General features: G+C 72.7%; 47 protein-coding genes. 27 read left to right on the top strand and 20 right to left on the bottom strand.

Annotated features, from left to right (window positions below):
- Window positions 1-82 precede the first annotated feature (82 nt).
- Complete coding sequence (ctaD, locus tag AB0J46_RS32175; RefSeq protein WP_364337938.1) at window positions 83-1,780, bottom strand: cytochrome c oxidase subunit I; 1,698 nt, start codon at window positions 1,778-1,780, stop codon at window positions 83-85.
- A 183-nt stretch (window positions 1,781-1,963) separates the two neighbouring features.
- Between ctaD and AB0J46_RS32170 the strand changes: the two genes are divergently transcribed.
- The gene (locus AB0J46_RS32170) at window positions 1,964-3,169 is read left to right on the top strand and encodes an aminotransferase class I/II-fold pyridoxal phosphate-dependent enzyme (RefSeq protein ID WP_364337937.1); all 1,206 of its coding nucleotides are present in this window, start codon (window positions 1,964-1,966) and stop codon (window positions 3,167-3,169) included.
- Here AB0J46_RS32170 and AB0J46_RS32165 read toward each other — a convergent pair.
- The gene (locus AB0J46_RS32165) at window positions 3,166-3,738 is read right to left on the bottom strand and encodes a hypothetical protein (protein WP_364337936.1); all 573 of its coding nucleotides are present in this window, start codon (window positions 3,736-3,738) and stop codon (window positions 3,166-3,168) included. The genes AB0J46_RS32170 and AB0J46_RS32165 overlap by 4 nt on opposite strands.
- 52 nt (window positions 3,739-3,790) lie before the next feature.
- Here AB0J46_RS32165 and AB0J46_RS32160 point away from each other — a divergent pair, with 52 nt between their 5' ends.
- The 7 genes from AB0J46_RS32160 (at window position 3,791) to AB0J46_RS32130 (ending at window position 14,333) form a co-directional block, all read left to right on the top strand.
- Window positions 3,791-5,152: an FAD-linked oxidase C-terminal domain-containing protein gene (locus AB0J46_RS32160; RefSeq protein WP_364337935.1), complete on the top strand. Its 1,362-nt coding sequence runs from the start codon at window positions 3,791-3,793 to the stop codon at window positions 5,150-5,152.
- A gap of 161 nt (window positions 5,153-5,313) precedes the next feature.
- Window positions 5,314-7,701, top strand: coding sequence for a serine/threonine-protein kinase (locus AB0J46_RS32155; RefSeq protein ID WP_364337934.1), 2,388 nt, complete (start codon window positions 5,314-5,316; stop codon window positions 7,699-7,701).
- A gap of 60 nt (window positions 7,702-7,761) precedes the next feature.
- Window positions 7,762-8,391: a TetR/AcrR family transcriptional regulator gene (locus AB0J46_RS32150; RefSeq protein ID WP_357964558.1), complete on the top strand. Its 630-nt coding sequence runs from the start codon at window positions 7,762-7,764 to the stop codon at window positions 8,389-8,391.
- A gap of 53 nt (window positions 8,392-8,444) precedes the next feature.
- Window positions 8,445-9,977: a carboxyl transferase domain-containing protein gene (locus AB0J46_RS32145; protein ID WP_364338119.1), complete on the top strand. Its 1,533-nt coding sequence runs from the start codon at window positions 8,445-8,447 to the stop codon at window positions 9,975-9,977.
- Window positions 9,974-11,863 (top strand): biotin carboxylase N-terminal domain-containing protein, encoded by a 1,890-nt coding sequence (locus AB0J46_RS32140; RefSeq protein WP_364337933.1) that lies wholly within the window; start codon window positions 9,974-9,976, stop codon window positions 11,861-11,863. The genes AB0J46_RS32145 and AB0J46_RS32140 overlap by 4 nt, the downstream gene beginning before the upstream one ends.
- Window positions 11,860-12,621 carry an enoyl-CoA hydratase-related protein gene (locus AB0J46_RS32135; RefSeq protein WP_364337932.1) on the top strand — a complete coding sequence of 254 codons (762 nt, stop codon included), beginning with the start codon at window positions 11,860-11,862 and terminating at the stop codon, window positions 12,619-12,621. The genes AB0J46_RS32140 and AB0J46_RS32135 overlap by 4 nt, the downstream gene beginning before the upstream one ends.
- Window positions 12,621-14,333 carry an acyclic terpene utilization AtuA family protein gene (locus AB0J46_RS32130; RefSeq protein ID WP_364338118.1) on the top strand — a complete coding sequence of 571 codons (1,713 nt, stop codon included), beginning with the start codon at window positions 12,621-12,623 and terminating at the stop codon, window positions 14,331-14,333. The genes AB0J46_RS32135 and AB0J46_RS32130 overlap by 1 nt, the downstream gene beginning before the upstream one ends.
- On the opposite strand, the gene AB0J46_RS32125 is transcribed toward AB0J46_RS32130, so the two are convergent.
- Complete coding sequence (locus tag AB0J46_RS32125) at window positions 14,259-15,164, bottom strand: ROK family protein (RefSeq protein ID WP_364337931.1); 906 nt, start codon at window positions 15,162-15,164, stop codon at window positions 14,259-14,261. The two genes, AB0J46_RS32130 and AB0J46_RS32125, sit on opposite strands and share 75 nt — an antisense overlap.
- Before the next feature lie 157 nt (window positions 15,165-15,321).
- Here AB0J46_RS32125 and AB0J46_RS32120 point away from each other — a divergent pair, with 157 nt between their 5' ends.
- The 4 genes from AB0J46_RS32120 to AB0J46_RS32105 all read left to right on the top strand — a co-directional run bounded on the left by AB0J46_RS32120 (window position 15,322) and on the right by AB0J46_RS32105 (window position 17,929).
- Window positions 15,322-16,335 (top strand): phosphotransferase family protein, encoded by a 1,014-nt coding sequence (locus tag AB0J46_RS32120; protein WP_364337930.1) that lies wholly within the window; start codon window positions 15,322-15,324, stop codon window positions 16,333-16,335.
- An 86-nt stretch (window positions 16,336-16,421) separates the two neighbouring features.
- Entirely contained in the window at window positions 16,422-16,682 is a 261-nt protein-coding gene (locus AB0J46_RS32115) for a hypothetical protein (RefSeq protein ID WP_364337929.1), read from the top strand.
- A 59-nt stretch (window positions 16,683-16,741) separates the two neighbouring features.
- Entirely contained in the window at window positions 16,742-17,593 is an 852-nt protein-coding gene (locus AB0J46_RS32110) for a helix-turn-helix transcriptional regulator (RefSeq protein ID WP_357964569.1), read from the top strand.
- Between the two features lie 69 nt (window positions 17,594-17,662).
- Entirely contained in the window at window positions 17,663-17,929 is a 267-nt protein-coding gene (locus tag AB0J46_RS32105) for a hypothetical protein (RefSeq protein ID WP_352320256.1), read from the top strand.
- A 12-nt stretch (window positions 17,930-17,941) separates the two neighbouring features.
- Here AB0J46_RS32105 and AB0J46_RS32100 read toward each other — a convergent pair whose 3' ends face one another.
- The 8 genes from AB0J46_RS32100 to AB0J46_RS32065 all read right to left on the bottom strand — a co-directional run bounded on the left by AB0J46_RS32100 (window position 17,942) and on the right by AB0J46_RS32065 (window position 26,809).
- The gene (locus AB0J46_RS32100; protein WP_352357019.1) at window positions 17,942-18,559 is read right to left on the bottom strand and encodes a TetR family transcriptional regulator C-terminal domain-containing protein; all 618 of its coding nucleotides are present in this window, start codon (window positions 18,557-18,559) and stop codon (window positions 17,942-17,944) included.
- A 54-nt stretch (window positions 18,560-18,613) separates the two neighbouring features.
- Window positions 18,614-20,512 (bottom strand): glycosyltransferase family 39 protein, encoded by a 1,899-nt coding sequence (locus tag AB0J46_RS32095; protein WP_364337928.1) that lies wholly within the window; start codon window positions 20,510-20,512, stop codon window positions 18,614-18,616.
- Window positions 20,509-21,684 (bottom strand): bifunctional glycosyltransferase family 2/GtrA family protein, encoded by a 1,176-nt coding sequence (locus AB0J46_RS32090; RefSeq protein ID WP_364337927.1) that lies wholly within the window; start codon window positions 21,682-21,684, stop codon window positions 20,509-20,511. Before AB0J46_RS32090 ends, AB0J46_RS32095 begins: the two co-directional genes overlap by 4 nt.
- A gap of 9 nt (window positions 21,685-21,693) precedes the next feature.
- Window positions 21,694-23,088 (bottom strand): HAMP domain-containing sensor histidine kinase, encoded by a 1,395-nt coding sequence (locus tag AB0J46_RS32085; protein ID WP_364337926.1) that lies wholly within the window; start codon window positions 23,086-23,088, stop codon window positions 21,694-21,696.
- Entirely contained in the window at window positions 23,085-23,783 is a 699-nt protein-coding gene (locus tag AB0J46_RS32080) for a response regulator transcription factor (protein WP_364337925.1), read from the bottom strand. The genes AB0J46_RS32085 and AB0J46_RS32080 overlap by 4 nt, the downstream gene beginning before the upstream one ends.
- A gap of 100 nt (window positions 23,784-23,883) precedes the next feature.
- On the bottom strand, window positions 23,884-25,389 hold the full coding sequence (locus AB0J46_RS32075; RefSeq protein WP_364337924.1) for an NAD(P)/FAD-dependent oxidoreductase: 1,506 nt from the start codon (window positions 25,387-25,389) through the stop codon (window positions 23,884-23,886).
- A gap of 112 nt (window positions 25,390-25,501) precedes the next feature.
- Window positions 25,502-25,804 (bottom strand): hypothetical protein, encoded by a 303-nt coding sequence (locus AB0J46_RS32070; protein ID WP_364337923.1) that lies wholly within the window; start codon window positions 25,802-25,804, stop codon window positions 25,502-25,504.
- A gap of 114 nt (window positions 25,805-25,918) precedes the next feature.
- Window positions 25,919-26,809 (bottom strand): LysR substrate-binding domain-containing protein, encoded by an 891-nt coding sequence (locus AB0J46_RS32065; protein WP_364337922.1) that lies wholly within the window; start codon window positions 26,807-26,809, stop codon window positions 25,919-25,921.
- A 70-nt stretch (window positions 26,810-26,879) separates the two neighbouring features.
- Between AB0J46_RS32065 and AB0J46_RS32060 the strand changes: the two genes are divergently transcribed.
- The 4 genes from AB0J46_RS32060 to AB0J46_RS32045 all read left to right on the top strand — a co-directional run bounded on the left by AB0J46_RS32060 (window position 26,880) and on the right by AB0J46_RS32045 (window position 32,148).
- On the top strand, window positions 26,880-27,989 hold the full coding sequence (locus AB0J46_RS32060) for a putative sulfate exporter family transporter (protein WP_364337921.1): 1,110 nt from the start codon (window positions 26,880-26,882) through the stop codon (window positions 27,987-27,989).
- Between the two features lie 121 nt (window positions 27,990-28,110).
- Window positions 28,111-29,037 (top strand): pseudouridine-5'-phosphate glycosidase, encoded by a 927-nt coding sequence (locus tag AB0J46_RS32055; protein ID WP_358285202.1) that lies wholly within the window; start codon window positions 28,111-28,113, stop codon window positions 29,035-29,037.
- On the top strand, window positions 29,034-29,963 hold the full coding sequence (locus tag AB0J46_RS32050) for a sugar kinase (RefSeq protein WP_364337920.1): 930 nt from the start codon (window positions 29,034-29,036) through the stop codon (window positions 29,961-29,963). Before AB0J46_RS32055 ends, AB0J46_RS32050 begins: the two co-directional genes overlap by 4 nt.
- Window positions 29,964-30,045: 82 nt before the next feature.
- Entirely contained in the window at window positions 30,046-32,148 is a 2,103-nt protein-coding gene (locus AB0J46_RS32045) for a hypothetical protein (RefSeq protein ID WP_364337919.1), read from the top strand.
- Between the two features lie 13 nt (window positions 32,149-32,161).
- Here AB0J46_RS32045 and AB0J46_RS32040 read toward each other — a convergent pair whose 3' ends face one another.
- The 6 genes from AB0J46_RS32040 to AB0J46_RS32015 all read right to left on the bottom strand — a co-directional run bounded on the left by AB0J46_RS32040 (window position 32,162) and on the right by AB0J46_RS32015 (window position 41,221).
- Entirely contained in the window at window positions 32,162-35,071 is a 2,910-nt protein-coding gene (locus AB0J46_RS32040; protein ID WP_364337918.1) for an AAA family ATPase, read from the bottom strand.
- A gap of 58 nt (window positions 35,072-35,129) precedes the next feature.
- Window positions 35,130-35,564 carry a GNAT family N-acetyltransferase gene (locus tag AB0J46_RS32035; protein WP_364337917.1) on the bottom strand — a complete coding sequence of 145 codons (435 nt, stop codon included), beginning with the start codon at window positions 35,562-35,564 and terminating at the stop codon, window positions 35,130-35,132.
- Window positions 35,565-35,656: 92 nt separating this feature from the next.
- A complete protein-coding gene (locus AB0J46_RS32030; protein ID WP_352357043.1) occupies window positions 35,657-36,793 on the bottom strand; it encodes an acyl-CoA dehydrogenase family protein in 1,137 nt (378 codons plus the stop codon).
- Window positions 36,794-36,795: 2 nt separating this feature from the next.
- Entirely contained in the window at window positions 36,796-37,701 is a 906-nt protein-coding gene (locus AB0J46_RS32025) for a hydroxymethylglutaryl-CoA lyase (RefSeq protein WP_364337916.1), read from the bottom strand.
- The gene (locus AB0J46_RS32020) at window positions 37,701-39,650 is read right to left on the bottom strand and encodes a biotin carboxylase N-terminal domain-containing protein (RefSeq protein WP_364337915.1); all 1,950 of its coding nucleotides are present in this window, start codon (window positions 39,648-39,650) and stop codon (window positions 37,701-37,703) included. The genes AB0J46_RS32025 and AB0J46_RS32020 overlap by 1 nt, the downstream gene beginning before the upstream one ends.
- A gap of 2 nt (window positions 39,651-39,652) precedes the next feature.
- Entirely contained in the window at window positions 39,653-41,221 is a 1,569-nt protein-coding gene (locus tag AB0J46_RS32015) for a carboxyl transferase domain-containing protein (protein ID WP_352357049.1), read from the bottom strand.
- Window positions 41,222-41,330: 109 nt separating this feature from the next.
- Between AB0J46_RS32015 and AB0J46_RS32010 the strand changes: the two genes are divergently transcribed.
- Together AB0J46_RS32010 and AB0J46_RS32005 are read left to right on the top strand one after the other, a co-directional pair.
- A complete protein-coding gene (locus AB0J46_RS32010; protein WP_364338117.1) occupies window positions 41,331-41,882 on the top strand; it encodes a TetR/AcrR family transcriptional regulator in 552 nt (183 codons plus the stop codon).
- Window positions 41,883-42,113: 231 nt separating this feature from the next.
- Entirely contained in the window at window positions 42,114-44,249 is a 2,136-nt protein-coding gene (locus AB0J46_RS32005; protein ID WP_364337914.1) for a thiamine pyrophosphate-dependent enzyme, read from the top strand.
- Here the strand turns inward: AB0J46_RS32005 and AB0J46_RS32000 are convergent.
- Together AB0J46_RS32000 and AB0J46_RS31995 are read right to left on the bottom strand one after the other, a co-directional pair.
- Window positions 44,238-45,830 (bottom strand): protein kinase, encoded by a 1,593-nt coding sequence (locus AB0J46_RS32000; RefSeq protein ID WP_364337913.1) that lies wholly within the window; start codon window positions 45,828-45,830, stop codon window positions 44,238-44,240. The genes AB0J46_RS32005 and AB0J46_RS32000 overlap by 12 nt on opposite strands.
- A gap of 46 nt (window positions 45,831-45,876) precedes the next feature.
- Entirely contained in the window at window positions 45,877-46,581 is a 705-nt protein-coding gene (locus tag AB0J46_RS31995; protein WP_358285179.1) for a M50 family metallopeptidase, read from the bottom strand.
- A gap of 34 nt (window positions 46,582-46,615) precedes the next feature.
- On the opposite strand from AB0J46_RS31995, the gene AB0J46_RS31990 reads away from it, so the two are divergent.
- From AB0J46_RS31990 to AB0J46_RS31955, 8 genes are all read left to right on the top strand, one after another.
- Window positions 46,616-47,503 carry an amidohydrolase family protein gene (locus AB0J46_RS31990; RefSeq protein WP_364337912.1) on the top strand — a complete coding sequence of 296 codons (888 nt, stop codon included), beginning with the start codon at window positions 46,616-46,618 and terminating at the stop codon, window positions 47,501-47,503.
- Window positions 47,504-47,507: 4 nt separating this feature from the next.
- Complete coding sequence (locus tag AB0J46_RS31985) at window positions 47,508-47,984, top strand: nuclear transport factor 2 family protein (RefSeq protein WP_352357058.1); 477 nt, start codon at window positions 47,508-47,510, stop codon at window positions 47,982-47,984.
- A 28-nt stretch (window positions 47,985-48,012) separates the two neighbouring features.
- Window positions 48,013-49,131, top strand: coding sequence for a magnesium and cobalt transport protein CorA (locus tag AB0J46_RS31980; protein WP_364337910.1), 1,119 nt, complete (start codon window positions 48,013-48,015; stop codon window positions 49,129-49,131).
- A 135-nt stretch (window positions 49,132-49,266) separates the two neighbouring features.
- Window positions 49,267-49,872 carry a TetR/AcrR family transcriptional regulator gene (locus tag AB0J46_RS31975; protein ID WP_364337909.1) on the top strand — a complete coding sequence of 202 codons (606 nt, stop codon included), beginning with the start codon at window positions 49,267-49,269 and terminating at the stop codon, window positions 49,870-49,872.
- Between the two features lie 11 nt (window positions 49,873-49,883).
- Window positions 49,884-52,109, top strand: coding sequence for a glycoside hydrolase family 3 C-terminal domain-containing protein (locus AB0J46_RS31970; protein ID WP_364337908.1), 2,226 nt, complete (start codon window positions 49,884-49,886; stop codon window positions 52,107-52,109).
- A 558-nt stretch (window positions 52,110-52,667) separates the two neighbouring features.
- Entirely contained in the window at window positions 52,668-52,904 is a 237-nt protein-coding gene (locus AB0J46_RS31965; RefSeq protein ID WP_352320310.1) for a hypothetical protein, read from the top strand.
- Entirely contained in the window at window positions 52,901-54,967 is a 2,067-nt protein-coding gene (locus AB0J46_RS31960; protein WP_364337907.1) for a hypothetical protein, read from the top strand. Before AB0J46_RS31965 ends, AB0J46_RS31960 begins: the two co-directional genes overlap by 4 nt.
- The gene (locus AB0J46_RS31955; RefSeq protein WP_364337906.1) at window positions 54,964-55,503 is read left to right on the top strand and encodes a hypothetical protein; all 540 of its coding nucleotides are present in this window, start codon (window positions 54,964-54,966) and stop codon (window positions 55,501-55,503) included. The genes AB0J46_RS31960 and AB0J46_RS31955 overlap by 4 nt, the downstream gene beginning before the upstream one ends.
- A 39-nt stretch (window positions 55,504-55,542) precedes the next feature.
- On the opposite strand, the gene AB0J46_RS31950 is transcribed toward AB0J46_RS31955, so the two are convergent.
- Window positions 55,543-56,295, bottom strand: coding sequence for an IclR family transcriptional regulator (locus tag AB0J46_RS31950; protein ID WP_358285159.1), 753 nt, complete (start codon window positions 56,293-56,295; stop codon window positions 55,543-55,545).
- A gap of 431 nt (window positions 56,296-56,726) precedes the next feature.
- Here AB0J46_RS31950 and AB0J46_RS31945 point away from each other — a divergent pair, with 431 nt between their 5' ends.
- On the top strand, window positions 56,727-57,548 hold the full coding sequence (locus tag AB0J46_RS31945; protein WP_364337905.1) for a fumarylacetoacetate hydrolase family protein: 822 nt from the start codon (window positions 56,727-56,729) through the stop codon (window positions 57,546-57,548).
- The last annotated feature ends 123 nt before the right edge of the window (window positions 57,549-57,671 follow it).

The following is a 57,671-nucleotide window of genomic DNA, read 5'->3' as shown; positions in this document are numbered from 1 at the left end:
ATTTTGACCAACAGAATTGTCGCGGCGGCGTCGCCCGCAATCGCCTCGCATAAACGGAACGACGCGATCTTGAAACGCCGTACTAGTCGGTGGCGCGCACCGCGGGCGGCTGCTCTGGGCCGGGGTCCGGCTCCACGGCGGGCGTCGCGTCCTCGTGCGGGTAGTGCAGGTCGAACGCGGGCCGCTCGGAGCGGATCGGCGGCATGCCGGTGAAGTTGTGCCGCGGCGGCGGGCAGGAGGTCGCCCACTCCAGCGAGTTGCCGTAACCCCAGGGGTCGTCGAGCGTGACCCTGGGCGCGTGCCTGGCCGTCCGGTACACGTTGTAGAGGAACGGCAGCGTCGAGGCGCCGAGCAGGAACGCCCCGGCCGAGGAGATCTCGTTGAGCGCGGTGAAGCCGTCGGCCGCGCTGTAGTCGGCGTACCGGCGCGGCATGCCGAGCTGGCCGAGCCAGTGCTGGACGAGGAACGTGGTGTGGAAGCCGGCGAACAACGTCCAGAAGTGCACCTTGCCGAGCCGGTCGTCGAGCATCTTGCCGGTCATCTTCGGCCACCAGAAGTAGAAGCCGGCGAACATGGCGAACACCACCGTGCCGAAGACCACGTAGTGGAAGTGGGCGACGACGAAGTAGGTGTCGCTGATCTGGAAGTCCAGCGGCGGCGAGGCCAGGATGACGCCGGTCAGCCCGCCGAGCAGGAACGTGACCAGGAACCCCACCGCGAACAGCATCGGCGTCTCGAAGGACAGATGGCCGCGCCACATCGTGCCGATCCAGTTGAAGAACTTCACCCCCGTCGGCACCGCGATGAGGAACGTCATGAACGAGAAGAACGGCAGCAGCACCTGCCCGGTCGCGAACATGTGGTGCGCCCACACGGTCATCGACAGCCCGGCGATCGCGATGGTGGCCCCGACCAGGCTCAGGTAGCCGAAGATCGGCTTGCGGCTGAACACCGGGATCACCTCGGTGACGATCCCGAAGAACGGCAGCGCGATGATGTAGACCTCGGGATGGCCGAAGAACCAGAACAGGTGCTGCCACAGCAGCGGCCCGCCGTTCGCGCCGTCGAAGACGTGCGTGCCGAGCTTGCGGTCCGACTCCAGCACCAGCAGCGCGGCGGCCAGCACGGGGAAGGCCATCAGCACGAGCATGCTGGTCAGCAGCACGTTCCAGGTGAAGATCGGCAGGCGGAACATGGTCATGCCCGGGGCCCGCATGCCGATGATCGTGGAGATGAAGTTGACCGCGCCGAGGATCGTGCCGAGGCCGGACATCACCAGGCCCATGATCCACAGGTCGCCGCCCACCTGCGGCGAGTGGATGGCCGACGACAGCGGCGTGTAGGCGAACCAGCCGAAGTCGGCGGCCCCGCCCGGGGTGAGGAAGCCCGCCAGCACCATGAGCCCGCCGAACAGGAACAGCCAGTACGCCACCGCGTTCAGCCGGGGGAAGGCCACGTCGGGCGCGCCGATCTGCAGCGGCATGACCACGTTGGCGAACCCGGCGAACAGCGGCGTGGCGAACAGCAGCAGCATCACCGTGCCGTGGATGGTGAACAGCTGGTTGTACAGCTGCTGGCTGACCACCTGCATGCCGGGCCGCGCCAGCTCGGCCCTGATCAGCATGGCCATGACGCCCGCGACGAGGAAGAAGCCGAAGGAGGTGATCAGGTAGAGGTACCCGATGACCTTGTGGTCGGTCGTCGAGAGCCAGGAGGCGATGACGGTCCCGGTACGGCGGCGCCTGACCTGCTCGATCGAGGTGTCCCGAACAGTCGTCACGGCTGCTCCCTCCTTCGCGGAGTTGTGCCTGCCCGATGTCCTCCATTCCACTCCGGCGATCGCCGGACGGGAAGCGCTTCTTTAGAACGTCTTTGAACCGGTGTCCCACATGCCGGGCGATTACCGGACCCCTTGTGGATTTCTTCTATCCTTTGGACCGAACCGACTCGGAGGAGAGATCTCGTGACCGCACAGAGTGACTACGCCGCCCTCGTCCAGCGGGGGCTCTCGCTCGACCTCACCCGGGGCAAGCCGTCACCGCGCCAGCTCGATCTCTCCGACGGCATGCTCAAGCTGCCCACCTCCGTCAAGGCCGCCGACGGCACCGACGGCCGCAACTACGGCAACCTCCAGGGCCTGCCCGAGCTGCGCGAGATCTTCGCGCCACTGGTGCAGGTGCCCGCCGGGCAGCTCGTCGTGGGCGGCAACTCCAGCCTGACGCTGATGCACGACACGATCGTGCACGCGCTGCTGTCGAAGGTGCCGGGGGCCGAGCGCCGCTGGGTCGAGGAGCCGGAGATCACGTTCCTGTGCCCGGTGCCCGGCTACGACCGGCATTTCACCATCTGCGAGCGGCTCGGCATCAAGATGACGGCCGTCCCGATGAACGCCGACGGCCCCGACATGGACGTCGTGGAGCGCCTGGTCGCCGCGGACCCGGCGGTCAAGGGCATCTGGTGCGTGCCGAAGTACAGCAACCCGTCCGGCGTCACCTACAGCGACGAGACCGTGCGCAGGCTGGCCGCCATGCCGACGGCCGCCCCCGACTTCCGGATCATGTGGGACAACGCCTACGCCGTCCACCACCTCACCGACACGCCGGACGAGCTGGCCGACCTGCTCGCGCTGGCGGCCGAGCACGGCAACGCCGACCGCGTGTTCGTCTACGCCTCCACCTCGAAGGTGACGTACGCGGGCTCGGGCGTGTCGTTCTTCGGCTCCTCGCCGGCGAACGTGGAGTGGTTCCTCGCCAACACCGCCAAGCAGTCCATCGGCCCCGACAAGCTCAACCAGCTCCGGCACGTGGAGTTCCTGCGCGACGCCGCGGGCGTGGCCGCGCACATGCGGCGGCACGCCGAGCTGATCGGCCCGAAGTTCGAGCTGGTCGACAAGGTGCTGACCGAGCGCCTCGGCGACCTGGCCACCTGGACCAGCCCGCGCGGCGGCTACTTCATCAGCCTGGAGGTGCCGCACGCCGCCGAGGTCGTGGCCAGGGCCAAGGCCGCGGGCATCGCGCTCACCCCGGCCGGCGCCACCCACCCCTACGGCCAGGACCCGGCCGACCGCACGATCCGCATCGCCCCCACCTTCCCCGAGCTGGACGAGCTGGAGCAGGCCATCGACGGCCTGGCCGTCTGCGTCCGCCTGGTGGCGGAGGAGCGCGGCTAGATCGCCCGGCCCCTGAAGCCGAAGATGTACTCGCGCGTCTCGCCCGGATGGAACGAGACGCCGACCCCCGGCTCGAACGCGACGTTGTCGCGGGCGCAGTAGTACAGCCGTTCCCACACGGCCAGCGCCTTCTCCCGGGCCGGGGCCTCGGCGTGGTCGCGCCTGCGGGCGCCGCGCGCGCCGAGCACGAACAGCAGCCCGAGCCCCCAGAACAGCCCGGTGAGGCAGAACGGCGCGAGCAGCACCTCGCTCCACTGCGAGTCCTTGCCCATCGCGATCACCAGCGACACGACGAGGTGCACCAGGGCCGCCACGCCGAGCATGATCCACCCCTGGTTCCTGGCCCAGGGCGTGTAGTGGCGGCTGGGGAACGACATCCACACCGCGAGCTGCGTACGGCTCATGACGTGCTTCGACGCGCCCATCGACGGCGCGGTCGGCAGGTCGGCGACCTCGCGCTGGCCGGGCAGCCTGACCCTTCCGATCCGGTATGTCGTCCCCGCGGCGACCGCGCCCGGAACCGAGACGAGCTGGTCAGCCTGCGTACATACCGGGCACCTGACTTCCACCCAGGGCAGTCTGGCCTTAAGGAACGGTCCGCGCAAACCGTAGGGTGCAGGTGTGAGACCGATTGATGCCCTGGTGAACTCGCTGTCCGAAGCTCGCGTGCTGACCGATCCGGACGTGATCGACTCCTACGCCCGCGACCGCACGTTCGTCGAGCCGGGCAAGCCGCTCGGCGTGGTGCTCGCCGCCTCGCGCGAGGACGTGGTGACGACCCTGCGGTGGGCCACCGAGCACCGGGTGCCGGTCGTGCCGCGCGGCGCCGGCACGGGCCTGGCGGGCGCGGCCACGGCCGGCGACGGGACGATCGTGTTGTCGCTGGCCAGGATGACGGCCATCAGGGAGCTCTCCCCCGCCGACGAGATCGCCGTGGTGGAGCCGGGGGTCATCACCGCCGACCTCGACCGCGCCGCCCGCGGGCACGGGCTCATGTACGCGCCGGATCCCTCGTCGTACGAGATCTCCACGATCGGCGGGAACCTGGCCACCAACGCCGGCGGCCTGCGCTGCGTGAAGTACGGCGTCACCAGGGACGCCACGCTCGGCCTTGAGGTCGTGCTGGCCGACGGGCGGATCCTGAACACCGGCCGGCGCACGATGAAGGGCGTCACCGGCTACGACCTGACCGGCCTGTTCGTCGGCTCGGAGGGCACGCTGGGCGTGATCACCGCGGCCACCGTGCGGCTGCGGCGGGCGCCGGACGCGCCGCCGGCCACGTTCGCCGCCGAGTTCGGCTCGCTGCGCGAGGCGGGCGCGGCCGTGTCGGCGATCATGGCCGCGGGCTGCCAGCCCTCGCTGATGGAGCTGCTGGACCGGGCCACGCTGGAGGCCATCGACGACTGGCGCAACATCGGGCTCGAACCGGCCACGCAGGCCATGCTGATCGGCCAGTCCGACGCGACCGACGGCCAGGCCGTGGCCGCCCGCATGGAACGGCTCTGCCTGGACAACGGCGCCTCGTTCGTGGCCGTCTCCTCCGGTCCGCAGGAGACCGAGGAGCTGGTCGGGCTGCGCAGGATGGCCTACCAGGCCAAGGAGCGGCTGGGGGCGTGCCTGGTCGAGGACGTGTGCGTGCCGCGCTCGGCGCTGCCCGAGATGATCACCGCGATCGAGGCGGCGGCGGCCCGGCACGGCGTGCGGATCTGCACGGTCGCCCACGCCGGCGACGGCAACCTGCACCCGGTCTTCATCTTCGAGCACGGCACGGCCGAGCCGCCCGCGCAGGTGTGGGCCGCGGCCGACGAGGTGTTCCGGCACGCGCTCTCGCTCGGCGGCACGCTGACCGGCGAGCACGGCGTGGGCGTGCTCAAGCGGCGCTGGCTGGGGCTGGAGTCCGGGCCGGTGACGGCCGAGGTGCAGCGGGGCATCAAGGCGGTCTTCGACCCGCTGGGGATCATGAACCCGGGCAAGGCCATCTGAATTTGCCAAGCCGTGACCTTGGGCTCCGGCGCGGACACGACCTGCGACGAAACACTGACATGTTCGGTCAAAGGTGGAACTTACTTACAGGTCCGGCAGACGCCCCACATGTCACGCTGGTAGCGTTTTGCCCCATCTATTGGTTGTCATGGGGGTCCGACGTGAATCAGTTCCAGCCGCTGGCGGCGGACGACCCGCGGCGGCTGGGGGCGTACGACATCGTCGCCCGGCTCGGCGAGGGTGGTCAAGGCGTTGTCTATCTGGGCAAGAGCGACTCGGGTGACCAGGTCGCCGTCAAGCTGCTGCACAACGCCCTCGTGGCCGACGCCGACGCGCGGACCAGGTTCCTGCGCGAGGTGGCGGTGGCGCAGCGGGTCGCCCGGTTCTGCACCGCGCCCGTCCTGCACGCCGACCTGGACGGGAGCCGCCCGTACATCGTGAGCGAGTACGTGCCCGGACCGTCGCTGCGCGAGCTCGTCATCAACGAGGGCCCGCGGCGGGGCGCGGCGCTGGAACGGCTCGCGATCAGCACGGCCACCGCGCTGGCGGCCATCCACCGGGCCGGGATCCTGCACCGCGACTTCAAGCCCGCGAACGTGCTCATGGGCCCCGAGGGGCCGGTCGTGATCGACTTCGGCATCGCCCGCGCGCTGGACTCCCCCGGCGCGACGGCCACGGGGATGGCGATGGGGACGCCGTCGTACCTGGCGCCGGAGCAGCTCAGCGGGGCCGCCGTGTCAGAGGCGGCCGACGTCTTCGCGTGGGGCGTCACGATGGTGTACGCGGCCACCGGCAAGCCCGCGTTCGGGGCCGACTCGATCCCCGTGGTGATGAACCGCATCCTGAACGAGGAGCCGCAGCTCGGCGGGATGGAGGGCGAACTCGGCGCGCTGGTGGGCCTGTGCCTGTCGAAGGACCCGGCGCAGCGGCCGAGCGCCGACGAGCTGATCGTCCGGCTCACGGGCCAGCCCGCTCCCAAGGCCGCCATCGAGCCGGTCACCGGCGCGACCGCCACCCCGGCCGTGCCCCACCAGGCCGGCCCTGCGAACAGCCCTGCGAATGGCTCTGCGGCCGGCTCCCCCGGTGCGGCGCAGGACTCATACCCCGGTCCCTGGACCCAGCCCACCGGCGCCAACGCCGTGCCCCGGCAGCCCGGCCCCGACAACCGTCCCGCCCCCGGCGTCCCGCAGGGACCGGCGGGCCCCCAAGGTGCGGCGGGCGGTCCTCAGGGCGGCCCGGCCGGGCCCGGCGCGCCAGGCGGCCCCCACGCGGGCGCCATGCCCGGCGCCGCCCAGGGCGTCCCCCACCCGGGAGGCCCGCAGGCCGGAGCCCCGGGCGGTCCGCAGGCCGGCGTTCCCGGCGGCCCGCACACGCCAGGCGGCCCCCAGGGCGGCGTTCCCGGCGGCCCTCAGGGCGGTCCTCAGGGCGGCGTGATCGGCGGTCCCCAGGCCAGTGGCATGGGCGGTCCGGCGGCGCAGGGCGGTGCGATGGGCGGGCCGGCCGCGCAGGGTGCGGTGCCGCACGGGCACCCGCACGGCGGCATGCCGGGCGCTCCTCAGCCGGGACATCCCGGCGGCCCCCAGGCAGGGCACCCCGGTGGACCCCAGGCGGGGAACGCGGGGGCGACCAGGGTCGGCGGTCCCGGCGGTCCGCAGGGCGGGGCGTCCGGTGAGACGTCCGGCAAGGCGCCCGACAAGCAGCGGCGGACGCTGACGCTCGCGCTCTCCGGGGCGGCCGCCGCCGCGCTGCTGGTGGTGGCGGGCGCCGTCGTGGTGCAGGCCAACAGCGACAAGGTCGCCGTGACCGCCACCGGCAGCACCTCCCAGAACCCCACGGGCGACGGACAGGGCGCGGGACAGCCCGAGCCGCCGGTCGCCGAGGTGACCCCGGACCCGATCCTCCCGGCGGAGACCGGCGAGCCCGTCCCCACGCTGGACGTCGGCGAGGCCGAGCCGCCCAAGAAGGTCAAGCACACCAAGGAACCCGTCATCGCGGTCCCGAACCCGGTGACGACCGTGACGGCGACGGCCCACCCGCCCACCAGGAACGCCACGCCCAAGCCCACCCCCACCAAGACCAAGAAACCCACGGGCTTGATCGACGGCGACGACCAGCCGGACGCCACCCCGACCCCCGGCCCCACGACGACGGTCCCGGCCAAGAAGCCGACGACGAGCAAGCCGACCGTGAAGCCCACCGTCAAGCCGACCGCCACGCCCAAGCCGAACACCTTCAACGTCGTGGCCGTCTGCGGCACCGGCTACCGGGTGATCGACAAGCACGCGCTGGGCACCTCGGCCACGATCTACCTGCTCTACAACACCAGCGCGGGCAAGAACTGCGTGGTCACGATGTCGAAGCTGGTCTATCCCGGCAAGGTCTCCATGAACGCCACCCTCCAGGTCCAGGGCGGCGCGAGCGCCGGCAACCCGGGGAAGTTCACCGCGTACGCGGGCCCGGTCCGGCTGGCGGCCGTGAAGAAGTGCGTGATCTGGGGCGGTTCGTGGAACTCGCTGAGCTGGAAGTCCGGCTGGAGCCACTGCACCTGACGTGACGGCGCGCGGCGGGACCCCTTCCTTCCGCGCGCCCCGCTCGCTACGGTGACTGACGTGATCGTCAGATCCCTGACCCTGCGCGGCAAGCGCACCCGGGCCACGTTGCTCGCGGCCGGGCGTGAGGCGTTCGAGGAGCACGGGTATGACGCCGTGCGGATCGACGACGTGTGCGCGCGGGCCGGGGTCTCCCACGGCACCTTCTACACGTACTTCGACTCCAAGGAGTCGCTGTTCGGGGAGGTGGCGCAGACGGTGGTCGGCGAGATGTTCGCGGCGAGCGCGGTCGGCGACGCCGCCTCCGGCGACCCGTACGCCCGCATCGAGGCCGCCAACCGCCTCTACCTGCGGGCCTGGGCGGCCAACTCGCGCCTGGTCCGCATGGTGGAGCACGCCGCCGACGCCGACGCCCGCTTCGGTCGGCTGGTGCTGGAGCTGCGCGAGGCGTTCGTCCGGCGCGGCGCCGACGGGCTGCGCCGGCTGCAGGAGCAGGGCCTGGCCGACCCCTCGCTCGACCCCCGGCTGACGGCCGTCATGCTGGGCGGCATGGTCGAGCACTTCGCCCACGTGTGGCTGGATCTCGGGGAGCGGGCCGGCGAGCAGGACGCCGTCGACCACCTGACCCGGCTGTGGGCGCGGGCCATCGGGCTGACGCCCGCGTCGACTTCGCGACAGGAGGCCCCGTGATCAGGAGCCGGCTCGATCCGCGCGACGCCGAACACCTGGCCCGGCGCGCGGCCATGCTCGCCAAGCTGGCCGAGCTCGACGCCGAGCACGCCAAGGCGGTGGCCGGCGGCGGCGAGAAGTACGTCGAGCGCCACCGCCGGCGCGGCAAGCTGCTCGCCAGGGAGCGCGTCGAGCTGCTGATCGACCCCGATTCGCCGTTCCTGGAGCTGTCCCCGCTGGCCGCGTGGGGCAGCGAGTTCCAGGTGGGCGCGGGCATGGTGACCGGCATCGGGGTGATCGAGGGCGTCGAGTGCCTGATCACCGCGAACGACCCCACGGTCAGGGGCGGCGCGTCCAACCCGTGGACGCTGCGCAAGTCGCTGCGCGCGGCCGACATCGCGCTGGCCAACCGGCTGCCGTACGTCAACCTGGTCGAGAGCGGCGGCGCCGACCTGCCGACGCAGAAGGAGATCTTCATCCCGGGCGGCCGGATCTTCCGCGACCTGACGCGGCTGTCAGCGGCGGGCGTCCCGACGGTCGCGCTGGTCTTCGGCAACTCCACGGCCGGCGGCGCGTACGTGCCCGGCATGAGCGACTACGTGGTGATGGTCCGCGACCGCGCCAAGGTGTTCCTGGGCGGGCCGCCGCTGGTGAAGATGGCCACCGGCGAGGAGTCCGACGACGAGTCGCTGGGCGGCGCCGAGATGCACGCCAGGACCAGCGGCCTGGCCGACTACCTGGCCGAGGACGAGCACGACGCGCTGCGCATCGGCCGCGCCGTCGTGCGCTCGCTCAACTGGCGCAAGCAGGGCGTGGCGCCGCTGCCCGCCCGCGAGCCCGCCTACCCGGCCGACGAGCTGCTGGGGATCGTCCCGGAGGACCTGAAGATCCCCTTCGATCCGCGCGAGGTGATCGCCCGCGTGGTCGACGGCAGCGAGTTCGAGGAGTTCAAGCCCCTGTACGGCCCCTCGCTGGTCACCGGCTGGGCGCGCGTCCACGGTTACCCGGTGGGGGTGCTGGCCAACGCGCGCGGGGTGCTGTTCAGCCAGGAGTCGCAGAAGGCCACCCAGTTCATCCAGCTCGCGAACCAGTCGCGCACGCCGCTGCTGTTCCTGCAGAACACCACCGGCTACATGGTGGGCAAGGAGTACGAGCAGGGCGGCATCATCAAGCACGGCGCCATGATGATCAACGCCGTGTCGAACTCGACCGTGCCCCACCTGACCGTCGTCATGGGCGCCTCCTACGGCGCCGGCAACTACGGCATGTGCGGGCGCGCCTACGACCCCCGCTTCCTGTTCAGCTGGCCGAGCGCCAAGTCGGCGGTGATGGGCCCGGCCCAGCTCGCCGGGGTGCTGTCGATCGTCGGCCGGGCCGCGGCGCAGGCCAGGGGGCAGGTCTACGACGAGGAGGCCGACGCGGCGATGCGGGCCATGGTGGAGTCCCAGATCGAGGCGGAGTCGTTGCCGTTCTTCCTGTCGGGACGGCTCTACGACGACGGGGTGATCGACCCGCGCGACACCCGTACGGTGCTGGGGATGTGCCTGTCGGCGATCAACAGCGCGCCGGTGCCGCCCGCGGCGGGGTTCGGGGTGTTCCGCCCGTGATCACCCGTCTGCTCGTGGCCAACCGGGGCGAGATCGCCCGCCGGGTCTTCCGCACCTGCCGCTCGCTGGGCGTCTCCACGGTCGCCGTCTTCTCCGACGCCGACTCCGGCGCGCCGCACGCCCGGGAGGCCGACCTCGCCGTCCGCCTGCCGGGGGCCCATCCGGCCGAGACCTACCTGGCGGTGGACCGGATCATCGAGGCGTGCCGGGTCTCCGGCGCCGACGCGGTGCACCCGGGCTACGGGTTCCTGTCGGAGAGCGCCGCGTTCGCGCGGGCCGTGCTGGACGCCGGGCTCACGTGGGTGGGGCCGCCGCCCGAGGCGATCGAGGCGATGGGCTCGAAGATCGCGGCCAAGCGGCTGATGGCCGAGGCGGGGGTGCCGGTGCTGCCCTCGCTCGACCTGGCCGCGCCGGACGAGTTCCCGCTGCTGGTGAAGGCGTCCGCGGGCGGGGGCGGGCGCGGGATGCGGATCGTCAGGCACGCCGGCGAGCTGGCCGCCGAGGTGGAGTCGGCGCGGCGGGAGGCGGAGGCGGCCTTCGGCGACGGCGCCGTGTTCGCCGAGCCGCTGCTGGAGGCCGCCCGGCACGTCGAGGTGCAGGTGCTGGCCGACGGGCACGGCACGGTGTGGGCGTTGGGCGAGCGGGAGTGCAGCGTCCAGCGCAGGCATCAGAAGGTCGTCGAGGAGTGCCCGTCGCCGGGGATCTCGGAGCGCACCCGCGAGCTGCTGTGCGCCGCGGCCGTGCGCGCGGCCCGGCGGATCGGGTACGTCGGGGCCGGCACGGTGGAGTTCCTGGTCAAGGGCGAGCGGGTGGCGTTCCTGGAGATGAACACCCGGCTCCAGGTCGAGCATCCGGTCACCGAGCTGGTGTTCGGCGTCGACCTCGTCCGGCTGCAGCTGGAGGTGGCCGAGGGCGCGGCGCTGCCGTCCGCGCCGCCCGCGCCGCGCGGCCATGCGATCGAGGTGCGGCTGTACGCCGAGGACGCCGCCTACGTGCCGCAGACGGGCGTGCTGCGCCGGTTCGAGGTGCCGGGTGACGTCCGGGTCGACTCGGGCGTCGAGTCCGGGTCGCGGGTGTCGCCGCACTACGACGCGATGCTGGCCAAGATCGTCGCGTACGGCGCGACGCGGGCGGAGGCGGCGCGGAAGCTGGCCGCGTCCCTGCACGGGGCCCGGCTGCACGGCCTCACCACCAACCGCGACCTGCTGCTGGAGATCGTGACCCATCCGGCCTTCCTCGCGGGCGAGACGAACACCGCCTTCCTCTCCCCCGGCGGCCCGCTGTCGCCGCTGTCGGCGCCGTCGTCCCCGCCTTCCGGCGACAGCGGGCTGCCGGCGCTGGCCGCCGCGCTCGCCATGGCCGCCGCGCACCGGCGCGAGGCCCCCGTCCTGGCCGGGCTGCCCAGCGGCTGGCGCAATGTGCGCTCGCAGCCCGCCCGCGCCCGGTTCGAGGAGGCCGACGTCGTCTACGACCCGCTGCCCGCGGGCGTCACGGTGGTCTCCGCGCGGCCGGAGGAGGTGGTCCTGGAACGCGACGGCCTGCGGCGGACGTTCCAGGTCGCCCGGTACGACGGCGACGAGCGCGTCTACGTCGACTCCCCCATGGGCGCGGCCGTGCTGACGCCGGTGCCGCGCCTGCCCGAGCCGGTCGAGCACGTCGCCCCGGGCTCGCTGCTCGCGCCCATGCCGGGCAGCGTGCTGCGGGTCGAGGTGGCCGAGGGCGACACGGTGGCCCGGGGCCAGCCGGTCCTGGTGCTGGAGGCGATGAAGATGGAGCATCGCATCGCCGCCCCGGCGGGCGGCGTGGTGTCGGACGTACGCGTCGAGAAGGGGCAGCAGGTCGAAGCCGGGGCCGTGCTGGCGATCATCCAGGAGGAGACCACATGACGAGCCTGGTGCACAGGGAGCTGGCGGACGGCGTGGCCACCGTCACGCTCGACTCGCCGGCCAACCGCAACGCGTTGTCCAGGCGGCTGCTGGCCGAGCTGGCCGAGCACCTGCGCTGGGCGCAGGCCGAGCCGGGGGCCCGGGTGATCGTGCTGACCGGCACGGGCCGGGTGTTCTGCTCGGGCGCCGACCTGAAGGAGCAGCGCGGCGACGCGGACGCGCCGGTGACGGCGTCCTTCCCGGAGATCATGACGCTGCTCTGGGAGAGCCCGAAGCCGGTGATCTGCCGCCTGAACGGCACGGCCCGCGCGGGCGGTCTCGGCCTGGTCGCCGCGTGCGACTTCGCGATCGCGCCGGACACGGCGTCGTTCGCGTTCACCGAGGTGCGGCTCGGGGTGGTGCCCGCCATGATCTCGGTGCCCGTGCTGCGCAGGCTCGACCCGCGGGCGGCGGCCGAGTACTTCCTGACCGGCGAGGTGTTCGACGCCGCCACGGCGGCCCGCATCGGCCTGCTGACCAGGGCCGTCCCGGAGGACGAGCTCGACGCCACCGTGCGCCACTACGCGGGGATGCTGGCCAGGGGCGGCCCGGAGGCGCTGGCCATCACCAAGCGGCTGGTGCGGGAGGTCCCGGCGGTGTCGTTCGAGGAGGGCCTGCGGCGGATGAGCGAGCTGTCGGCCGAGCGGTTCACCTCGGCGGAGGGGCAGGAGGGCATCGCGGCGTTCATGGACAAGCGTCCGCCCAAGTGGGTGCCGTGATGGCGCTGCGCGTCGCGAACTGCAGCGGGTTCTACGGCGACCGGCTCTCGGCGGCCAGGGAGATGGTCGAGGGCGGCCCGATCGACGTGCTCACCGGCGACTGGCTGGCCGAGCTGACCATGCTCATCCTGGCCGGCAACCGGCTCAAGGGCCGTCCCGGCTACGCCCCGACGTTCCTGCGCCAGCTGGAGGACGTGCTCGGCCCGTGCCTCGACCGCGGCATCCGGATCGTGACGAACGCGGGCGGCCTCGACCCGGCCGGGTGCGCCGAGGCCGTGCACGAGCTGGCCGCCCGGCTGGGCCTGTCCCCCAAGGTGGCCCACGTGACCGGCGACGACCTCATGGGCCGCCCGCTCGACCTGATCCACGCCGGCACCGGCGAGCGCGCGCCGGCCGCGCCGCTGACCGCGAACGCCTACCTCGGCGGCCGTCCCATCGCCGCCGCGCTGTCGGCCGGCGCGGACGTCGTGGTGACCGGCCGGGTGACGGACGCCGCCCTGGTCACCGGCCCCGGCATCTGGCGGTACGGGTGGGGCCCCGGCGACCTCGACCCGCTGGCCGGCTCGGTCGTCGCGGGCCACGTCATCGAGTGCGGCTGCCAGGCCACGGGCGGCAACTACGCCTTCTTCCAGGACGTGCCCGACCTGGCCCACTGCGGCTTCCCCATCGCCGAGCTGCGCGCCGACGGCTCGGCGGTGATCACCAAGCATCCGGGCACGGGCGGCCTGGTCTCGGTCGGCACGGTCACCGCGCAACTCGTCTACGAGCTGGGCGGCCCGCGCTACCTGGGCCCCGACGTGGTGGCCAGGTTCGACACGATCACGCTCTCCGACGACGGCCCCGACCGGGTGCTGATCTCCGGCACGCGCGGCGAGCCGCCGCCGGACACGCTCAAGGTCGCCGTCAACTACCCGGCCGGCTACCGCAACACGATGACGCTCGTCCTGACCGGCCTGGACGTCGAGGCCAAGGCGCGGGTCGCCGAGGAGGCCGTCTGGGCGCGGGTGCCGCGCGAGACCTTCGACCAGGTGGACGTGACGCTGACGGACGCGGGCCTGCTGCGGATCACCGTCATGGACGCCGACCGGCGCACCGCGGGCCGGGTCTTCTCCTCGGCCGTCGTGGAGACGGGCCTGTCCAGCTATCCGGGCTTCCACGGCCTCACCCCGCCCGGCGACGCCTCCCCGTACGGGGTGTACTGGCCGGTCCTGGTGCCGGCCTCGGAGGTGCGCCCGCGGGTCTTCCTGGACGGCGTGGAGCTGCCCGTCCAGGAGGAGCCTGCGGTTTTCCCGGGCGGGCCGGTCCCCGAGCCGCCCGCGCCGCCGGTTCCTGCTCCGCCGGACGGGCCCGCCGTGCGCGTGCCCCTGGGCCGAGTGGCGGGGGCGCGCTCCGGTGACAAGGGCGGCGACGCCAACCTCGGCGTCTGGGTCGCGACCGACGAGCAGTACGCCTGGCTGGCGGCCACCCTCACCGCCGACCGGCTCACGTCCCTGCTGCCGGAGCTGGCCGCCCACCGCGTCGAGCGGCACGAGCTGCCCAACATCAGGGCGCTCAACTTCGTCGTGCACGGGCTGCTGGGCAAGGGTGTGGCGGCCAGCCCGCGGATGGACCCGCAGGCCAAGGCCCTGGGCGAGGAGCTACGCGCCCAGATGGTCGACGTGCCCGCCACCCTGCTGCCCCAGCGCCCGCAGGCCGAGCAGCCCGGCGCCTAGCAGGCCCGCGTCCACGCCGAGCGCCGACACCCGCACCTCGGGCGCGGGGCGGAAGGCGAGCCGCGCGGCCAGCCGGGCGCGCAGCGGGGTCAGCAGGGCGTCCCCGGCCAGCGACAGGCCGCCGCCGACGACGATCACCGCGGGGTCCAGCACCAGCGTGTACGTGGCCAGGGCCAGCGCCAGCGCCTCCACGGCCTCCGCCCACACGCGGGCGGCCGGCTCGTCCCCGGCGGCGGCCCGGCGGACGACGTCCTCGGCGGAGGTCTCGCCCGCGCGGGCGGCCACGGAGGCGGCCGAGGCGTAGGCGGACAGGCAGCCGCGCTGCCCGCACGGGCACGGGAGCCCGCCGGGACGCACGGGGATGTGCCCGATCTGCCCGGCCCAGCCGGCGGCGCCGCCGTACAGGGAGCCGGTCAGGACGACGGCTCCGGCGATGCCGGTGCCGATGGGCAGGTACAGCGCGTCGGGCGCCGCCGATCCGTAGGCCAGCTCCGCCTCGCCGGCCGAGCGCACGTCGTGGCCGAGGGCGAGGGGGAGCGTCCCGTCGGTGAAGGCCGCGGCGGGCACGTCCCGCCAGCCGAACGCGGCCGAGAAGACCGCCCGCCCGGACGCGACCAGTCCGGGCACGGCCAGGCCCACGGCCGCCGGGCGCAGCAGGGCGCCGGCGACGGTCCGTGGCGCGCTCAGGTCGGCGACGAAGGCGGAGATCGCCGCGATCACGCGTTCCGGCCCCTCGGTGCGGGGGGTGGGGCGGCGTTCCCGGTAGAGGATGCCGCCGTCCTGGGCGATCAATCCGCCCTTGAGGGTTGTCCCGCCCACATCGACTGCCACAACACACGTCATCCACCCATATTGTCCCAATGAAGGATGACGGCGGCCAGGGCGAGCCGTCGGGCCGTCCTGCTGTTCGTGCCGGCGCCGGGTTGACCGGGCGTCGGGGCTCTCGTAGGTTGAAGCCTCCAGAATATCGTTCTGTCAAAGGGCGGCCATGACCTCCACCCACATCGACGTCAGCGCCATCGACCTCGACGACCTCGGCGCGTGGATGGACGCCGAGGGGCTGCCGGGCGGGGCGATCACGGAGGTCGCGCCGATCCCCGGCGGCACCCAGAACGTCATGGTCCGCCTCGAACGCGGCGGCCGGCCGTACGTGCTGCGCAGGCCGCCCCTGCACGCCAGGGCCAGGAGCAACGAGGTGCTGCGGCGCGAGGCGCGGCTGCTGGCGGCGCTGAGCGGCACGGCGGTGCCGGCGCCCCGGCTGGTGGCCGCGCAGACCGCCCGGGAGCCGGTGTTCTACCTGATGGAGCCGGTGGCCGGGTTCAACCCCTCGACCGGGCTGCCCGAGCCGCACGCCTCCGACGCCGCGATCCGGCACCGGATGGGCCTGGAGGCCGCCGCCGCGCTGGCCGAGCTGGGACGGGTCGATCCGGCGGTGCTGCCCGGGTTCGGCCGTCCCGAGGGCTTCCTCGACCGGCAGGTGCCGCGCTGGCTGAAGGAGCTCGACTCCTACGGCGAGCTCGACGGCTACCCCGGCCCCGACATCCCGGGCCTCGACGCCACCGCCGACTGGCTGACCCGCCACCGGCCCGCCGCGTTCGTCCCGGGGATCATGCACGGCGACTACCACTTCGCCAACCTGATGTTCGCCCTCGACGGGCCCAGGGTGGCGGCGATCGTCGACTGGGAGATGTGCACGATCGGCGACCCGCTGCTCGACCTGGGCTGGCTGCTGGCCACCTGGCCGGTGAACAACGGGCACGTGCCGGGGCTGCCGTCGGAGCGGGAGCTGGTCGCGTACTACGCGGCGCTGTCGGAGCGCGACCTGTCGGCGATCGACTGGTACGCGGTGCTGGCCTGCTTCAAGCTCGGCATCGTGCTGGAGGGCACGCACGCGCGGGCGTTCGCCGGCAAGGCGCCCCGGGACATCGGCGACGTGCTGCACGCGACCACCCTCGGTCTGTTCGGCCGCGCCCACGACATCATGGAAGGCTTGTTGCGCTGAACCCGATGCGGGAAAAGGATCACGCCGGACGCCCAGATGCGTACAATTGCGCGCAATTGCATCTGGCATTCGGGGAAAGGATCGTCATGCGCATGCGGTTCCTCGGCTCCACCTCGGAGGCGGGCGCCTGCCCCACCCTGTACGAGACCGATCGCGGCACCATCGTCGTCCAGGGACTTCACGTCACCGACCCCGAGGCGCTCGCGGACCTCCGCGACGTGCTCGACGGCGAGGCCGCCGTCGAGGTGCCCCGCGAGCTCATCACGGAGATCGCCCGCCGGGTCCTGCTCGACGGGTCAGCCGGCGCCCGGCCCAGCAGCGACGGGACACCGTCGGCAACCGCTTGATCACGATTGCGCGGCTGGGCCTGGCATGATCGGTGCCCGCGGAGCTAGCCTCTTGCCGCGTGACGTCCTATCAGCAGGCGCGCATCGACCTCGGCGGCCAGCTTCGCCAGTTGCGCGAGGCCGCCCACCTGTCGGGCAAAGACCTGGCCGAGCGGCTGCGCTGGCAGCCGTCCAAGGTCTCCCGCCTGGAGAACGCCAGGCAGACGGCGACCGAGGACGACGTGGTCGTGTGGGCGCAGGCCGTGGGGGCCGCGCCCGACACGACCGACGAGCTCATCAGGCAGGCCATCGCGCTGCTGGAGCGGCACGACGACTGGAAGCAGCGTCACCGCAGCGGCCTGGCCGCCATCCAGGAGGACATCCGCGACCTGGAGGCGCGCACGAAGCTGTTCCGCGTCTTCGAGCCCGGCATCGTCGTCGGCCTGCTGCAGACCTCCGAGTACGCCCGGCACGTGTTCCGCAAGGTCAAGCGCCTCTACAGCGCGGCCGACCAGATCGACGCGGCCGTCCGCGTGCGCATGCAGCGCCAGGAGATCCTCTACGACCGCACGCGCACGTTCCGGTTCGTGGTGCCGGAGTCGGCGCTGCGCAGCGCGCTGGCCCCGGCCGACGTCATGCGCGGCCAGCTCGACCGGCTGCTGGCCGTCAGCACGCTGCCCAACGTGGAGTTCGGGGTGATCCCCTTCGGCACCGAGCTGCCGTCCGCGCCGATCAACGGGTTCTGGATCTACAACGAGGCCATGGTGGGCGTCGCCACGATGACCAAGGACCTCGTGCTGCGCGACCCCGACGACATCGCCTTCTACGTGCGGGCCTTCGACGACTACGCCAAGGTGGCGGAGTTCGGCGAGCCCGGGCGAGAAGTCATCATCCGTATTCTTCGCGAATACCTGCAACAAACCCCACATTAACCTCAGCAATTGCTTGCCACCCGCAGCAAGATCGTGCAATTCTGTCGCGAGACGTTGCGGAGGTGACGCATGATGCTTGATACCGCGCTCTGCCTTGAGCGGTTCGCGTGGCACGCGGGCCGTCACGCCGATCTTTCGGTGCAGAATGTCGCGCTGGCCAGCGACCCGGCGTACGTGTCGGTGCGCAACCGGTTCTCCGCCACCCTGGCCGAGACGGTGACCTGCTCCGACGACGGCGCGTACATCACGTCGTGGGGCTACCGCCTCGGCACCGCCGAGGACGTCGAGTCGGCAGCGGCCCGCCTGGCCTTCCTGCTGGCCGCGCTGCCCGCCTGACTCGGGCCGGACTCAGCCGAACCGCTCCACCGCGATGCCGGCCTCGCCGGCGGCGGCCGTGCGCGCGTGGGCCAGCAGCCGCGCCCGGTCGAGCACGTTGGGATGCAGGGTGTAGCGGATGATCAGCCCGTCGAGCATGGCGTCGATGCGCTCGGCCGCGCCCGCCGGATCGGCGCAGGCGAACTCCCCCGCCTCGGTGCCGGCCGACAACACCTGGGCCAGCGCGTCGAGCCAGGCCGTCTCCAGCTCCAGCATGATCGCGTTGACCGCGGGCTCGCGCAGCGCGGTGTTCCAGGCGTCGATCCAGAGCAGCCAGCTCTGGTCGGAGCGCGACTCGGGGATGTAGTAGCGCAGCACCCGGTCGAGGCGCTCCACCGCCGTGCCGGGGCCGTCGGCCAGCTCCTTGAGCCGGGCGCTCTCGATGTCGAGCGTGGCCCGCAGCATGGCGGTGATCAGCTCGTCCTTGGTCGCGAAGTGGTAGTGGATCAGGCCGCCGCTGACGTTGATGGACTTGGCGATGTCGGCGATGCGCGTGTGGGCCAGGCCGCGTTCGAGCACCACTTTGCGGGTGGCCTCGAGAAGCTCTGCTCTGCGCTGGTCGGCCTGATCGGCCCGGGTCGTACTCGCCACCCGATCAGCCTATAGCGCGCCGCGGGGACGGGCCCCGCGGCCGCCGTCGCTTCCTCAGTGGGCGCAGTCGTACAGGCCGGTGTGGCCGTCCACGGCCGCGCAGTTGGCGGTGACCCAGGTGGTCACCGCGGTGTCGCCGCCGCCGGGGCCGCCTCGGCCGCCGGGCAGCACGTACCTGAGCCGTCCCGACGAGACGAGCTCCCGGAGGCGGGGGACGGTCATGGCGGGGTCGGAGCCGGTGAAGCCGCCCATGGCGATCACCGGGCGGCCGGTGGACAGGATGATCGAGGACGCCTGCCGGGCGCTGCCCACGGCCACCAGCCACGTCGCCCGGCCCTGGTCGGCGACCAGGTACTGCACCGTTGAGTCGGCCACGCCGCCGCCCATGGAACCGCGCTCCCGGACGCCCGGCTCCCCCTGAGGCGGCTCGCCGCCCAGTGGCGGGCCGCCGGGGCCGCCCGTCCGGCCCGTGGACGGGCCCGCCGTGGGGTTGGTCCCGTTCACCGGCGTTCCCAGTGATGAGACGGCGTAGGCCGCCGGACCTGCGAGCCCTGCGACCAGAGCGGCCACCCCCGCCACGACGGTCACCCGGCCCGCCATCCGTCCCCTGCCCGCCACGAGCCCCGTCGCGGACGCCGCCACGAACCCCGCCACGGCCACCGTGGTCGCCCCGAGCACGACCCAGGCCAGCCACGGCAGCCACTCCGGCGTACGGCGCAGCACCACGAACGCCCACCCGCCGGTCACCGCGACCGCCGCGGGCAGCGCCCACGCCCAGCCCCGCGACCTGCGGTACGCCTGCCACATCAGGGTCGCCCCCATGCCGGTCAGCGCGGCCACGGCGGGCGCCATCGCGGTCGTGTAGTAGGGGTGGAACGTTCCACTGGAGAAGCTGAACACGGCGTGGTGCACGACCAGCCAGCCGCCCCACAACAGCCAGGCGGCCCCGTCGAAGAGGGTCCCGCGCGCCCGCGGCAGCACGGCGAAGGCCAGCGCCACCGCGCAGAACGGCAGCAGCCAGGAGATCTGCCCGGCCATGACGTCGTTGAACAGCCGCCCGGCCCCGGCCTGCCCGCCGAAGTTCGCGCCGCCGAACCCACCGCCGGCCCGGTCCTGACCGAAGATCCGGCCGAGCCCGTTGTAGCCGATCACCAGGTCCCGGACCGTGTTGTCGGTCGAGCCGCCGACGTAGGGCCGCGAGGCGGCGGGCCAGAGGTCGACGACCACCATCCACCAGGCGCTGGACGCGACCAGCACGACCCCGGCGGCCAGCAGGTGCCCCACCCGCCGGGCCAGACCGTGACGGGCGCACACCAGGTACGCCACCCCGAACGCCGGCACCACCAGGTACGCCTGCAACATCTTGGCGTTGAACCCGAGCCCCACGAACAGCGCGGCGAGGAGCAGCGGCCGCAGCCGGGCCGTGCGCAGCGACTCCAGGCAGAACCAGGCCGCCAGCACCAGCAGCAGCACGAGCACGGTGTCGGGGTTGTTGTCCCGGTTGATGGCGACCGTGATCGGGGTGAGCGTCATGACCACGGCCGCGACCAGCGCCGCGACGTGCCCCTGACGGGTGCGCCCGAAGGACCGGCGGACCGCCGAGTACACCGTACCGACGGCCGCCACTCCGGCGAGGACCTGCGGCATCAGCATGCTGTACGTGCCGTAGCCGAAGATCCGCGCCGACAGCCCCATGACCCACAGCGCGAGCGGCGGCTTGTCCACCGTGATGAAGGACCCGGCGTCGATCGCGCCGAAGAAGAACGCCTTCCAGCTCCGCGTCCCCGACAGGACGGCGGCGGCGTAGTACTCGTTGGCGTCCCCGCTGAGCGCCCAGGCGTACAGGACGAAGGCGGCGGCCAGCACCGTCCACATCGCGGGCCGCGACCAGCGCGGGTCGCCCGCGGCGCCGGTCAGCGCGCGCACCCGGGCGGGCGCGGCGACGGCGGTCACCGCCCGCTCCTGCGCCGGGGGTTGAACACCCACACGCGCAGCAGCAGGAACCGGACGAGGGTGGCCGCCGCGTTGGCCGCGATGACCGCCACCAGCTCCACCCCGTGCGAGACCCCGCCGGGCAGCAGCGCGAGGCTCCCCGACGTCAGCGCCAGCCCCACCAGGAACGCGACCATGCCTTCGAACTGGTCGCGCAGCGCGCCGCCCGAGCCCTTGACCCCGAACGTGAAGCGGCGGTTGGCCGCCGTGTTGGCCACGGCCGTGACGAGCAGCGCGACCGCGTTGGCGAGCTGCGCGGGGACGACCTGCCGGGACATCGAGAACAGCGCCAGGTAGGCCAGCGTGCTCACCACGCCCACGATCGCGAACCTGGGCAGCTGCCTGGCCATCCCCCTCGGCAGCTCGGCCCGCCGCACCCGGGCGGGCATCGGCAGGCGCGCCGCGCCCGACAGGGCCCTGCGGGCCACCCTGGCCAGCCCGCGCAGGTCGTCGAGGGCGGTCCGCAGGACGTCCACGCGGCTGTCGGGGTCGTCCACCCAGTCGACGGGGACCTCGTGGATGCGCAGGCCGTGCCGCTCGGCCAGCAGCAGCAGCTCGGTGTCGAAGAACCACTGCTCGTCCTCGACGGCGGGCAGCAGCGCCTGCGCGATCTCCGTGCGCACGGCCTTGAACCCGCACTGCGCGTCGGAGAACCCGGCGCCCATCACCGAGCGCAGCAGCAGGTTGTACGAGCGGGAGATGAACTCCCGCTTGGGCCCGCGCTCCACCCGCGAGGCCCTGGCCAGGCGGGTGCCGATGGCCAGGTCGCTGTGGCCCGACAGCAGGGGGGCGACCAGCGGGAGGAAGGCGTCCAGGTCGGTGGACAGGTCGACGTCCATGTAGCTGACGACGTCGGCCTCGCTGGTGGACCAGACCTGGCGCAGGGCCCGGCCGCGGCCCTTCTCGTCGAGGTGCACGGCCCGTACCTGCGGCAGCTCACGGGCCAGCTCGGTGGCCAGCCGCCAGGTGTCGTCGGTGCTGGCGTTGTCGGCGATGGTGATGCGGAAGCCGTACGGGAACGTGGTGGCGAGGTAGGCGTGCAGCCGGGCGACGCTCTCCCGCAGCGCCCGCTGCTCGTTGTGGACCGGGACGACCACCTCTACCAGGCGCGTCCTTACCGCTGTTGTCTCCATGCAGCCAGCTCACGATTCGGGTCTTTGAGAGGACTTATCCGATTGTGAGTGACGCGTGAGAGTTCCGGGAAGATCGATCGTCGCGATCGCGCCGCCGCCGGGCGCGTTGGACAGCCGCACCTTGCCGCCGGTCTCGGACACGGCCTGCGCCACGATCGCCAGGCCCAGCCCGGAGCCGGGCAGGCCGCGGGCCGAGGGCGAGCGCCAGAAGCGCTCGAAGACGTGCGGCAGCTCCTCCTCGGGGATGCCGGGGCCGTGGTCGCGGACCGTCAGCCGGCCGTCCTTGAGCGAGACCTCGACCTGGCCCTCGGGGCTGAACTTGCGGGCGTTGTCGATGAGGTTGAGCACGGCGCGTTCGAGCGAGGCGGGGCTGCCGACGACGTACCAGGGGTCCAGGTCGGTGCGCACGTCGGCGCCGCGCAGCCGGACGCGTTCGGCGGCGGCCGTGACGACGTCGTGCAGGGCCAGCTCGACGTGCGGCTCGTGGTCGGTGTCGCCCCTGGCGAGCTGGAGCAGGTCGCCGACCAGCGTGGACAGCTCCGCGAACTGCGCCTTGACGTTGACCAGCAGGCGTTCCTTGGCGCCCGGGTCCAGCTGCCTGCCGGTCTGCTCGCTGCGCAGCAGCAGGTCGATGTTGGTGCGCAGGGTGGTGAGCGGGGTGCGCAGCTCGTGACCGGCGTCGGCGACGAGCTGCTGCTGGCGTTCGCGGGAGCCGGCCAGGGCGGCGGTCATGGCGTTGAAGGAGGAGCTGAGCCGGGCGATCTCGTCGTTGCCCTGGACGGGGATGCGCGTGTTGAGATCCTCGGTCTCGGCGATGTGCTCGGCCGCCTTGGTCAGCCGGACGACGGGACGCAGCGCGGCGCGCGCGATGAGCAGCCCGACCCAGGCCGCCAGCAGGACGCCGAACAGCGCCACGCCGCCCAGCAGCAGCGCCACCACCTTCAGCGTGTTGCGCAGCTCGCGCAGGGGGGCGGCGTCCATCACCGCGACGCCCGGCGCGATCTGCTGGGTGAGGACGCGCATCTCGGTGCCGTCCGCGGTGACGCCGTTGTGGAAGTGCCTGGACTCGGGCCACTCGCCCTTGGCCACCGCCATGTCCTCGGGCGTCACCACCAGCGCGGGGCCCACGTAGCAGGGCGGGGTGCCGTTGGCGAAGATGAGCTGGGTGGAGTGCGGCGGGCCGTAGTGGTCCTTCGGCGCGGGGGTGGCGCGGCAGCTCTCGCGGATCCAGACCAGGTCGTTGCCGGGGTCCTTGCCCGGCTGGGAGCCGAGCTGGCGGTCGGCCTGCTCGTAGGTCTGGTGGCGGATGATCAGGAAGCAGGCGCCGGCGCTGATCGCGACCGCCAGCGCCACGGCGAAGGTGATGAGCAGCGTCAGCCGGGCACGCAGGCTGTTGCGGATCACGGTGTGGCCCGCAGGACGTACCCCACTCCGCGGACCGTGTGGATCACCCGGGGCTCTCCCCCGGCCTCGGTCTTGCGGCGCAGGTACATGACGTACACGTCGAGGGAGTTGGAGGTCGGCTCGAAGTCGAAGCCCCACACCTCGTTGAGGATCTGGTCGCGGGTCAGGACCTGGCGGGGGTGGGCCAGGAACAGCTCCATCAGCAGGTACTCGGTCCTGGTCAGGTCGAGCCCGCGGGCGCCGCGGGTGACCTCCCTGGTCGCCGGGTCCATGCGCAGGTCGCCGTAGGACAGCGTGCCGCCGTCGGCCGAGCCCGCGTTGAGCGCGCCGCGGCGCAGCAGCGCGCGCACCCGGGCCAGCAGCTCGTCCAGCTCGAACGGCTTGACCAGGTAGTCGTCAGCCCCCGCGTCGAGCCCGGACACCCGGTCGCCGACGGCGTCGCGGGCGGTGAGCATGAGCACGGGGATGTGGTTGCCCTGGGCCCGCAGCCGCCGGCAGGCGGTGAGCCCGTCGAGCCGCGGCATCATCACGTCGAGCAGCACCGCGTCGTACGGCTCGCCGGCCAGCGCCGCCAGCGCCGCCTGGCCGTCGTTGGCGGTGCCGACCCGGTAGCCCTCGAACTCCAGGCTCGACTGCAGCGCCTCGCGCAACGCGGGCTCGTCGTCCACCACCAGCAACCGTGCGGGCTCACTCATGTGTCACAAGATATGAGCCCACTATGAGAGCACGATGAACGGGATCATCGATGTGCCCTGAGAAATCGCCGCCGGGGACCGGCGGTCCTTCCGGCTCGGTTCAGGGCCGCAGCAGCGCCATGGCCGCGTTGTGGCCGCCGATCCCGCTCACGCCGCCGCCCCTGCGGGCCGCGGCGCCGCACAGCAGAATGCGTTCGTGCCCGGTCTCGACGCCCCATCCCCTCTCTTCCGCGTACGGCCAGCTCAGGTCGGCGTGGAAGATGTGGCCGCCCGGCAGTCCCGCGTCCCTCTCCAGGTCGGCGGGGGTTCTGACCTCGACGCACGGGGTGCCGTCGGGGGCGCGGAGCAGGCAGTCCTCGATGGGCTCGGCGAGCACCGCGTTCATGGAGGCGAACGTGGCCCGCAACGCATCCTCACGCGCTTTTTCCGGATTTTCCCGGAAAAGTCGGGCGGGCATGTGGAGGCCGAACAAGGTCATCGTCTCGGCCTTCCCCCGCAGTTCCGGCCCCAGAATGGACGGGTCCGTCAAGGAATGGCAGTAGACCTCCGCGGGCGGCGATTCCGGGATCTCCCCTCGCGCCGCCTGCTCGTACGCCTTCGCGAGCTGGTCGCGCCCCTCGTTGATGTGGAACGTGCCGCTGAAGGCGGCCCGCGGGTCGGCCGAGGGGTCCTTCAGCCGGGGCAGCCGGGCGAGCACCATGTTGACCTTGAGCTGCGCGCCCTCCGGCACGGTCGCGGGCCCGCCGAGCACCCGGTCCAGCACCGCCGGGGGCAGGTTGACCAGCACGTGGCGGCCGTCCACGGTGTGCTCGCCGTCCTCGGCGACGTACGTGACCTCGCCCGACGGCGAGATGCCGACGATCTCCGCGCCGGTCCTGATCTCCGCCCCGGCCCGCCTGGCCGCCCGCTCCAGCGCGCCGGAGACCGCGCCCATGCCGCCCACCGGGACGTTCCACTCGCCGGTGCCGTCGCCGATCACGTGGTAGAGGAAGCACCTGTTGGCCAGCAGGTCGGCGGACGGGTCGGCGAACGTGCCGATCAGCGCGTCGGTGAGCACGACGCCGCGCACGGTGTCGTCGGCGAACCGCTCGTCCACGGTCTGGCCGACGGGCCGGGCGAACAGGTCGCGCCAGGCCTCCGGGCCGACCAGGCGTTCGATCTCGGCCGGGGTGCGCAGGGGTTCGAGCAGCGTGGGGGCCAGGAGGCGGGCCACGTCCGCCGTCATGGCGTAGAAGTCGCGCCAGGCGCGGTGGTCGTGCTCGCCGCCGGTGACGGCGCGGAAGGAGGCGGCGGTGCGGGCCTCGTCCTCGTTGTCGACGAGCAGGCCGGTGTCGCCCTTGGGGGTGTAGGAGGCGTACCGGCGGCGCCGCAGGTCGAGGTCGAGGCCGAGGTCGCGGACGATCCGGGTGGGCAGCAGGCTCACCAGGTAGGAGTAGCGGGACAGGCGGACGTCCACGCCGGGGAAGGCCCGCGTGGAGATCGCCAGGCCGCCGACGTGCCCGAGGCGCTCCAGCACCAGGACCCGGCGGCCGGCTCCGGCGAGGTAGGCGGCCGCGACCAGACCGTTGTGCCCGCCACCTGCCACGACGACGTCATACGCACCCATCCCCGCACCTTATGACCCGACCTGTGCCCTTAGTCAACGGTTCGTGCGGAGATGGTGCGGCCACTCGCGGGTGGGCCCGGCCGGGGTCCCCTCCCGGCCGGGCCCGGATCCGTCAACCCGTCCTGTTCACCCAGACGCGCTTGACCGGCCACGGCGTGAGCCGTACCGAGGAGACCCCGCCGACGGCCGTCCAGCCGCCGGTGAGGACGATCGGCCCGGCGTACGGGTGCGACTGCTCCACCCCGACGGCGTGCTGGCCGGTGCCGGAGGTGCAGCTGCTGTAGGCGTAGCCGCCGCTGACCCAGGCGGTGCAGTCGGTGGGCGCGGCCAGGGCGGGCGACGGCGCCAGGCCCGACGCGGCGAGGCACATCACCGCCGATCCGGCCAGGGCGACGAGGGGACGACGAAGGCTCATGCGGAGTCTCCTGAGGTTCGGGGGGTGAACGCGTGCTTACTTTTAGGAAACTTTCCTAAGGGAAAGCTAGATCGTGCTCCAGGCGGCGTCAACGGCCACCTTCGGAGGACGTGCTCACGGACGGCTGGCGATGGCCAGGAGCGTGGCGGCCGGAACGGTGAGCGAGCGCCCGCGCCGCCACACCGCGCGCAGGTTCCGGACCAGGTTGAGCCCGGCGAGGGGCACCTCGACCAGGCGGCCGGTCGCGATGTCCGCCTCGACCGCGTAACCGCTGAGCACCGCGGGCGCGGCCCCCGCCTGCGCCGCCCCCTTGACCGCCGAGTTCGACCCGAGCTCCAGGCGGGGGCTGGCCCGGTGGAGGCTCCTGAACGCCACGTCCAGCGTCTCGCGGGTACCTGAGCCCGGCTCGCGTACGACGAGGGGCGTGGCGGCCAGCTCGGCCCCGCGCAGGGCCGTGCGGCGGCGCGCCCAGGGATGGCCGGGGGCCACCACGACGACCAGCCGGTCGGTGCCCACCACCCGGCTGTCCAGCCCCTCCGGCACGGTCGGCCCCTCGACGAAGCCGAGCTCCACCTCCTCGCCCAGCACCCTGGCCGCGACGTCGGCGGAGTTCACCACGTCCAGCCCCACCTGGACCTCGGGCTCGCGGTTCTGCAGCTCGCCGAGCCAGCGCGGCACCAGGTACTCGGCCACCGTCATGCTGGCGGCCACCCGCAGGTGGGCCGCCTCGCTGTGCCGCACCGCCTCCACCGCCCGCATCAGCTCCTCGGCCGCGGCCAGCACCTGGGCCGCCCACCCGGCCACCATCCGGCCCTCGGCGGTGAGCGTGGACCCGCGCGGCGTGCGCTCCAGCAGCGGGACGCCGAGGCGGCGCTCCAGCATGGCCACCCGCTTGCTGGCCGACGGCTGGGCCATGCCCGCCGCCTTGGCCGCCTGGCCCAGGCTGCCCAGCTCGCCCACGTCGACCAGCAGCTTCAGCGAGTCGAGATCCGGCAGCGCACTCATAGCCACAGGCTATGGCCTCCCAGTCAACATGTGTCTACCGGCCGGTACGCAGGGCCCGAAGACTGGGATCATGCCTCTCCCCGACCAGCGGATCCCCCCGCTCACCGCGCCCCGGCCGACCCCCGACCCCCGAGGCGGCCAGGCGCCGGCCGTCCCCGCGGCGTCGGTGTGGCCGGGCATCGGGCTGGCGGCCGTCGCCGTGGTGGTGGCCATGGTGGCGAACCGGTTCGCCCCGGCGTTCAGCCCGGCGGTGATCGCGGTGCTGTCCGGGGCGGTCCTGGCCAACCTCGCGGCCTGGGCGGCGACGTCCGCGCGGTGGGGCGGGGCGGGGGCCGTCTGGGAGCGGTTCAGGCCGGGGCTGGCGTTCGTGGCCCGGCGGGTGCTGCGGGTGGCGATCGCGCTGCTCGGGCTCCAGATCGCGCTGCCGCAGGTGCTCGCGCTCGGCTGGCAGACGCTGGTGATCGTGGTGACGGCGACCGGCGTGACGTTCACGGTGACGCCGCTGATCGGCCGCCGCCTGGGCCTGTCGTCCGGCACGTCGCTGCTGGTGGCGACCGGCGTGTCGATCTGCGGGGCGGCGGCGGTCGCGGCCATGCGCGAGAGCGCGGAGGACGCCGACGACGACGACGCGGCCGCCGCGCTGAGCGTGGTCGTGCTCTACGGCAGCGCGGCCATCGTGGCCGTCCCGGCGCTGGCGGCGCTGCTCGGGCTGTCGCCGGCCCAGCTCGGCGTCTGGACCGGCGCGGCCGTGCACGAGGTGGCGCAGGTGGCCGCGATCGGCGCGGCGTCGGGCGTCCTGGCCGCCGCGGTGACGGTGAAGCTGGCCCGCGTCGTCCTGCTGGCCCCGCTGGTCGCCCTGACGTCCTTCCGGGCCCGCCGCTCAGCGACCGGTGCGCCCGCGGCCGACCGGCGGGAGGGGCGCCGGACGCCGGTCATGCCGCTGTTCGTGGCGGCGTTCCTGGTCATGGTGGCGGTACGCAGCACCGGCTGGGTCCCGGACGTCGTCACGCGGGCGGTCCCGCAGGTCACCAACGTGCTCATGGCCGCCGCCCTGTTCGGCCTGGGCACCGGGATCGACGTGCGCAAACTCGTCAAGGGCGGGCGGGCCGTGCTGCTCGGCGCCATCGCCACCGGGCTCATCGCCGCCGTCTCGCTCACCGGGGTCGCCGTGCTGCTGTGAGGCCGCCCGAGTGGACGTCCTGGCCAGGCCACCGTACGCTGCTCTGTTCGGAACAAATTCCGTCAGGCACGCCGTTCTCCCTGAACCGGCCAGGACCCACTCAAGGAGCTTGAAACCCGTCATGCGCAGCGCCACCGATCCCCTTCTCCAGCCGTCCGACGAGGTCGCCGAGGCCCTGGCGGGCGGCGCGCCCGTCGTGGCCCTGGAGTCCACGATCATCTCCCACGGCCTGCCGCAGCCGCGCAACCTGGAGGTGGCCCGCGAGCTGGAGGGTGTGGTCCGCGCGGCGGGCGCGGTCCCGGCGACGATCGCCGTCCTCGACGGCGTGGCCAGGATCGGCCTGAACGAGCTGGAGCTGGAGCGCATCGCCACCGAGTCCGGGCTGCGCAAGCTGGGTCAGCGCGACCTGCCGCTGGCCGCCGCGCTGAAGGCGAGCGGGGCGACCACCGTGTCGGCCACGTCGTTCCTGGCCGCCCGCGCCGGCGTGCGGATCTTCGCGACCGGCGGCCTGGGCGGCGTGCACCGCGGCTGGACCGAGGACCAGGACGAGTCCGCCGACCTCGACACCCTGGCGCGCACCCGCATCACGGTCGTCTGCGCGGGGGTGAAGTCGATCCTCGACGTGCCGGCCACGCTGCAGCGGCTGGAGACGCGCGGCGTGACCGTGGCCGGCTACCGCACCGACACCTTCCCCGGCTTCTACCTCAACTCCTCCGGCCAGCCGATCGACTGGCGGATCGAGTCGCCCGAGGACGCCGCCGCCGTCATGCGCGGCCAGGACGCGCTGGCCGGCCCGGAGACCGCGTTCATCGTGGCCAACCCGGTGCCGCGGGACCAGCAGCTCGACCCGGCGCTGCACGACCGCGTGCTGGCCGAGGCGCTGGCCGCCGCCGAGCGCGAGGGCGTCAAGGGGCAGGCGATCACGCCGTTCCTGCTCAGCTACCTCGTCAACGGCACCGGCGGCGCGTCGCTGGAGGCCAACCTGGCCGCCGTGCGCGGGAACACCGCCCTGGCCGCCGAGATCGCCGTGGCCTGGTCGCGGGCGTGAGCGACACCGGCCTCCTGGTGATCGGTGACGTCGTCACCGACGTGGTGGCGCTGCACGGCTCCCCGGTCATGGCGGGCACCGACACCGCCGCGGAGATCGTGCTGCGGCCCGGCGGCTCGGGCGCGAACACCGCCGCCTGGGCCGCCCACCTGGGGGCCGACTCGCGGCTGCTGGCCAAGCTCGGCTACGACAGCAGCGAGTGGCACACGACCGAGCTGGTCAGGACCGGCGTCCGTCCCCACGTGCTGGTGGACCAGGAGCACCCCACGGCGGTCGTCATCGCCATGGTGGACAAGACCGGCGAACGGTCCATGCTCACCAACCGCGGCGCGGGCGGCCTGATCTCCGACGCCGACTGGGACCCGTCCCTGCTCGACGGGGTCGGCCGGCTGCACCTGTCGGGTTACACGCTGTTCGCGGCCCCGGGTCTCCGCCTGGCCAGGGCCGCCGTCCGGGACGCCGTCGCCGCCGGGGTGCCGGTCAGCATCGACCCGGCCTCGACGGGCCCGCTGCGGGACTTCGGCGTCGAACGTTTCATGCGGGAGACGTCCGCGGCGAACCTGATCATCCCGAACCTGGACGAGGCGCTGGTCCTGACCGGCGTCCCGTCGCCGGAGCGGGCCGCCGTGCTGCTGAGTGAGACGTACGGCACAGCGGTCGTGAAACTGGGCGCCGAGGGCGCGCTGGTGGCGGTGGACGGCAAGGTCACGGCGACGTGCGCGGGCGTGTCCGCCGAGGTCGTGGACTCCACGGGCGCCGGTGACGCCTTCGCGGCCGGGTATCTCACCGCCACCCTCCAGGGGGCGGACGCCGCGCTCGCGCTGGAGGCGGGTTGCCGTGCCGGTGCGCAATGTGTGGCCCAGGTGGGCGGCCGTCCACGGTACGGTTTGGATCTGAACCGTCTTTACCCTATTCACACTGATTGATAGCTTGCCGCGTAGGCTGCACCATTAGCCACATGCGTACCGGGTTGCCCACGCGGCCCACTGGGGAGGATAAGGTCCGCCGATGGAAGTCGAGTCATCGATCTGCCTGAGCGACCTCGTCCCTGCTCTGCGCTGGAGCCGCCCTCAGCAGGTGGCCGAGGTGCTGGGTGATCCGCGGCTGCCGGCGGGGTGGTGGTCCTCGCTCGCGGTGTCCAGGGCGCTCGGCACGGCGGGTCTCGACTGGGTCTGCGAACGGCTCGCCCGGCTGATCTCCTCCCGCTGGGACCATCTGCCGCTGGTGGACCTGCTTCCCGCGCTCGCCGTCCATCAGGTCGATCCGGCGCTGCCGGGCTGGCCGGAGGCCACCCGTACGGCGATCACCGGGCTCGGCGGCTGGCAGCGGCTGCGCCGCCTGTCGCCCGGCGATCTCGGCACCCCGTCGGCGACGCCCGAGGTGGTGGTCGGCTCCGTCCTGCGCGAGGTGCTCGGTCGCATCCCGGCGCAGCGGGAGGCCGTACCCGCTCAGCAGTCCGGCTCGCCGGACGTCACCCGTCCGCTCGCGCGCGGCGCGACGGGGTCCTTCCCGGCCGTCCCGGCGGCCGAACCCGGGGCGTACGCCGCCCAGCCCGCCAGCGGCCCGCAGCGCCCGCCCGCCGCCTTCACCCCGCACAGCGACGCCTTCCCGGCCCAGCCCCAGGGCGCCCCGCGCCCGGCCCCGGCCGGTGAGGGCGGCCTGCCGCAGCGCCCGGCCGCGGCCCGCCCCGCCGCCCAGCAGCCCGGCTCGTTCCCCGCGCCGGAGAACGCCCAGGGACACCAGACCGGCTCCTTCACCGCCCAGCCCGACGCCACCCGCCAGACCGGCTCGTTCCCGGCTCAGCCCGCCAGCGGCCCTCAGACCGGCTCGTTCCCCGCGCAGCCCGCCAGCGGCCCTCAGACCGGGTCGTTCCCTGCACAGCCGTCCGACGGGCCTCAGACCGGGTCCTTCCCGGCGCAGGGGGGTGCGCGGCTGCCGCAGCGGCCCACCGCCGGGCGTCCGGACGGCGGCCCGCAGGCCGGCGCCGACGGCCCCCCGTACGCCGCCCCCGTCCCCGGTGGGACGGCCGCTCCCAGCCCGGCGCCCGCCGACCCCGACCACGCGATGGTCCGCGTCGTGGACGGCCTGTTCCGCGGCCTGGACAAGCTGGAGCTGGCCGTCGCCGTGCACCGGCTGTTCGCCGAGGACCCGGTCAGCCTGCGCACCCTGGCACACAAGCTGCTGGTGGACCGCGACGTGCTCTCCCAGGCCCAGCGCACCGCCGAGGAACGCGTCCTGCACTGGCTGCGCTCGTCGGAGTCGGCGCCGGTCACCGGCCACATGTTCCGGCTCACCGAATGGCTCGGCGCGGCGGCCACCGAGGAGCAGCTCATCGGCGCCGACCCGGCTCACCCGGCGATGGTCCCGTCGCTGCGCACGCCCCTGTGGCGGGTCCTGGTGACGCTCATGCCCGACCGCCGCCTCCAGGACGGCTGGCTGGTCGTCGGCGACATCCACGGCCTCCAGGCCCGTACGCGGCAGCTCCTGGCCGCCGCCCCGCCGGACACCGACGTCGTCGAGCTGCTGGCCGAGCTGGGCATCCGCGCCCACTCCGCCAAGGCGTGGCTCGACGCCCTGCCCTCGGAGTCGGCCCCCGGCCCGGCGGACGCCTCCCCGCAGCCCGCTCAGCCCCTCCCCCGCCGTACGCCGGGCGCCAACGGCCACCACCACCGGGGCGGCCAGCCCATCCCGACGGCGGGCGCGAACTCGATCGACCCCTCGGCGGCCCTGGCCACGTTGTCGGCGCTGTCCGGCGGCCGGTCCGGCATGCTGCCCGGCAGCCTGGCCGGAACGCCGTCCACGCCGCCTCCGCCGCTGCCGAGCCCGTCGTCGGACCCGCGCCGCTGGCAGCGCATCGAGGTCACCCCGGAACACCTCAGGGGCGGCCCGGTGCCGGTGCCGGAGGGTTACGCGGCCCAGCTCGGCATGCGTCCGGGCACCCTGCTGTCGGTGACCGGCCCCGGCGACAACGCGATCGTGCTGGTCTGGCAGGGCCACCAGCCGGTCTTCGACTCGCTGCAGCCGGTGCTCATGCGCCTGAACGCCCGCCCCGGCGACCAGGTCTACGTCACGGTGGACGGCTACCGCCTGGAGGCCCAGCTCACCGGCTGACGCTCGCCCGCGGTCACCCGAACAGGCCCAGCCGGTGGGCCGTGGCCGCCGCCTCGCCGCGGGTGGCCACGCCCAGCTTGGCCAGGATGTTGGAGACGTGCACGCTGACCGTCTTCACCGAGATGAACAGCGCCGCGGCGATCTCCCGGTTGCTGCGCCCGTTGCTCACCTCGCGCAGCACCTCCAGCTCGCGCGCGGTCAGCCCCAGCGGCGGCCCGTCCGGCTCGTCGGCGCCGCCGACGCGGGCCCGCCGTCCGAACACGTCGAGCTGTTCGAGCAGCGGCGTGGCGCCCAGCTGGGCGGCCAGCTCCCGCGCCCGCGTCACCATCCCGGCCGCGGCGCGCCGGTCGCCCTCGGCCAGCGCCGCCTGGGCGGCACCGACCAGGCACTGCGCCTCCGCGTACGGCTGCCGCAACCCCGCCCAGGCCGCCACCGCCGACTCCCACGCCTTGAGCTGGGCCGCCCCGCCGAGCCCCTCCTCCGGCCCGGTCAGCGCCGCGAACGTCAGCCGCTGCGCCTCCTGCAGATCGCCGTCGACGGCCAGCTCCCGCGCCACCTCCCGCAGCCGCGCCACGACGGCCGCCGCGACCCCCGCGGACGGCGCGCCGCCCTCGCCGAGAGCGGGCCGGGCGAGCTGCGCGAACGTCACCAGCAGCGGCCAGGCGTAACGCGGCGAGGGCAGCAGGTCCTGGTTCTCCAGCCCCCGGGACGCGGCCTCCAGCGCCTCGCGGAGCCGTCCCTGCGCCCGCAGCAGCAGGACCTGCCTGCGCAACTGCGGCAGCACGGTCTGGTCCCGGTAGGTGCCGCGCGCGAACACGCTGGCGGAGGACGACAGCAGCTTGTCGGCCCGGTCGATCTGTCCCCGCGCGAGCGCGATGTCCACCAGGAACCCCTGGAGACTGGCCCGGTAGGGGGCCGGCGGCGCGAGGTCGAGCGCCTGCTCGACCACCTGGAGCGCCTCGTCCCAGCGGCCCAGCGAGAGCAGCGGCTCGGTCAGGTTGATCGCCAGGAACGTGCCGGACGTGCGCGCCAGGCCGTAGTGCCCGGCCTCCTGCACGCCCTCGCGGGCGACCTGGGCGGCCCGCTCGTGCCGCCCGGCGCCCTCCAGCGCGTCGGACTCGGAGATCGCGCAGCGCATCAGCGCGTTGTAGGCGCCCTGGGCGCGGGCGACCCGGCGCGCCTCGGCGAACTGCCCGAGCTGGGCCTCGATGTCGGAGAAGCGCGACCGCGCCCAGGCGAGGCTGATGAGCGCGTGGGCCTCGACGTTGGCGTCGCCCACCTGGTGGCCGATCTCCATGGCGAGCTGCGCCGTCGCCAGCTTCTCAGGCCAGTCCTCGGGACGGTGCAGCATGCGCGCCAGCGTCTCCAGGACCTGGCCGCGCAGCTTGCTCGGCGGCTCGGCGGGCACCAGCTCGGCCGCCTGGCGCAGGTCGTCGAGATAGCCGGCGCGGCCCAGGTCGTAGCGGGTCAGGCCGCGCTGGCGCAGCAGGGTGGCCGCGGTGGTCGGGTCGGCGTCGAGGTCGACCTCGGCGAGCGCGGCCCCGGCCAGGGCCAGGCTGCGCTCGTACTCGCCGGCGAGGTGGGCGACCGTGGAGGTCTGCCTGAGCACGTCCAGGCGGCCGCAGCCGATGCGCTCGGCGGCGTCGGGCACCTGGTCCCACAGCTCCAGCACCCGCGAGAGCATCCTGAGCTGCTCGTCGTAGGCGGTGGACTTGCGGGCCGCGGCGGCCGCGCGCCAGGCGCTGACCAGCGCCCAGGTGGAGTCGTGGGCGGAGTGCCAGTGGTGGGCCAGCTCGATCGCGCCGCGCGGGGCGGGCAGGATCGACAGGTCGCGTTCGAGTGCCTGCGCGTAGCGGGTGTGCAGGCGGGTGTGCTCGCCGGGCAGCAGGTCGTCGTGGAGCGCCTCGCGGATGAGCGCGTGCCGGAAGCCGTAGCCCTCGCCGTCGACCACCAGCACGTTGCCCGCCACGGCAGGGCGCAGCGCCCGCGACAGGGCGGTGTCGTCGAGCCCGGCCACCGCGCTCAGCAGGTCGTGCTCGATGCGCTGGCCGCCCGCGCTGGCCACGCGCAGCAGCTCCTGGGTCTCGTCGGGCAGCCGCTCGACGCTGGCCAGCAGCAGGTCGCGCAGGGACTCGGGCAGCATGTCGCCGCCGTCGGCCTCGCTCAGCAGCGCCTCGACGAACAGCGGGTTGCCCTCGCTGCGGGCGTAGATCAGGTCCATCGCGGCGGCCGACGGCTCGCGCCGCAGGATGCTGGCCGCCTGCGCGACGGCCTCCCTGCGGGTGAGCCGGCGCAGCTCGACCCGGCTCACCCACTCGATGCGGCCCAGCTCGGCCAGCATCGGCCGGAGCGGATGGGTGCGGTGCAGCTCGTCGGTGCGGTAGGTGACCACGATCATCAGCCGGGCCGCCGTGCGCTGGTAGCGGACCAGGAACGACAGCAGGTCACGGGTGGAGCGGTCGGCCCAGTGGGCGTCCTCGACCACCAGCAGCACCGGACGCTCCTCGGCCAGCCGCTCCAGCAGCCCGAGCACCTGCTCGAACAGCCGGGCCCGCGCCTCGGCGCCGTCCTTGTCCGGCTCGCCGAACTCGGGCAGCAGCCGGGCCAGCCCGCGCGTGCCCCCGGGCACCAGCGCCGCCACGCCGTCGCGCCCCAGCTCGCGCACGAGCCCGCGCAGCACGGCCGTGAACGGCGCGAACGGCAGGCCCTCGGTGCCCAGCTCCAGGCAGCCGCCGACGAGCACCCGCGCCTCGCCGGCCCGGTCGACGAACTCGCTGATCAGGCGGGTCTTGCCGACCCCCGCCTCGCCGCCCACGAGCACGGTGGACGACGCGCCCGCACGTGCTCTGGCCAGGGCGTCGCCCAGAGCGTGCAGCTCGCGGGCGCGCCCGACGAACAGGGGGCTGACGGTGTGAATGCTCACGCCCCAAGGATGCCATCAAACACCGACAAAACGGACCGAAACTCCGGGCCGTCGCCTGTCAGCGCAAAACCTTGCGGAAGAAGGTGGCCGACGCCTCGTAGCCCAGGGCGTGGTAGAACTCCGGCGCCCGCCGGGTGGCCATCGCCACGTACCCGGCCTGACGGGTACGGGCCCACGCCTCGAACTCCTCCAGCAGCCGGCGGCCGATGCCCTGCCGGCGCGAGCCCGGCTGGACCATCGCCTCCTCGACCCAGGCGACCGGCCCGTTGGCGAACAGCGTCAGGTGCACGAACCCCAGCAGGTACCCGTGGACGCGCCCGCCCACCACGGCCGTGAGCAGCAGGGCGTCCTCGTTGCGCAGGAGCTGCGGGAGCGCGGCGTCGAAGGCCGCGCGCTCCGGCCTGAAGGTCAGCCCGAACTCGCGCGCCAACGCGAACACCTCGTCCGCGTCCGCCTTCTCCGCCCTCCTGATGAGAAGATCGTCCGCCGTCATGAGGTACGACACTAGAACCTCTGTGCCCTTTCGTCCATCGTGCCACGGGAGTGTGCCGTGACGTCCGGTACGGCGCCTGACAGGGCGTCCGGTCAGAGGTCGCCGAGGCCGAGCTGGCGGGCGATGAGCATGCGCTGGACCTCGCTGGTGCCCTCGCCGATCTCCAGGATCTTGGCGTCGCGGTAGAAGCGGCCGACCGGGAACTCGTTCATGAAGCCGTACCCGCCGAACACCTGGGTGGCGTCGCGGGAGTTGTCCATGGCCGCGTTCGAGGACACCAGCTTGGCGATCGCCGCCTCCTTCTTGAACGGCACCCCGGCCAGCATCTTCTCGGCCGCGTGGTAGTAGGCCAGCCGGGCGGTGTGCGCGCGGACCTCCATGTCGGCGATCTTGAACTGGATGGCCTGGTAGTGGCCGATCGGGTGGCCGAACGCCTTGCGGTCCCTGACGTACTTGAGGCATTCGTCCACGCAGCCCTGGGCCAGGCCCACGCTGAGGGCGGCGATGGCGATGCGGCCCTCGTCGAGGGTCTGCAGGAACTGCGCGTAGCCGCGGCCGCGCTCGCCGAGCAGGTTGGCGGCGGGCACCCGGCAGTCGGAGAAGGACAGCTCGCGGGTGTCGGAGGCGTTCCAGCCGACCTTGGAGTACTTCTTGGAGACGGTGAACCCCGGCGTGCCGCTCGGCACCAGGATCGTGGAGATCTCCCGCTCGCCGGTGAGCGCGGCCACGCCGATCACGCCGGTGATGTCGGTGCCGGAGTTGGTGATGAACGCCTTCGTCCCGTTGATCACCCATTCGCCGCCGTCGAGCACGGCGGTCGTCCGCATGCCGCCCGGCACGTCGGAGCCGCCGCCGGGCTCGGTCAGCCCGAACGCGCCCAGCATCTCGCCGGAGGCCAGCCGGGGCAGCCACTCCTGGCGCTGCTCGTCGGTGCCGAACCGGTAGATCGGCATCGCGCCCAGCGAGACGGCGGCCTCCAGGGTGATCGCCACGCTGGAGTCGGCGCGGGCCAGCTCCTCAAGGGCCAGGCACAGCGCGAAGTAGTCGCCGCCCATGCCGCCGTACTCCTCCGGGAACGGCAGGCCGAACAGCCCCATGTCGGCCATCTTGCGCACGATGTCGTAGGGGAACTCCTCGCGCTCGTAGTAGTCGCCGATCACGGGGGCCACCACGTCACGGGCGAACGCCTCGACGGTCTTGCGCAACTCTTGGTATTCGTCGTTCAGCATGATCAGCCTTTCGCGAGGGCCTGGACGACGCGCGAGGGGCTGGGCCGGCCCAGCCGCTCGGCCAGCCAGGTGCTGGTGGACACGAGTTTGTCCAGGTCGAGCCCGGTCTCGATGCCGAGCCCCGACAACATCCACACGAGGTCTTCGGTGGCCAGGTTGCCGGTGGCGGACTCGGCGTACGGGCAGCCGCCGATGCCGCCGGTGGAGGCGTCGACGGTGGTCACGCCCGCCTGCAGGGCGGCGAGGGTGTTGCCGAGCGCCTGCCCGTAGGTGTCGTGGAAGTGCACGGCGAGCCGCTCGGGGCCGCCGAACGCGCCGATCAGCTCGGTGACGTGGCCCGGCGTGCCGACGCCGATCGTGTCGCCGAGCGACAGCTCGTAGCAGCCGAGCCCGAGCAGCCGCTCGCCGACCGCGACGACCTGCCCGACCGGCGTGGGCCCCTCCCAGGGGTCGCCGAAGCACATCGACACGTACGCGCGCACCCGCAGCCCGTGCTCCAGCGCCCTGGCCACGACCGGCTCGAACATGTCGAACTGGCTCTCCAGCGTGCGGTTGAGGTTCTTGGCGGCGAAGGTCTCGGTGGCGCTGGCGAAGATCGCGATCTCGGTGACGCCCAGCTCCAGCGCGCGGTCGAGCCCGCGCTCGTTGGGCACCAGCACCGGGTAGCGCACGCCGGGCCTGCGGTCGAGGCGGCCAAGCAGCTCACCGGCGTCGGCCAGCTGCGGCACCCACTTGGGGTGCACGAAGCTGGTCGCCTCGATCACCTGGTGGCCGGCGTCGGCCAGCCGGTCGATGAACTCGGCTTTCACCTCGACCGGCACGATCGCCGACTCGTTCTGCAGGCCGTCGCGCGGGCCCACCTCGTAGACCGTGACCCGCTCGGGAAGCCCTCGCATGCGGTACGGCATCACGCCTCCTCACCGGTGACCACGGCCAGCACGGCGTCCATGTCGACCGGCCTGCCCGGCTGGACGGGCAGCTCGGCGACCACGCCGTCGCAGGGGGCGGTGACCGTGTGCTCCATCTTCATGGCCTCGACGACGACCAGCGGCTGCCCCTCGCTCACCCGGTCGCCGGGCTGCACCTTGACCAGCAGGACGGTGCCGGGCATGGGGCTCCGCACCACGCCGTCGCCCGCCCCCGCGGCCCCTGGCCGGTCGCCCGGGTCGCCGATGAGGTGGCGGGTGAACGCCCACGACTCGCCGTCCTTGCCGAGCCAGAGCGTGTCGCCGTGGCGGGCGGTCAGGTAGCGGGCGGTCCGGCCGCCGAGCGTGACGGCGGCCGCGCCGCCGCCGGTCGTGATCCGGGCGGCCACCGCCTCTCCGTCGAGCAGCACCTCGGCCGACCGGCCGGGCAGGCCGCGGACGGGCACCGCGTGCACGCCGTCGCGCGACTCCAGCCGCCAGGTCGTCCAGGCGGGCGCGCCGACCCGCCAGCCGTCGGTGACCTGCCAGGGGTCGGGGCCCTGCGGCAGCGTGTGGAAGATCAGCGCCGCCGCCGCGGCCACCTCGCGCGGCACGCCGGACTCCGGCAGCAGCCCGGGCAGCACCCGTTCGACCAGGCCGGTGTCGAGCTCGCCCGCCACGACCGCGGGGTGGCGGGCGAGCCCGCGCAGGAACGGCACGTTGGTGACCACGCCCAGCACCGCGGTGCGGGCCAGCGCCCGGTCGAGCGCCCTGAGCGCCGCCTCTCGGTCCGGCGCCCAGGCGATCACCTTGGACAGCATGGGGTCGTAGTCGCTGCCGACGACCCCGCCCTCGGCCAGGCCGGAGTCGACCCGCACCCGGCCCGGCCCGTCGTCGCCGGGCTCGCGCAGGGCCAGCACGCGCCCGCCGCTGGGCAGGAAGCCGCGCGCCGGGTCCTCGGCGTAGACGCGCGCCTCGACCGCGTGGCCGTCGAGCCGCACCTGCTCCTGACCGAACGGCAGCGGCTCGCCGGCCGCGACGCGCAGTTGCAGCTCCACCAGGTCCAGGCCGGTGACCAGCTCGGTGACCGGGTGCTCGACCTGGAGCCGGGTGTTCATCTCCATGAAGTGGTAGGAGCCGGTGGTGCCGTCGACGATGAACTCGACCGTGCCGGCGCCGACGTACCCGACCGAGCGGGCGGCCTCGACGGCCGCGGCGCCCATGTCGGCGCGCATGCCGGGGGTCACGAAGGGCGACGGCGCCTCCTCGATGATCTTCTGGTGCCTGCGCTGCAGGCTGCACTCGCGCTCGCCCAGGTGCACGACGTTGCCGTGGGCGTCGGCCATGACCTGGATCTCGATGTGCCGGGGGTTCTCGACGTAGCGCTCGATGAGCAGGGTGCCGTCGCCGAACGCCGCCCGCGCCGTACGGCGGGCCGACTCCAGCGCGTCGGGCAGCTCGGCGGCCGAGCGCACCAGCACCATGCCCTTGCCGCCGCCGCCCGCCGACGGCTTGATCAGCGCCGGGAAGTCGGCCCACTGCGCCAGGTCGTCGCCCGGCTCGGCCCCGCCGGGGACGACCGGCACCCCGGCCGCCGACACGGTGGCCTTGGCGCGGATCTTGTCGCCCATGGCGTCGATGGCCTCGGGGGACGGGCCGACGAAGACCAGCCCGGCCTCGGCGCAGCGCCGCGCGAACGCGGCGTTCTCGGCCAGGAAGCCGTAGCCGGGATGCACGGCCTGCGCGCCGGAGGCGAGCGCCGCCTCGACGATCGCCTCGATGTCCAGATATTTCGAGACTTCGAGGGCGATGTCTGCTTCGCGGACGTGCCTGGCGCCCGCGTCGGGCGGCGTGAACACCGCCACCGACTCGATGCCGAGCGCGCGCAGCGTCCGGACGACCCGGACGGCGATCTCGCCCCGGTTGGCGATGAGAACACGGTCGAAGAACATGATCACATCCGGAAGACGCCGTAGCCGGCGGGTTCGAGCGGCGCGTTGGCCGCCGCGGACAGGGCCAGGCCGAGGACGGTGCGGGTGTCGAGCGGGTCGATCACGCCGTCGTCCCAGAGCCGGGCGGTGGAGTAGTAGGGGTTGCCCTGGTGCTCGTACTGGGCGCGGATGGCGTCGGGGTCGGCGTTGCCGACCGTGGTCAGCACGTTCGCCGCCTGCTCGCCGCCCATGACGGAGATGCGGGCGTTGGGCCACATCCACAGGAACCTGGGCGAGTACGCCCGTCCGGCCATGGCGTAGTTGCCCGCCCCGAACGAGCCGCCGATCACCACCGTGAACTTGGGCACCCGCGCGCACGACACGGCCGTGACCATCTTGGCGCCGTGCTTGGCGATGCCGCCCGCTTCGTACGCCTTGCCGACCATGAACCCGCTGATGTTCTGCAGGAACACCAGCGGGATGCGGCGCTGGTCGCACAGCTCGATGAAGTGCGCGCCCTTCATCGCCGACTCGCTGAACAGGATGCCGTTGTTGGCCACGATGCCCACCGGGTGGCCGTGCAGGTGGGCGAAGCCGGTGACGAGGGTGGAGCCGTACTCGGCCTTGAACTCCAGGAAGCGCGAGCCGTCCACCAGGCGGGCGATGACCTCGCGCACGTCGTAGGGCTGACGCGTGTCGGCCGGGACGAGGCCGTAGAGGTCGCGCGGGTCGTGCCGCGGCTCCTCGGGCGCGACCGTGTCCCAGGGACGGGGAGCCCGGGGGGCCAGCGTCGAGACGATGTCGCGGACGATGGCCAGGGCGTGGGCGTCGTCCTCGGCCAGGTGGTCGGTGACGCCGCTGACCCGGGAGTGCAGGTCGCCGCCGCCCAGCTCCTCGGCCGTGACCTCCTCGCCGGTGGCCGCCTTCACCAGGGGCGGACCGCCCAGGAAGATCGTGCCCTGGCCGCGGACGATGACCGCCTCGTCGCTCATGGCCGGCACGTACGCGCCGCCGGCGGTGCACGAGCCGAGCACGGCGGCGATCTGCGGGATGCCGCGGGCCGACATGGTGGCCTGGTTGTAGAAGATGCGCCCGAAGTGCTCCCGGTCGGGGAAGACCTCGTCCTGCTTGGGCAGGAACGCGCCGCCGGAGTCGACCAGGTAGACGCAGGGCAGGTGGTTGTGCAGGGCCACCTCCTGCGCGCGCAGGTGTTTCTTGACGGTCATCGGGTAGTACGTGCCGCCCTTGACGGTCGCGTCGTTGGCCACGACCACGCACTCGCGCCCGGCCACCCTGCCGACGCCGGTGATGATCCCGGCGGCGGGCGCCTGGTCGTCGTAGAGGCCGCCGGCCGCCAGCGGCGACAGCTCCAGGAAGCGGGAACCCGGGTCGAGCAGCCCGTCGACGCGGTCGCGCGGCAGCAGCTTGCCCCGCTCGACGTGGCGCTGCCGCGACCGCTCGGGACCGCCGAGCGCCGCCGCGGCCAGCCGTTCGAGCAGCTCGGCGGCCAGCCGCTCGTTGAGCTCGGCGTTGCGTTTGTACGCCTCGCTCCCGGGCTCCACGGCCGACTTCAGCACCGGCCAGTCGCTCATGAGTCCCCTCTCGTCATGGCCGAGATGTTAGTCATCATTAACGTAATCGTCTAGCATGTGAGACGTGACCACTGCCTCCACACCTACCCGCGAGCGCGGCAGAAGGCGCATGGAGATCCTCGCGGCGGCCGCCCGGCTGTTCGCCGCCCGCGGTTTCCACGGGGTCTCCATCGAGGACATCGGGGGCGCGGTCGGCGTCTCCGGTCCCGCGCTCTACCGGCACTTCAGCGGCAAGGAGGCGCTGCTCGCCGAGATGCTGCTCGACGTCAGCTCCCGGCTGCGGGAGTCGGCGGTGGCGGTGGCGACCTCCTCGGACGGCCCGGCCGAGACGCTCGACGCGCTGCTCAACGTGCAGATCACGTTCGCGCTCGACCAGCCGGCGCTGATCACCGTGCACGACCGCGAGCTGGGCAACGTGCCCGAGCCGGAGCGGCGCAGGATCAGGCGGCTGCAGCGCCTCTACGTCGAGGAGTGGGTGACCGTGCTGGCCGAGCTGCACCCGGCGTGCCCGCCGGCCCGGCTGCGCGCGGCCACGCACGCGGTCTTCGGCCTGCTCAACTCGACGCCCCACAGCGCCGGTGAGCTGCCCCCGCACGACATGCGCCCCCTGCTGCACGCGATGGCCCGCGCCGCGATCGAGGCCAGCGTTAACAATCACTAACTGACAGCCGGCCGTTCCCGCCGTACGAAAACCCACGAAACGCCGTAGACCTCTGCAAACGGTCATGGATCAGGGCCAAACGGACCGGACCACAATCTGTCATGCACTCCGGCAGACGGCGGCGGCGATGACGGACATAATCAGGGTGTGGCGCGCGACACTGTTGAGACACATTTCATCCAATCCGTTGAGGCGCTGAAGTCAGGCCCCGCCCGAGATCCCGGCGGCCCGGTGCGCGAGGGCACGTCGCTCACCGGCGACCGGTGCCGGACCCTGTTCCAGCGCCAGCTCGACAGCCGCCTGCTCGACATCGCCGCCCGCTGGCTCCGCGAGCAGAACGAGGGCTTCTACACGATCGGGTCGGCCGGCCACGAGGGCAACGCGGCGGTCGCCGCCGCGGCCAGGGCGAGCGACCCGGCGCTGCTCCACTACCGGTCCGGCGCCTTCTACCTGACCAGGTCCGAGCAGGCCGGCCGGCTGCCCGAGCAGGGCCTTCGCGACGTGCTGATGGGCCTCACCGCGGCGGCCGACGAGCCGATCGCGGGCGGCCGGCACAAGGTCTTCGGCCACCCCCACCTGGCCGTCATCCCGCAGACCTCGACGATCGCCAGCCATCTGCCGCGCGCCGTGGGCGTGGCCTTCGCCATCGAACGGGCCGCCGCGCTCGGCGACCGGTCGGCCTGGCCGCCCGACGCCATCGCCGTGTGCAGCTTCGGCGACGCCTCGATCAACCACGCCAGCGCCCTGACCGGGCTCAACACCGCCTCCTACGCCACCTTCCAGGGGCAGCCGCTGCCCATCCTGTTCGTGTGCGAGGACAACGGCATCGGCATCAGCGTCCGCACCCCCAAGGGCTGGGTGGAGGCGGCGGCGCGGCGGCCGGGCATCGCCTACTTCGCCGCCGACGGCTGCGACCTGGCCGACGCCTACGACGCCGCCACGCTCGCCGTCCAGCACGTCCGCGCCAACCGCTCCCCCGCGTTCCTGCACCTGTCCACCGTGCGGCTGATGGGGCACGCCGGGTCCGACGTCGAGTCGGCCTACCGCACCCAGCGGGAGCTGCGGGCCGACATGGAGCGCGACCCGCTCGTCCGCACCGCGCGGCTGCTGGTGGAGGCCGGCCTGGAGACCCCGGAGGACCTGCTCAAGACGTACGAGTCGGCGCGCGAGCACGTCCTGCGCATCGCCCTGGAGACCACCCGCGCCCCGCGGCTCGGCTCGGCCGCGGAGGTCATGGAGCCGATCGCGCCGCGCCGTCCCGACCTGATCGCCAACATCAGCCCGACCGCGGCCGAGGGCCCGATCAGGGAGAAGGCGTTCGCCGGCACGCTGCCCGAGACGGAGAAGCCGCTGACGTTGTCGCAGACCATCAACCGCACGCTCGCCGACGCGCTGGTGGTCTACCCCGAGATGACGGTCTTCGGCGAGGACGTCGCCAGGAAGGGCGGCGTCTACGGCGTCACCCGGGGGCTGCAGAAGCGGTTCGGCGGCTCGCGGGTGTTCGACACGCTCCTCGACGAGCAGGCCATCCTCGGCCTCGCGCTCGGCTCGGCGGTGTCCAACCAGCTCCCGGTGCCGGAGATCCAATACCTGGCCTACCTGCACAACGCGCTCGACCAGATCCGCGGCGAGGGCGCCACCCTGTCGTTCTTCTCGCGCGGCGCCTACACCAACGGCATGGTCGTCCGCGTCGCGGGCTACGCCTACCAGAAGGGCTTCGGCGGCCACTTCCACAACGACAACGCGGTGGCCGCGCTGCGCGACATCCCGGGCCTGGTGCTCGCCTCGCCCGCGCGTCCCGACGACGCCGCCGCCATGTTGCGCACCTGCCTGGCCGCCGCCCGTACGGCCGGGTCGGTCTGCGTGTTCCTGGAGCCGATCGCGCTCTACCACACGCGTGACCTGTTCGAGGAGGGCGACGGCGGCTGGCTGGCGCCGTACACGCCGCCGGGGCGCTGGCGCGAGACGCACGTGCCCGTCGGCCGGGCCCGCTCGTACGGCGAGGGCCGTGACCTGACGATCGTGACGTTCGGCAACGGGCTGCGGATGAGCCTGCGCGCCGCGGTCCGGCTCACCCAGGAGGGCTACGGCTGCCGCGTCCTCGACCTGCGCTGGCTGGCCCCGCTGCCGGTGGACGACCTGCTGCGGGCGGCCGAGCTGACCGGCAAGGTGCTGATCGCCGACGAGACCCGCCACTCCGGGGGCGTGTCCGAGGGCGTGACGGCCGAGCTGGTCGACGCCGGGTTCACGGGGCAGGTGGCCAGGGTGACCTCGGCCGACAGCTTCATCCCGCTGGGCGACGCGGCCAACCACGTGCTGCTGTCGGAGGAGGAGATCGAGCAGGCGGCGCGCAAGCTACTGGGCTGAGCGCGCCCCTCTGACGCAGGCCGGCTTCGACCAGGCCACCGTGGTGGCCGCCGAGATGCGCAGCGGCACGCCCACCAGGAAGCAGTAGCCGGTGTCCGGGTCGAGCCCGGCGACGCGGCCGCTGGTGGCGCCCGTGCCGAGGGCGACGACGGTCACGTCGCCCCCGCCCGCCCGCGAGCGTTGCAGGACGACCGGGTAGCGGCGGGCGTCGGCCGGGAGCGCCCAGCTCAGCTCCACCAGGGCGCCGCGGTCGGCGGTGACCTTGAGCCTGCGGGGGGCGAGCGCGGCGACGTCCCGCTTGCTGATCGGCGGCGGGGTGGTGGCGGCGGTCGCCGCGGGGGTCGCGGCCTCGGGGCGGCCATCGGCGGGGCCCGGACCGGCGGGCGGGCGCAGCGACAGGTAGACGGCCAGGCCGGTGCCGCCGATCGCGACGGCCGCGACCGAGCCGCCGATCAGCAGTCGCCTCCCGAGGCTCCCGCCCCCGGTGGGCGGCGTCGTGACGGCCTCCCGCCGAGCCCCGCCCATGCCCCCCGCCGTGGGGGCGTCCCGCCTTGCCCCACTCGCGTTCCCCGCCAGGCCTGGCGCAGGGGGGACGGGTGCGGGGGCGTGGGGATGGGGGAGCCGGCTACCGGTGGCGGGGAGGGAGGAGTCGCCGGGGTGCGGCGGGGCCTGCGGGCCGCCGCGCGGGCGGCGCGGGACGGTGGACGTCGCCGGCCCCGGCCCCGGATCCTGGCCCACCAGGTCGGTCACCGACAACCCCAGCTCGGCCTGCACCTCCTGCAACCGCCGCGCCAGCTCCCTGGCCGAGCCCGGCCGCAGCTCGGGCTGCTTGGACATCGCGTGCAGGATCGTCCCGTACACCGCCGGCGGCACGTCCGGCCGGTTGATCGGCGGCGGGTCGAGGCTCAGCACCCGGTACATCAGCGGCGCGATCGACGGGTCAGCCGGGTTGTGGAAGGCGGGCTGCCCGGCCAGCAGGTGGTAGAGCGTCGAGCCCAGGGAGTAGATGTCGCCGGAGACCGAGTGCGGCTGCCCGGTGAGCACCTCCGGGGCGGCGTGCAGCGGGGTGAACGCCTGGGAGGTGGCCGAGATCTCCGCGGAGTCCACCACCCTGGCGACGCCGAAGTCGGCGATGGCGGGCTCGCCGTAGCGGGAGATGAGGATGTTCTGCGGCTTGATGTCGCCGTGCAGCACCCCGGCCTCGTGCACGGCGGCCAGCGCGCCGGCCAGCTTGACGCCCGCGCGCAGCACGTCGGGCACCCCGAGCGGCCCCTCCTTGCGGACCTTGTCGCGCAGCGAGCCGTTCTCGAAGAAGTCCATCGCGATGTACGGCTTGCCCGAGCGGGTCACGCCGGTGTCGAAGACGGTCACGACGTTGGGATGGCCGGTCAGGCGGCCGGTGAGCCGGAGCTCGCGCTGGAAGTGGCGCATGGTCCGCTGGTCGACCCGGTCGACCGACAGGACCTTCAGCGCCACGATCCGGTCGAGGCGCTCCTGGTAGGCGCGGTAGACGACGGCGAAGCCGCCCTGGCCCGCCTGATCGAGCACCCGGTAGCCGGGCGCGTCCTCGGCTGGCAACACGGCACTCCCCCCTGTTGCCGGTGAGTTTAATGTGAAATTTCGGCTTTCAGGGGGTCAACGGGTTCATCAGATACGCGCCGAACACCACCGACACGGCGGCCACGACCAGGAAGAAGAAGACGTAGAAGCCGCCGGGCAGGAACGTCAGCCGGGCGAGCTGGTCGGCGTCGGAGTCTCTGGCCTGCCGCCTGCGCCGCTTGCGCTGCAGCTCGACGATCGGCCGGACACCGCCGAACAGCAGGAACCACGTCGCGACCATGGCCACGATCTGCTGGACCTGGGCGGGGGCGTACATGGACAGGGCGAACACCGCGCCGCCGGTGACGAGCAGGATCAGCGCGCCGTAGAGGTTGCGGATCAGCAGCAGCATGCACACCAGGAAGAGCAGCACGCTCCAGATCAGCAGCGTGATGCGGCCCTGCTCGGTGAGCCAGGCGGCGGCCAGCCCCAGCAGCGAGGGGGCCAGGTAGCCGGCGAGCGCGGTCAGCACCATGCCGGGGCCGTTGGGGCGGCCCCTGGTCAGCGTGACGCCGGAGGTGTCGGAGTGGAGCCGGATGCCTTCCAGCTTGCGCCGGGTGAGCAGCGCCATGACCGCGTGGCCGCCCTCGTGGGCGATCGTGATCAGGCCCCTGGACACCTGCCAGGGGGTGCGGAACGCGACGACCGCGAGCGCGGCCAGAGCCGAGACCAGCACGACCCAGGGGTCGGGGTCAGGCTGAACCTTGATCAGGTGGGCCCAGAGCATGTCCATCGAGGAGAAACACTAGCCGGGTAAAGTCCCGGTTGTGGCCGCAGAACTACATTCTGACGCGGACGTTCCGGCGTGGTGGCGCGACCTCGGGCTGCCGGGCCTGATCGACCTGCATGTGCACTTCCTGCCCGAACGAATGGAACGCCGGGTCTGGCATCACTTCAACCACGGCGGCCCCTTGATGGGCGCCGGCTGGAAGATCGAGTACGAACGCCCGGTCGAGGAGCGGCTGACCCTGCTGCGCGAGATGGGCCTACGGCGCTTCCCCGCCCTGGCGTACGCGCACCGGCCGGACATGGCGCGCGACCTCAACGCCTGGACGCTCGACTTCGCCCGCCGCAACCCCGACTGCCTGCCGTCGGCGACGTTCTACCCCGAGCCCGGCGTCGCGGGCTACGTGCGCGCGGCGCTGGCGGACGGCGTCCAGATCTTCAAGGTGCACCTCCAGGTCGGCGGCTTCGACCCGGCCGCGCCCGAGCTGGACGAGGTCTGGGGGCTGCTGGCGGAGTCCGGCGTGCCCGTGGTCGTGCACGCCAGCTCGGTGCCCGTGCCCGGCGGCCACGTGGGGCCGGGGCCGATCGGCGCGGTGCTGGCCGCCCATCCGCGGCTGCGGGCGGTGATCGCGCATCTGGGCATGCCCGAGTACGAGCCGTTCTTCGAGCTGGCCGTCCGCCATGAGCGGGTCGCGCTGGACACCACCATGGCCTTCACCGACTTCTCCGAGCGCGGCATGCCGTTTCCCAGCCGATTGCGCCCGGTTCTGCGTGATCTCGGGCTTTCGGGGAAGGTGGTGCTCGGCAGCGATTTCCCGACGATCCCGTACCCCTACGCGCACCAGCTCGACGCACTCGCCCGCCTGGATCTCGGCGAGCAGTGGCTGCGGGCGGTGTGCTGGGACAATGGTGCGGCCATGATTCGATAGCAAGGTGAACGATCGGCACGTGGCGCTCATCAGCGCCTTCTACGACGCTCTGGGCCGCGCGGACTTCGCGGCCATGGAGCGCTGCTACCACCCCGAGATCAGTTTCGGCGACCCCATCTTCCAGGAGGTCGAGGGCCGCGACCGGGTGATGGCGATGTGGCGGTTGCAGCTCGGCGTGCGCGACGGACTGAGATCCGGCTACCGCGACGTCCAGGCCGACGAGTTCAGCGGCTCGGCCCACTGGACGGCCAGCTACACCTTCTCCTCCACCGGCCGCACGGTCGTCAACGAGATCGACGCGCTGTTCAGGTTCGAGGACGACCTCATCGTCCGCCACCACGACGAGTTCGACTTCAGGCGCTGGTCCAGAATGGCTCTCGGCAGGCCGCAGGGGCTGCTGTTCGGCTGGACGCCGATGTGGCGCAAGACCATCAGGGACCGGGCGACCCAGGAGCTCGACAGCCTGGTGTCCTCGCAGTAGTCAGCACGGCAACCGGATCGGAGGGTGCATGGCCAGGGTGAAGGGGTTCAGGCGCAGCGGCGACAACCGCGAGGAGGCGCCGGAGCACTCGATGGACCCGCGCGCCACCGAGGAGCACCCCTACCGGCCCACCGTGATCGACAACGCCGTCTACCAGAACGGCGAGCGGGTCGACAACCCCGGCTCGCTCGCCGACGCCTTCGAACGCCTCAAGCAGATGCCGGACAGCATGGCCTGGATCGGCCTCTACCGTCCGAAGGAGTGGGAGCTGGTCAAGCTCGCCGAGGAGTTCGAGCTGCACGAGCTGGCGCTGGAGGACGCGATCGTCGGCTCCCAGCGGGCCAAGGCCGACCGCTACGGCGACACGCTGTTCGTGGTGCTGCGCGCCGCCCGCTACCTCGACGACGTGGAGGAGGTGGCCTTCGGCGAGCTGCACGTCTTCGTCGGCCCCAACTTCGTGATCACCGTGCGCCACGCCGAGGCCCCCGACCTGCAGGGCGTGCGCAAGCGCATGGAGTCCGACCCCGACCTGCTGCGCCAGGGCCCGCAGGCCGTCCTGTACGCGATCCTCGACGCCGTGGTCGACGGCTACGCGCCGGTGGTGGCCGGGCTGCAGAAGGACATCGAGGAGATCGAGGTCGAGGTCTTCAGCGGCGACCCCTCGGTGTCGCGGCGCGTCTACGAGCTGTCCGGCGAGGTGATCGAGTTCCAGCGGGCCACCGCGCCGCTGGTGGGCATGATCCACGGCTTCATCGCCGGCGCCGCCAAGTACGGCGTCAACGACGAGCTGCAGAGCTACCTGCGCGACGTCGCCGACCACGCGATCACCGTGACCGAGCGCATCTCGGCCTTCCGCCAGATGTTGCAGAACATCCTGGTGGTCAACTCGACGCTGGTGACCCAGGCCCAGAACGCGGAGATGGCCCGCATGACGGAGGCCAGCATCCAGCAGGGCGAGGAGGTCAAGAAGATCTCCGCGTGGGCGGCCATCCTGTTCGCCCCGACGCTGGTCGGCACCATCTACGGGATGAACTTCGACTTCATGCCCGAGACCCACTGGGTGTTCGGCTATCCGTTCGCGATCCTGCTGATGGCGGCGGTGTGCATGGTGCTCTACATGGTCTTCAAGCGCCGCGACTGGCTCTAGGGTCCGCCGCGGGGGTGGGCCGCGAAACTAACCACGTGGTAGATTCTTGGGCGAGCCGGTGGACGGCCGATCTCGCCGTACCCCGGCACGTTTGCGCAGCCCGCGTGCCCCCAGACCGCCAGAAAGGGCCGGCCGGTGACCGAACCGACGCCACGCCGAGGGCGCAAGGGCGAGCGCACGCGCGCCCGCATCCTCGACTCCGCCACAGAGCTGTTCTCCCGCTCGGGTTTCCACGCGGTGTCGCTGCGCGACATCGCCGCGCACGCCGGCATGACCCACGCGGGGCTGCTGCACCACTTCCCCGGCAAGGAGAGCCTGCTCATCCAGGTGCTCAGCCGCCGCGACGAGGTGGACGGCGAGCTGATGGGCGGCCCCGACGACGGGCTCTCGCCGCAGGAACTGCTCGACCGCGCGGTCGAGCAGGTCGCCAGGAACATGGGCACGCCCGGCCTGGTCGGGCTGTACGTGAAGATCTCCGGCGAGGCCGCCGATCCCGGTCATCCCGCCCACGACTATTTCGTCCAGCGCTACCGCAGGCTGCGCCGGCAGGCCGCGTGGCTGCTCGGCGCCCTGTTCGAACGCGCCACGCCGCCGCTCGACCACGATCCCGACGCCGTCGCCCAGCAGCTCATCGCGCTCGTCGACGGCCTGCAGACGCAATGGCTGCTCGACCCGGACCAGGTGGACATGCACGCCGCCGTCATCACCTTCCTCAAGCAACTAGGACTGCAGCCCAGATAACGAGGTGTTCCATGGCTCTTCCCCCCGACCTCACCACGGCAGAGAAGGCGTCGCTCACGTCCGGGAGCGACACCTGGCACACCACGGCCGTCCGCGACGCGGTGCCCGCGATCACGCTGTCCGACGGGCCGCACGGCATCCGCCGCCAGCGCGCGGACGCCGGCGACGCGCTCGGGCTGACCCGCAGCGAGCCCGCCACGTGCTTCCCGCCCGCCGTGGCCCTCGGCTCCTCGTGGGACCCGGCGCTGGCCCGCCGGGTGGGCGCGGCGCTGGCCAAGGAGGCCGCCGCGCTGGGGGTGGACGTCGTGCTGGGCCCGGGGGTGAACATCAAGCGGTCGCCGCTGTGCGGGCGCAACTTCGAGTACTTCTCCGAGGACCCGTACCTGACCGGGGTGATGGGGTCGGCGCTGGTCACCGGCGTCCAGTCGCGCGGCGTCGGGGCCTGCGTCAAGCACTTCGCGGTCAACAACCAGGAGACCGACCGCATGCGGATCAGCGCGGACGTCGACGAGCGCACGCTGCGCGAGATCTACCTGCCCGCCTTCGAGCACATCGTCCGGGAGGCCCGCCCGTACGCGATCATGTGCTCCTACAACCGCGTCAACGGCGTGTACGCCTCCCAGCACCGCTGGCTGCTGACCACCCTGCTGCGCGACGAATGGGGCTTCGACGGCCTGGTGATGTCGGACTGGGGCGCGGTCAACGACCGGGTGGCGGCCCTCGAAGCGGGCCTGGACCTGGAGATGCCGCCCACCGGCACCGACGGCCTGATCGAGGACGCGGTGCGCTCGGGCCGCCTGCCCGAGTCCGTGCTCGACCTGGCGGCGGGCCGCGTCGCCGGGCTCGCCGAACGCGTCGCCGGCCGCGAGCGGCACGACGGCTGGGACGTCGACGAGCACCACGAGCTGGCCCGCGAGGCCGCCCGCGCCTCCGCCGTGCTGCTGAAGAACGACGGCGTGCTGCCGCTGGCCCCCGGCCTGCGCGTGGCCGTGCTGGGCGAGCTCGCCCGCACCCCGCGCTACCAGGGGCACGGCAGCTCGCACGTGGTGCCCACCCGCCTGGACACCGCGCTCGACGCGCTCGGCCATGCCGTCGAGGGGCTGACGTTCGCCCCCGGCTACCGGCTCGACGGCGAGGCCGACGCCGATCTGGCGCGGGAGGCGGTGGAGTGCGCGGCGGCGGCCGAGGTGGCGGTGGTGTTCCTCGGCCTGCCCGAGGCCGCCGAGTCCGAGGGCTTCGACCGCGCCTCGATCGACCTGCCCGGCGTCCAGGTCGAGCTCCTGCGGCAGGTGGCCGAGGTGTGCCCGCGGGTGGTCGTCGTGCTGTCCAACGGCGGGGTCGTGTCGGTGGCCGGGTGGCGGCACCTCGCCTCGGCCGTCCTGGAGGGCTGGCTGCTCGGCCAGGCGGGCGGCGCGGCGCTGGCCGACCTGCTGCTCGGCACGCACAGCCCGTCCGGACGGCTCACCGAGACGATCCCGCTGCGCCTCGCCGACGTACCGTCCCACCTGCACTTCCCCGGCTCCGACGGCCATGTCGTGTACGGCGAGGGCCGCTACGTCGGCTACCGGCACCACGACACGCTGGGCACCGAGGTCGCCTACCCCTTCGGCCACGGGCTGACCTACACCCGGTTCGAGTACTCCGACCTGGACGTGCGCGAGACCGGCCCCCACACCTGGGACGTCGCCTTCACCGTCACCAACACCGGCGACCGCCACGGCCAGGAGGTGGCCCAGCTCTACGTCGCCTTCGAGGCCGAACACCCCTCGCGGCCCCGCCACGGGCTGCGTGCTTTCGCCAAGGTCGGCCTGGCCCCCGGGGCGAGCGAGCGCGTACGGCTCGCCCTCGGGCCGCGCGACCTGGCGCGGTGGTCGGTGACGCGCGGCGGCTGGCGGATCGACCCCGGACCGTTCACCGTCGAGGTGGGCGCGTCGTCACGGGACATCCGGCTGCGCGTGGAGCTGAGCACGCCCGGCGACGGATATGTGGGCGAGCTGAGCGAGATGTCCACGCTGGGCGAGTGGCTGGCGCACCCGGTGGGCGGCCGGGTGCTGAGGGAACGGCTCCGGCAGGCCCCGGGGCTGCCCGACCTCGACCGGACGGATTCGCCTCTGGTGGGGCTGGCGCTCGGCATCCCGTTGATCAAATTCCGGACGTTCGGGATCGGACTGACGGCCGACGTCGTCGCCGACCTCGTCGCCGCCGCGCGGAGCGCGCTTCCGGGAGATGATCGCTAGGTCGTCCCGTCCCGGCGGACCCTACGTGCGTCCGTTCCTCCTGGAGGACCCGCCTCCCCGGCACCCCCATCTCCCCAGCCCGTGGAGCAGCACCGCGCGCCCCCCACACCCGCGGCCTGGTGGCTGAACGGGCGGCGGGCCCTCCCCCTGAAGAGCGCCTTCACCAACCTCCCACCCAGCCTCGCCACCAGCCCTTCCACGCGACACCCCACCCGCCACCCAGTCCAGTCTTTCGGCCCTCACGCGCCCTCACCTGAGCCCTTTGTCCACTCACCCGCCGCCACCGCCAGCCACCCTCACCCCCGCACTCAGCCTCGCCCCCAGCGCGCTCACCTCCCCTCGCCTGACACCACCCCAAGGCTTCCCCCTCCCTCCCATCCACCAAATACAACGAAATAACGCGTTTACCCTCTTTATCATCACAAACCTTCGCCCAATTCATCAGCCCAGAGCCGAATCACGCGAGGACTCCTTTTCCATTTCACCGGCGCCGACACGGCGGGCTAATATGCCATCGACCACCCCTCCCCCGCCCCCAAAGCGCAACGAAATCGGGTGATGATGGCGACGCAGCACGAAATAACCGCCGCCCGGCGTCACATCGAACGACTGCGCGACGAACACGCCAACGACCTGACCGCCCTGATCCGCCTGGTGGACGGCGGCGCGCTCAAGGGCCCCGCCGGCGACAGCCTCGCCGCCGACCTGCGCACCTGGGACCACGGCTTCAAGGACCTGTTCACCCGGGCACTGAGGCTGCTCGACACGCTGCACCCGTCCGAGCCCGCCTCATGACCCCTCCCGTGGGCATCGACCCCGCCCTGATGACCCAGCTCATCAACGGCATGAAACGAGCAAGCAGCACACTTCCCGACATCGGCCTCCAAGTCGAACGAGCCCTCACCACCCTCGGCGTAGCCCTGTGGGGGCCGGCCCAGCTGTCGACCATCGGCCGCCAGCTGCACGACCAGATCCCCACACTCCAGGGCCGCCTCGACCTCATCCTCGCCACCCCAGACCGGCGCCCCGGCGAAGACGGCGTCCTCTGGGCCGACGAATCCCCATGGCTGTCGAAATCCCCCTCCGAAGGCGCGACCGCGGCCACCGCACTGGCCGCCCGACTCCGTGCACAAATCGCATCCCATTCACTCGACGCAGAATCCGTAGCCGAACTCGAACGTCACAAGAACGACCCGTTCTTCGCCGTGGCCTTTCTCACCCTGATTCCACCGCGTGACCTCAAATCGCTCATCGCCCGCGCATACTCCTACGATCTCCCTCCCGGCGACCGCCCCCTCCTCTACGACACGGCCACCCAGGACCGGTTCCTCACCATGCTCAGCACCCTGCTCGGCACCGCCTCCCACGGCGTCGGCCGGACGCGCCTGGCCGCCGACTACGCCGACCGCCTGATCGAGGACATCGACCACCCGCAGGACGCGTTCGCCGTCAAGAGACTCCTCCAGGACGGCGACTTCGACCACACCTTCCTGCTCACCCTGGTCCGCAAGCTGCACGACCAGGACCTGGCCCATCCCCCCGACCTGTCCCTCCCCCGAGACCCCTGGACGCTCCCCGGCCCCAGAGACATCTCCCCCGGCGACCTCAGCCCCATGGGCGCCGCCCTGATCGCCCTGGCCCACCACCCCGCCGTGGCCCAGGACTTCTTCACCGACCCCGCCCGCAAACCCCTCGCCTACCTGATGCGCACCCACCCCTGGCTCGGCGACGCCGACGCCGACCTCGGCTGGGCCATCCAGGCCGCCACCACGGAATTCCGCGACCACGACCTGCCACCGGGCGGGTCACGCGGCTACAAGTCCGCCCTGATCGCCTCCTGGGCGGTCCGCTTCTGGAGCGACCCCAAGGTCCAGACCAACCTCCCCTCCACCCGCCCCCACCTCGGCACCATCCTCAGCCAGTACATCGGCGACGTGCACCGCGACGCCCAGTCGTTCACCGACAAGAGGCCCGGCGTAGAGACGAGCGCCAATGCGGACAAGAACCTCCTCGGCGGCGACCCCTACGGTGCCAAGTTCAACGCCAAGGACATGAAGCAGGCCATGGCCTGGGCGTTCGAGGACGACGACGCCTTCCGGAAGGTGACCGCCGCGCACGGCCTGTACGCCGCCCGGATGCTGGACGAACTGGCAGCCAAGATCGAAGCGGAGGTCGAGGCCGATGTCACGGCCTGGCGCCAGTCGCACCCCGGCGCCACGCGGCAGCAACTGGACGCCGCACGGCAGGACATCCTTGAGGAGCGGATGAGCCGGAGCGGAGGCGCGGAGTTCGCCCGAGCGGCACGCGGCCTCAGCGCGACGACCTGGATGATCACCGATGCGGCCAACATCTCCGGCATCGAGAAGGCGAAGGCGGAAGACGCCCGTTTCTCCGCGTTCAGGGAGATGACGGAGGCGGTCGTCGGACTTGCCCCCGGCCCTCCAGGCAAGTTCATCGGACTGCTGGTCGACACGGCCAAGGGAGAGCTCTTCGGCAAGATCAAGCCCGGCCGGGAGAAACAGGCCCGCTTGAACGCCGACGATGCGCTGGGGGCCGCCAAGCACATGTTCTCGGACCTGACCGCGGCCACCATGATGCGCCACGGCTTGTTCGGGGACGGTTCCGTGCCGGCCAGGACGCACCCGTACCGTCACAAGGACTTCTCGCCGGGGGCTGCCGGGCACTTCCTGGTCAATGGAGAGATCAAACCTTGGGACGAGATGAACGCGGACCAGCGGGAGTCCTACGACGAGTGGCTGCATCTCAACGAGACCGGCCGCGTGTTCGACCGCCCGGACGCGGCCATCGAGATCGGCTTCGATAAAGCCACGGACTACCACGCCGGAAGTGGATCATGAAGGTCAATCCAGCGATTGCCCTTACGACGCTCATTCTGGTGGGATGCTCGTCGGTTCCGCCTCCGGATACCAGACTGCTCGGAAACGTCACCGCCGCTCCACACGAATGCGACTTGATCTCCGCCAACTCCATCATGGTCGCGACCGGCCTCCACGAATACCGCGCATTCGGCACGAAGATGGATGGGGGCCGCAAGTTCGAGTCATGCACGGTGACCGAGAAGCCTGATGCGGAACACAACCGAGGTCTGCTGATCGAAGTGTTCGATCCCTCGCCGGATGATGCGGAGGATCTGGAGAACACAAGACGATCCACCGCTGGAACCGATCTTCCTGGTGGTCTCGGGCCGGGTTTCGCTGCTCGGCGGAAGAATGGTCAGGATCAGAGCATTGCGTTTGTCTACGGGTGGACGTCTGACTACAAGCGGCTGCTTACCGTGAACATCATCGAAGGGGCGCCGGGGAGGGATTCGTTGGCGGATGCGGTGGAGTTTTTTCGGCAGCTCAAGCCGCTGTTGCTCACGTCGTCTCGATAGACGGTTGCCTTGTGGCGGCTGGCCGGGGCTCCTGGCGGGTCAGGTGGGGAAGTTGGTGAGGTGGGGTTCGGCCTCGGTGATGGATTGGCGGAGGTCGGTCAGGAGGGACGGGAGGCGGTCGGGGGTGTAGCGGGCCGAGGGGATCGAGATCGACAGGGCTCCCACGGGGGTGCCGCGGCCGTTGCGTAGCGCCGCTCCGATCGCCGAGACGCCCTGTTCCGTGCCGTCGAGGTTGAGGGCGTAGCCGCGGGGGCGGATCTCGTCGAGTTCGCGGAGCAGGGACGCGCGTTCCTGCTCGGGCAGGTCCTGGTAGAGGTCGGCGAGTTGGTCGCGGGGCAGTGAGGACAGCAGGACCTTGCCGCCGGAGGCGCGGTGGGCGGGCAGGATCGTGCCGCGACGGTCGCCGACGTACAGGATCTGCGGGGACTCGATGCTGTCCAGGAAGCGTACTTCGGTGCCCATCCTGACCATGAGGTTCACGGTCTCCCGGACGCGGGCGCACAGGGCCTCCATGGCGGGCCGGACATGCGCGCGCAGCTCGCGCAGGGACGAGCCGCCGCCGTCGCCCGCCGCCGGGCCGAGGAAGGGGCCAGGCAGGTATGTGTGGTGCTCGTCCTGGACGGCGAAGTCGCGATAGACCAGCATCGCCAGCAGGCGGTGCGCGGTCGAGCGGGCGATGCCGAGCTCCTTGGCGACGTCGGTGACCTTGAGACGTCCTTGGTCACGCAGCATGTGGAGGAGAAGCAGCGCGTTGTCGACCGAGCCCAGGGGGTACGCGGGCTTGTTCTTCACAGCAGAACGCTAGTGCAGTACGCGGAATTACTCCCTAGCGTTGGGCAGCATGAATCCCGATGAGACGTTGTACGTGGACGTCGCTGTCGTGCATCTGTCCTGTCCTGGGTGCAGGTCGGCGACTTGATGCCCGTACGTCCTGGGTTCAGGGCGCGGCTGCATGGGAGACGCTCCATCCGACGGTTCAACGGGCGGTTCAGCGGACGGGTGAGGTGGGTGGGGGTGGCGAGCGCCGGCCCGCACCGGTTCGGACGGTCTGCCGGGTGTCACCCCGGCCGTCGGGGCGGGCATCCAGTCCCCTGGGGGCTGCTGTTGCCTGAGCACCGCTGCATCCGGGGCGCGGTTGGTTCAGGCGCGTGGGCCGGTTCGAATTGTTCTGTTTTTTCGACACGCCCTCTTGAGGGCCTGCACCACTATCGAGAGGAGCTCGCGTGAAGCTCGCGACGCTGCGACTGCCGCGCCGTACGGCCGCCGTCCGGATCGACGGGGAGCACGCCGTTGAGGTCGGGGCGCCCGACGTCGGGATGTTGCTGGCCGACCCGCGCTGGCGGGAGGTGGCCGCCGCGGCGGACGGGGCACGGCATCCGCTGTCCACGGCCGACCTGGCGCCCGTGGTTCCGGTGCCGGGGAAGATCATCTGTGTCGGGCTCAACTACCGCGACCACATCCTGGAGATGGGACGGGAGTTGCCGCGGTATCCGACGGTGTTCGCGAAGTTCGCCGAGGCGCTGATCGGGCCGTACGACGACATCGAGCTGCCCGCGGTGTCGGATTGCATGGACTGGGAGGGTGAGCTGGCCGTGATCGTCGGGGCGGAGGTGCGCGGCGCCTCGCGTGCGGAGGCCGAGGCGGCCATCGCCGGGTACTCGGTGCTCAACGACGTGACGGCCAGGGACTACCAGAACCGTACGGCGCAGTGGCTGCAGGGGAAGACGTTCGAGGGGACGACGCCGTTCGGGCCCTTCCTCGTCACGCCGGACGAGATCAGCGGGGCGATGACCTTGGAGTGTGAGGTGGACGGGGAGGTCGTGCAGCAGGCGGACACGGCCGGCCTGGTGTTCCCGCCGGGTGAGCTGATCGCGTACCTGTCGCAGATTCTCACGTTGCGGCCGGGCGACGTCATCGCGACCGGCACGCCCGGGGGCGTGGGGCATGCCCGGAAGCCGCCCCGGTATCTGATGGACGGGAGCAAGGTCGTCACCCGGATCGCGGGGGTCGGCGAGCTGGTGAACACGGCTCGCCGCCTGGCCTGACAGTGATGATGTAGATGAGTGCTTCCCACCAGGGTTTGACCCATGGCCTGACTGACCTCTGGGTCCTCAACGGGATCTGTCGGCCCTGGCCGGGAAGCACTCATGTGCACTCACCGGACGCGG

The sequence above is a fragment of the Nonomuraea sp. NPDC049758 genome, assembly GCF_040674635.1.
Lineage (GTDB): Bacteria > Actinomycetota > Actinomycetes > Streptosporangiales > Streptosporangiaceae > Nonomuraea.
Note: the sequence above shows the minus strand (reverse complement) of the source record. Positions and strands in the feature narration are given on the sequence as shown.

Coding starts and splice junctions, on each gene's coding strand:
- AB0J46_RS32145 (WP_364338119.1), top strand. CDS start 8,445: ATGCTCGCCAAGCTGGCCGAGCTCGACGCCGAGCACGCCAAGGCGGTG.
- AB0J46_RS32135 (WP_364337932.1), top strand. CDS start 11,860: ATGACGAGCCTGGTGCACAGGGAGCTGGCGGACGGCGTGGCCACCGTC.
- AB0J46_RS32130 (WP_364338118.1), top strand. CDS start 12,621: ATGGCGCTGCGCGTCGCGAACTGCAGCGGGTTCTACGGCGACCGGCTC.
- AB0J46_RS32120 (WP_364337930.1), top strand. CDS start 15,322: ATGACCTCCACCCACATCGACGTCAGCGCCATCGACCTCGACGACCTC.
- AB0J46_RS32115 (WP_364337929.1), top strand. CDS start 16,422: ATGCGCATGCGGTTCCTCGGCTCCACCTCGGAGGCGGGCGCCTGCCCC.
- AB0J46_RS32105 (WP_352320256.1), top strand. CDS start 17,663: ATGATGCTTGATACCGCGCTCTGCCTTGAGCGGTTCGCGTGGCACGCG.
- AB0J46_RS32090 (WP_364337927.1), bottom strand. CDS start 21,684: ATGGAGACAACAGCGGTAAGGACGCGCCTGGTAGAGGTGGTCGTCCCG.
- AB0J46_RS32080 (WP_364337925.1), bottom strand. CDS start 23,783: ATGAGTGAGCCCGCACGGTTGCTGGTGGTGGACGACGAGCCCGCGTTG.
- AB0J46_RS32075 (WP_364337924.1), bottom strand. CDS start 25,389: ATGGGTGCGTATGACGTCGTCGTGGCAGGTGGCGGGCACAACGGTCTG.
- AB0J46_RS32070 (WP_364337923.1), bottom strand. CDS start 25,804: ATGAGCCTTCGTCGTCCCCTCGTCGCCCTGGCCGGATCGGCGGTGATG.
- AB0J46_RS32065 (WP_364337922.1), bottom strand. CDS start 26,809: ATGAGTGCGCTGCCGGATCTCGACTCGCTGAAGCTGCTGGTCGACGTG.
- AB0J46_RS32060 (WP_364337921.1), top strand. CDS start 26,880: ATGCCTCTCCCCGACCAGCGGATCCCCCCGCTCACCGCGCCCCGGCCG.
- AB0J46_RS32055 (WP_358285202.1), top strand. CDS start 28,111: ATGCGCAGCGCCACCGATCCCCTTCTCCAGCCGTCCGACGAGGTCGCC.
- AB0J46_RS32045 (WP_364337919.1), top strand. CDS start 30,046: ATGGAAGTCGAGTCATCGATCTGCCTGAGCGACCTCGTCCCTGCTCTG.
- AB0J46_RS32035 (WP_364337917.1), bottom strand. CDS start 35,564: ATGACGGCGGACGATCTTCTCATCAGGAGGGCGGAGAAGGCGGACGCG.
- AB0J46_RS32030 (WP_352357043.1), bottom strand. CDS start 36,793: ATGCTGAACGACGAATACCAAGAGTTGCGCAAGACCGTCGAGGCGTTC.
- AB0J46_RS32025 (WP_364337916.1), bottom strand. CDS start 37,701: ATGCCGTACCGCATGCGAGGGCTTCCCGAGCGGGTCACGGTCTACGAG.
- AB0J46_RS32020 (WP_364337915.1), bottom strand. CDS start 39,650: ATGTTCTTCGACCGTGTTCTCATCGCCAACCGGGGCGAGATCGCCGTC.
- AB0J46_RS32015 (WP_352357049.1), bottom strand. CDS start 41,221: ATGAGCGACTGGCCGGTGCTGAAGTCGGCCGTGGAGCCCGGGAGCGAG.
- AB0J46_RS32010 (WP_364338117.1), top strand. CDS start 41,331: ATGGAGATCCTCGCGGCGGCCGCCCGGCTGTTCGCCGCCCGCGGTTTC.
- AB0J46_RS31995 (WP_358285179.1), bottom strand. CDS start 46,581: ATGGACATGCTCTGGGCCCACCTGATCAAGGTTCAGCCTGACCCCGAC.
- AB0J46_RS31980 (WP_364337910.1), top strand. CDS start 48,013: ATGGCCAGGGTGAAGGGGTTCAGGCGCAGCGGCGACAACCGCGAGGAG.
- AB0J46_RS31970 (WP_364337908.1), top strand. CDS start 49,884: ATGGCTCTTCCCCCCGACCTCACCACGGCAGAGAAGGCGTCGCTCACG.
- AB0J46_RS31965 (WP_352320310.1), top strand. CDS start 52,668: ATGATGGCGACGCAGCACGAAATAACCGCCGCCCGGCGTCACATCGAA.
- AB0J46_RS31960 (WP_364337907.1), top strand. CDS start 52,901: ATGACCCCTCCCGTGGGCATCGACCCCGCCCTGATGACCCAGCTCATC.
- AB0J46_RS31955 (WP_364337906.1), top strand. CDS start 54,964: ATGAAGGTCAATCCAGCGATTGCCCTTACGACGCTCATTCTGGTGGGA.